The following is a 57,671-nucleotide window of genomic DNA, read 5'->3' as shown; positions in this document are numbered from 1 at the left end:
TCAACGGAATTTCGCGAGCAGTTTTTCGGTTCTTTGGTTGTGAAATGGACAGTTTCGCGACCTATGGCCGGAAATTTGCACTGTTCAACCAGCATGAGGCGTATGACCTGCCAATTTGGTAGGGATTGGCTTATTCTGAGCTCGCGACGGTCGTCGATGGACGGCCGGAATTCCACGGCAACCTAGGCCGTTTTCGCCTCAGGTTTACAGACTTACCGTTCGTTGAGGATTGATTTTGGGAAAGAAAGAAGATGCTTTCGAAGTCGAAGGCACAGTCACACAGGCTCTTGCAAACACACGATTCCGTGTCCAATTGGAAACGGGAAGCGAAGTGATGGCGCACGTCGCTGGACGGATGCGTAAGCACTTCATTCGGATCGTTCCGGGCGATAAGGTCCGCGTCGAATTGTCACCGTACGATTTGACCAAGGGTCGAATCACCTATCGCGAACGCTAGCACTGATCCGTTTCGGCAGTGACCATGTTTTGGTCCGCATTCAACGTTGATCGGTCTCGGGCAGTCTCTGTTGCTGCCGATATTGGCGTCTTGAGGGTGCCTGTCTCTCCATTTGAGCCTCCGCGGCTTGCGGTCGTCGGATCGTTTGCTCTGGCCATTTCTGTCGAAGCGGTTCCGGGTCCTGCAAAGAGGTCCAGCAACCGGCGCGATCAGCCATTGGTCGATGTTTACGTCTGCGAATTCGACTGGATTGACGAGCCGACGACGAGTTCCGCTGCTCGAAGGCCGATCTGCGCTAGATTAAGAGGCGAAAACCGGAGCGTCCCGACGTGGCAGCTTGCCGGATTTCGACCAACTGGCGAAACTTTGGGTGCGTTCGGCGGGTAAGGCTTTGCATCAGCGCGGTTTTCCGCCGGCTGGGCGTCGAATTCAAATGAAACTTCTCGGTGGTCAAAAGTGACCCCGATCAACTGCTCTCTCCCCTTTTAGGATTTTGGAACCATGGATTTGTGGAATCAATCGTCTCGCCTTCGCAGGCTGGCTGCGGCGGCAGGATTGTTCGCATGTTTGTTGATTGCGTCGCCGGTCAAGGCACAAGAACGTTTGCAGCTTGATAAGGCTCCCTCGGCCACCGCCAATGCGACGAAGCCAGTTTTGGTGGTGACGATTGCTTCGATCAACAAACTGATGCAGGACATCAATTATGTGTCCAGCGCGGTCGGTCAACCCCAGGCTGGCGGCATGTTTGCGATGTTGGCCGGAACGTTCACCCAAGGCATCGACATGGACTCGCCGATCGGTGTGCTTGTTCCCTTGGTCGATGGCGCACCGCAACCGATTGCGGTCATCCCGACCAACGACGTAAAGTCGATCCTGAAGCGTCTCGAAGGCCAAACCGGCCCCGCCGATGAACTCGACGACGGTACGCTGGTCATCGCCGTGGGCGCCAACACGGTCTACATCCGCCAGATGGGATCGTGGGCCGCAATGGCGTCACGTAAGGATCTGCTAGATCTTGCACCGGCCGATCCGACCGCATTGTTCAACGGCTTGGGGAACGATTTCGATTTGGCGTTTCGTTTGCAAATGCAGCAAGTGCCTGCGGAGACTCGCAACATGCTCGTCGCGCAAATCCGTCAAGGGTTTGATCAAGCAATGGACTCGCAAGACGGCGCTGAATCCGATTCGGCCCGCGACTTGGCCGACCAATCCATGAAGCAACTGGAGCAGTTCTTCAACGAAACCGACACACTGCAGTTCGGGTTGAATATCGATCAACAAGCCAAACAGATTGCTATCGATACTTCCTTCACCGCCGTTGCCGGAACCACCTTGGCAGCCATCTACGGCGGCCAGCAGCCGATTCCGTCCCAATTCGCATCGGTCATTCGCGACGACGCCGCAGCGTATTACCACGGTGCGACGTCGATCAGCCCCGAAGCGGTTGAGTACACACGCACGACACTCAAGAGCACGTTAGCCTCGCTTGGCGGCGCACTTGAAAACGAAGACGAACTGACGCCACAGCAACGCGACGACATCCGCACCATGGTCGACCGTTTGGCCGACTTGGCGGTGGCGACGATCGAAGAAGGCCGCGCCGATTTTGGTGCCCTTTTGCTTGCCGACCAAAACGACTTCAACTTTGTTTCCGGCGCGTTCGTTGCCGACGGAAACGAAGCCGCACAGATCGTCAAAGATTTGGCTGAGAAGGTCAAGAACGAGAATGGCGCTCCGCGATTCAAATTTGACGTTTCGAATTACAAAGACGTTGCCATGCATGTCATCGAAGCTGATGTGCCAGCCAAAGAAGACGAAGCCCGCAAGGTCTTTGGTGACACGCTGCGAGTTCACATCGGTACCGGTCCCAAGGCCGTCTATGTTGCCGTCGGTGACAACAGCGAGTACATGATGAAGGAATTGATCGACAAAAGCACGCTCGACCAAGGTGCCGATCGTCCCGTGGGCCAATTGAAGATGACGCTGTTGCCGATTCTCGAGTACGCCAATTCGATCGAATCGAACGAAGTGATCTCGGCCATGATCAGCGCCTTGAACGCCGCACCGGACCAAGGTCGCTTGACCGTCGTCCAGTCCAGCATCGAGAACGGCCAATCATCGGCGATACGGATCGGCGAAGGACTCCTTCGCGCCATCTCGGCCGCGGTAATGCAGTCGCGTCAAGGCGGCGCGCCGAACCAGTTCTAGTCATTGGCGGCGATTCCAAGTTCAGGTCCAATCATCGTGGCTCGGCAGTCCTCGCTTACAAGTTTAGCGAGCGATTGACGGGCCACGAATGTTTGGCGACCGGACAACCATGCGCCGTTGCGGTGCAGCGACAGATTTTCTTCTATTGCCTTTTGACAAATAAGTTTCCGAGTCCAGGTGGTTCCGTTCACATGTTCAAAAAAATATTGATCGGCAGTTTGGCGATTGTTGCGATCGTCATGTTGTGGCGACGGGGTCAGACATCGTCCGCCGAGTCGACGAGCGTTGCGATACATGTCGATGCACCCGATTCGGTATCCACGCTGACCACGAACGTGGGCGACAACGCGCCGACAATGGCGATGGTGCTGGACAAGGCGAACGCCTCGCTGCGGCGAATGAAGCAAGAGCTAGACGACTACACCGCGCGTTTCGTGAAGCAAGAGCGAGACACCTCAGGGAATCTGAGCGAGCCATCTGAAATTTCGATGCGGGTTCAGACTCGATTCGGTGGCCCTGACAATCGATCACCACGCCGCGTTTATCTACACTTCAATTCGCCGGCGGCCGTTGCTGGACGCGAGGTTCTTTGGGGCGAAGACTTGTATGACGGTAAGATGGCGGTCCACGAAGTAGGCATGATTCTGGGTCTGAAAACGATCTGGTTGGATCCCAATGGAATGATTGCCATGCAAGGACAACGGTTTCCGATCAGTGAGATCGGATTGGTCAAGCTGGTTGAAAAGCTGATCGAGCGGGGCGAAGTCGATCGCGATGATTCCGATGTCACGGTGACAATCACCGATGGCCATCGATTCGATGATCGCGACACCCAACGGATCGAAGTCCGACGCAAGCGGCCCAACGGCACCGAGGATGATTTCTCGAGAGCCGAAATTGTGATCGACCCCGAACGGGAGTGGATCCTCAGCTATCGCAGTTTCGGGTGGCCGGTTCCAGGGGAAACCGAGGCTCCGCTGCTGGAGTCCTATGCCTACCACGATTTGGAAACGAACGTGGGTTTGACGGATATCGACTTCGACACCAAGAACCCGAGCTACCGTTTTCCGAAGTTCTGATCGAGTATCATGAGAGGCGTTCGGCGCCCCGTGCGCGGCCGCCGACACAGCTCGCACACTCAACATCACAGATTCGGAACGACCATGGATCGACGAAACTTCTTGACGGGCGCCACGTTGGCTGCCGCCACGGTTGCTGCCACGCAGACGCGTGCGTACGCCGCCGCTGGTTCCAAGCCGCGGCGCGTGGGGCTGATCGGTTGCGGATGGTATGGCAAGTGTGATTTGCTGCAGTTGATGAACGTCGAGCCCGTCGAAGTGGTGTCGCTGTGCGATGTCGATTCGCAGATGCTTGCGCAGGCAGCCGATTTGATCGAGTCACGCCAAGTATCGAAAAAGCGGCCCCGTACCTATGCCAACTATGTGGACATGTTGGCCGAAAAAGATTTGGACATCGTGTTGATCGCAACGCCGGACCACTGGCACGCATTGACGATGATCGCTGCGGTCCAAGCGGGCGCCGACGTTTATGTGCAAAAGCCGACCGGTTGCGATGTGCTGGAAAGCAAAGCGATGCTGGACGCGGCACGCCGCACCGGACGGGTCGTCCAAGTCGGGACCCAACGCCGCAGCACGCCTCACTTGATCGATGCCAAGACCCAGGTCGTCGACGCGGGATTGCTGGGCGACATCGCGCACGCGGAAGTGTGTTGTTACTACCACATGCGGGCCAATAAGAACCCGCCCGACTCGAATCCGCCAAAGCATCTCGATTACGACGCATGGACGGGACCCGCGCCGATGCGTCCTTACAATGAATTGGTTCATCCCCGGTCGTGGCGAGCGTTCATGGAATACGGCAACGGAATCGTTGGCGACATGTGCGTTCACATGTTGGATATGGTGCGTTGGCAATTAGGACTCGGATGGCCCAAGCATATCGCCAGCAGCGGCGGCATTCTGGTCGACACCGAATCCAAAGCGAACATCTCGGACACGCAAACGGCCACCTTTGACTTCGACGATTTAGATGTCGTGTGGACACACCGCAGTTGGGGTGACGCGCCGGATCCACAGTATCCCTGGGCAGGCATCATTTACGGAACGAAGGGGACGTTGAAATTGAGCGTCAATCGATTCGACTTCATTCCCCGCGGCGGTGGCCAAAAGATCCAAGGTGAGGCGTTGATCGAATTGGACAAGTATCCGACGGATGCGAGCGATAAAGAGAAGTGGAACCTTGAACTGCATGTCGCGTCCGCGATTCGCGGTCACATGCGAGATTTCCTTGCCGCCGTGGATGCGCGAAGCAACCCCGTCGCCGACATCGAGCAAGGGCACATCAGTAGCGCGTCGTGCATCATGGCGAACGTTTCATCAGCGATTGGCCGTTCGATCGAGTTCGACCCGGCGACCCACACCGCCGTCGACGATGCCGAAGCCACCGCCTTGCTTCAACGTGAATATCGCAAGCCGTACGTCCATCCGGCAACCGTTTGATTTTGGGATTCCGTTCGCTCACTTCCACCATAATCGAGTCGTCTTTTGTTTGGTAACGTCGCGCGTACTTTCATCGCTTGCATCGTAGTGACCGCAACCGCAGTTGCCGACGATTGGCCCCAGTGGCGCGGCATCGATCGCGACGGGCGGATCGACGAACCGGGCTTGATGCAAGCACTTCCCGACGGACACCTGCCACGCAAATGGACGGTTGAAATTGGTGCCGGCTACAGTGGTCCAACCGTTGCCAATGGCCGTGTGTACGTGACTGATCGTGGGCTTGATCAAGACGACACCGAGATCGAACGCGTCTTGTGCTTTGACGCCGAAACCGGTCAAGAAGTTTGGAAGCACTCGTACCCGGCGGTTTACGGCGATATCGGCTATCGCGCCGGCCCTCGTGCGTCGGTGACGATTCACGGCGACTCGGCAATCTCGGTCGGTGCCGCAGGTCAATTGATTTGTTTCGCTGCTTCCGATGGGACGATCCGGTGGCAACACGATTTGCGAAAGGCCTACGATGCCCGCATGCCGATCTGGGGGATCACCGCCGCACCGTTGGTCTACAAGGATTTGGTGATCCAAGTCGTTGCCGGCGCTGGCGACGCGTGTGTGGTCGCGTTCGACCTTTGGACCGGAAAAGAAAGTTGGCGGTCGATCGATGAACCGGCCGGCTACAGTTCGCCGATTCTGATTCGTCAAGCCGGTCAAGACGTTGCCGTGGTCTGGACCGGTGCCAGCATCAGCGGCTTGGATCCAAAGTCCGGCCGAGTCCATTGGCGGGTCGAAATGCTACCGCGAAATATGCCGATCGGCGTCCCCACGCCCGTCGTGGCCGACGACCTGTTGTTCGTGTCGTCGTTCTATGACGGATCCATGTTGATTCGCTTTTCCAAGGACGAATTGACGGCCCAGAAAGTCTGGCATCGCGCCGGCACCGATGAAATCAACACCGACGCGCTTCATTGCATGATCAGCAATCCGTTGATCAAGGGCGATCACATCTATGGCACCGACAGCTACGGACAACTGCGATGTTTGGATATTGCCACGGGCGATCGCGTTTGGGAGGACACGACGGCGGTACCCAAAGCGAGGTGGGCGACGATCCACACGATCCGCGATGGTGATCGTGAAATCATGCAGAACGATCAAGGCGAGTTGATTTTCGCCACGCTGTCACCGGCCGGCTACCAAGAACACTCCCGCACCAAACTGCTGGCACCGACGCGGAAACAACTGCCCAAACGCGGCGGCGTGACGTGGTCGCATCCCGCGATCGCCAACGGGCATATCTATGCGAGGAACGACAACGAACTGATGTGCGCGTCGTTGCTTCCGTAGGGAATGGGGTTCCGTAGAGACCGACTGGAAACGAAAGCGGCATTCGGCGACGCCGACGCGTCGATCTAGAATCGTAGCTCGGCACCGAGGTTCAGTCCGTGGGCCCAATATTGGCTTTCCACTGGTTTGAACAGCGGTCGAAGTCCGTCGGTCACGGCGGGATCTTCCGGTGGGAACAGATTGCTGTTGACGTCTGTGTCGATTTGATCGCCTGCACGCACGACGTTGGGGAAGTACACCATCGTGTAGCCGACGGTCGCGTCCAGCCAATCGGTAAGGCGGATGCCAAGGGTGAACCCGACCTCGGGGATCATCGTGAACTCGTCCTGCTCGAAGTTGCCAATGTTGGTTCGTTGCGCAAGTAGGCCGCCGTTGTAATTTTCGGTAACGCCGTTTTCAGTAATGGCCGTTCTTCCGCGAATGTCCGTTGATCGTTTGTTGTTGCCTACCGCGACGCGGAGCAACGATTCCAACCAAGCACGTTTGAAGTTGGCTTGGTGAACAACGCCCAACTGCAAGCCACGGAACTCGTTGCTGGTCCGAAACGATTCGTTGATCGCGATGGTCCCGGGCGCGGTGGGGATCAGTGATGTGATTCGTTCGTTGAAACCTAGTCGATCGTCGAGCTTCATGTAACGATAGCCAATGATCCAATCGATGCGATCCGTTTCTCCGTTCGCATTGCAGATGCCCGTCGGGCACAACCCGGCTCGACCGTTGATCAAAAATGATTTGAAGTCCGTGTCCGAATCGATGGCGATTGATCCCGAAGCGGTATCTCGAAACGAAATCAATTGGGCCGTGTCGAAACCGCGGCTGACGTCGAAAAAGGGGCGTGCCAAGACGCTGCTGCCGTTGCCCGATCCGCGGTAGTCATCACTTTGGTTGCCCAGTAATTGAAAGTACTCACCCTCGATAGCAAACGTGGCTTGGGGTGTCAGCCAGAAGCCTGATCGAAACCGGATACCCGGTGACGAGTCGCCATTGATTTCACCACCACCGAACAACGTGTTCGTTCCAGGCTGTCCTAACACGCCGGCTTGCGTTCGAGCCGAAGTAGCGGGGCCGGTGGTCACGAGCGAGGGAACGTCCATCCCCTCGGTCCACCATTGCAGGTACTCGGTCCGTACCCACAAACGATCCGCGATCGTCATCGGCCCGGGCAGGTAACCGCCCAGATTGGGCGTGCTGAAGTTGGGGCGTCCGAATATCGCTTCGCCGCTTGGCAACCATTGACTGGCCTGGGCCAAGTTGCTGGCGTAGGGGTCGCCGCTTGACGTGAAGGAGTTATTGACGACGACGGGACCGGGGCCCAGATAATTGCCCTGCGCAAACACGTGCGACGCGATCAGCGAATGCACGCAAATCAGCCACAAAGCGACAACGATAGACCGACGAGGACTCAAGCGGATTCTCCTCAACATTTCTTGCTCATTTCACCGATTTCCGTTCAAGAATCTCGGCGTTTGAACCGGACGGTCGCTGAAATCGCTCGGCCGCGTCAAGACGGAAAGCGAGTCAACGCACGGTTGCGTACGGTTCCACCCACCAATGGCGTGAAACACGTCTCGATTCCTACGCCCGCACGCGATTTTGACTGTAGCGATTGTGCCTGTTTCGACGATGAGTCCGGATAAGCGGGCGAGCGCTCTTCGGAGGTCCGCGTTTTGATCCTTCGTTTTCTCTCGGTCCAAAAGGTGGTCGCGGATGCGCCGCTCACTAGCTTCCCTTGTCATGATGACCGCTTTTGCATTCGGTGCCGCGCCGGTAGCATCCGCGCAGACCGCAGGCGAGCCACAACTGAGAACACTTGCCGTTCCGGCCGAGCATGCCAAGCTGATCGCAACGAAACTGAGTCTTCAGTTCCGCGAGACGCCGGGCGTTCAGATCGCATCGGACGAGAAGAACCAGCAATTGTTGATCATGGCGCCCGCCGGCATGCAGACAGACATTGAACGCGAGGTCCAATCGCTGGTGGCATCGCACGTTGCAACAGCATCGTCGGCCGAAGGTCGCTCGCCGTTGAACGTCACGCTAAAGCAGATCACGTGGCGCGAGTTCGAAGACGACTTACAGCACCTTTCGAACGTGCCCCTAAGCGTCACCACCAGCCGCAATGGCGAACGTGCGTCATTCCAATTGGCCTCGGTCCCACTTGGCGGAACGACTGTCGAGGTTGATCGTCGCAACAACTCGGTGACCGTCATCGCCCCGACCCCGTCGATCGCGGGCTGGGAAAAGATGATCACAACGTTGGACCAGAATCGCGAAATTTCCGGCGATACGACGGAAGTGATGAAGTTACAAAAGGCCGAACCGGCGCCGATTCAACGTGCGATTCGGTTGCTGAAAGATCTGGAAAGTCGTCCGGGTCAAACCATGGCCGCGGCTCCGTTGCGGGCCGGATCACCATTTCGCAACGCAGTCTTCCAGCAGCCACCGGGCGCCCAAGGCGGGGCCGCGACCGCCAACGTTCCGGCCGAGCAATTGCCCGATGGAGCTGCGACGGACGAAGGCGGCGCCGGTGTGATCGGTGACACCCAAATTCAATTCGTTCCTGAACTCGGTACGATCATCATCCGAGGTGCAAAGCGAGATGTTCAACGCGTCATGGACGTGATCAAACAGATCGAAGAGCAAAGCGAAGTCACCAAGCCCGATGTCGAAGTCGCGCAACTACAGCATGCCGACAGCAACGCCGTCGCTACACTGCTGCAACAGCTCTACACCGATGTGTTGTCCGCTCGTCAAGGCGAGGTCAGTATCACGGCGCTGGATTCGCCCAATGCGTTGTTGTTGATCGGCCGGACCGAAGCGATTCGCAGCTTGATGGACTTGATCGCGAAGATCGATACGCCCGTCGCCGATACCAGTCGTTTGCGAGTGTTTCGATTGCAACACGCTTCGGCCGTCGACGCGGAGCAAACCATTCAGAGCTTCTTTGCCGACCGTCCCGGATCGGGCGATGACTTGCGTCCTGCCCTAGGGCCAAGGGTTCGCGTCTTGGCGGATTATCGCACCAACTCGTTGATCATCAGCGCCGCACCGCGTGACTTGGAAGAAGTCACCCGATTGATCAACGATCTTGACGTTCAGCAAATTGCCGCACAAAGCCAAATCAAAATCTTCCCGTTGTCCAACGCAATCGCCGAAGACTTGGCGCCGGTGATTCAGTCGGCCATCAACGGCGAAGGCGAGGGGGGCACGGACGATAATCTGACGCGACCTTCAACGACGCTTTCGATCGTCAGTGTAGATTCGGACAGCAACCAATTGCTCGATTCGGGAATCTTGGCCGGCGCCGTCATCACCGCCGATACGGGTGCCAATTCGATTGTTGTTCGGGCACCGGCCGCCAGCATGTCGTTGATCGGCGAATTGATTCGTCAACTCGACCGTGCACCAGGCGTCGAATCACTGGTCAAAGTGTTTACGATCGAAAACGGTGACGCGCTGCAATTGACGACCGCGTTACAAGACTTGTTCGGCACCGAGGCTGCGACCAGCGGCACCAGTGTCGGTGCAGGCAACCTTGGCGGATTACCGTCCAGCAGTGCCGGCGGCGACAATTCGTTGGTGCCGCTCCGCTTCAGCACCGATCAACGGACCAACGCGATCATCGCCAGTGGTTCGGCGGATGACTTGGACGTGGTCGAAAGCATCCTGCTGCGTTTGGATAGCCAAGGGTTTGCCGAACGCATCACCGAAGTGATTTGGTTGCGTCACCAGGCGGCCGCCGACGTCGCCACGGCGCTGACCAGTTACGTCCAGCAACGCACGCAAACGGTCAATACCATTCAACAATTCCAACAAGGACTCGGTCCGTTCGACTTGCCCGATCGTGACTTGATCGTAGTTGCCGAACCGGTCACCAACAGCGTCCTGTTGAGCGTATCGCCGCGTATGTATGAAGACGTGCGTCGGATGATAGACCGCCTGGACCGTCGTCCACCGATGGTATTGATCAAGGTGCTGCTCGCCGAAGTCTCGCTGGATGATGCGTTTGAAATCGGCGGTGAAGTCGGCTTACAAGACTCGTTGGTCTATGACCGCGGCATTGCCGCGGGCGCTTTTCCGGGGGCCAACGCACCCAGTGCACCGGGGTTCAACTTCAACAATATCAATCAACCCAACGTTAACTCGTTTGGTCAAAATAATATTGCCGGCCGCGGCGTTTCGAGCTTCGGCGTCGGAACGACAAACTCGGCACTCGGTTACGGCGGTTTCGTGCTGAGTGCGGCCAGCGATTCGGTCAGTCTGTTACTTCGTACGTTGCAAGATGCCAACCGACTGCAAATTCTTAGTCGCCCGCAACTCATGACGATGGACAATACCGAAGGCTATGTGCAAGTGGGGCGTCAAGTCGCTCGGATTCGTGACGTAACGCAAAACGTCACGGGCACCTTGGTTTCAACCGAAGACATTGAGGTTGGTCTGATTCTAAGCGTTCGACCTCGTGTGGGCAGCGACGGCTTAATCATCATGACCGTCGATGCGACTCGATCCGCTCGAGACAACGCCAATGGAACACCGATTCCCTCCGGCGACGGATCCGTGATCATCATCGACGACATCATTCGCACCACGGCTCAATCTGTCGTGGCCGCGTACAGCGGCCAGACCGTTGTGTTTGGTGGACTGATTCAAAAACAACGATCGCAGTTCAGCCGCCGAGTCCCTTACTTGGCCGACATTCCGTTGCTGGGCTACTTCTTTAAGTACGAACAGGAAACCGAAACTCGTAATGAGCTGTTGGTCGTGCTGACGCCCATGTTGGTCACCGGCGAAGAAGACCTCGAGTACATCAAGCAAACCGAATCGAGCCGCATGAGCTGGTGCTTGGCCGACGTGGTCGAAGCACACGGCGATGTTGGGCTGAGCGGCGGATACGGGTTGTGGGGACCGGCCACTGGTGCCGTGATCTATCCCGACCTGCAACCGACTGTTGATGAAGTCATCATTCACGACACCATGCAGGGTGATGGATCGGTAACGCCCTACTACGATTCGACAGGCATGGGCGTTGACGGCGCAATGATTGATTCCCGATCGATCATGATGTCGGATAGGAACTTCGGCACACAGGGACTGCCTCAGTCGGTGATCGAGGCCCCTGCAATGGGGTCTGGGCTCTATACCGATCCCCGATACGCGCCGAGTGGATCAATTCCGACACCCGCCGCGCCGGTATTGCCAGCGACGCCGATCCCAGCGATGCCGAACGAGTTGCCGCAGGCATCCAACGGATTTTCGACCGGGACCAACCAAGTCAGTTGGATTGATCGAGCCGTTGATGCCAACAAAAACCCGTCAAGCTCCGGTGTAACCCCTCGTCCGCGTCCGATCCGCATCGGATCCGGTGAGCAAGGAATGCTCAACAACGAGTGATCGATGGCACGAAGATCGACCACCGCATGGTTGGTCTTTGACAACCGCACTTGTTCAACGCAACCGCCCGTTGAGCAAGCGGGTACCAATGGACTCACTTTTGCAGATCGCAAGTGAGTGAGAGATCAAACGACCCAATTGACCCTATCTTGAACGGATTCAAAGATGCGAATCTCACGACGACAATTCGCCACTTCGGCCGCGCTGCTGATCTCGATCAGCTCCGTTGGCTGTGCAACGATGCAAAAAAAGCCAGAGAAAACCGACAAGGCTGAGAAGTCGTTCCTCGATCGAATTCCGTTCGTCGGAAAGAAGAGCGACGAGGCGCCCGAACCGTATCCGAACCCGGTCAAGATGGCTGCCACTTGGACGCCCGATACGTTGGTTCAAACCGGACGCACGCCCACCCGCGGTTTCGGCGGACGCGTGTTCTTCTATGACGAAAAGTCTCGTCCCGTTCCTGTCGATGGCACTCTGATCATTCACGGATTCGATGACACGGTCGCGTCTGCTGAAAAGGGCGCGAAACGATTCGAGTTTACTCCCGAACAATTCACACGTCACTTCAGCCAAACGGATCTGGGCGCTTCCTACAGCGTGTGGGTCCCCTGGGATGCGATCGGCGGCGAACAGCGACGAGTATCGTTGGTCACGTCGTTTCGGACGGCCGAGGGCAAGCTGATCCAGGGCGTTCCGGCGACGGTCCAGTTGCCAGGCGCGAAAGTCGCCAAGTCGCCCGAAGAAGAACTCGCGCGGATGTCACCACAGTATCAGCAGTTCCGCGCGGCTGCCGATGGTGGCCCTCGTCAATCGGGACTTACGACAACGACGATTGCCCGCCGGCAAGTTCCCATTGAACGCACCGGAGCTCCCGCCATCAACGTTCCGTCGGATTCTAGAACGCCGACGCGGATGATCGCAGAAGGCGGCAACACACCATCGTTGGATATTCCGATGATGAAGCGGGCAACCCGTCCAACGGTGATGCCCGCCAGCGCGGTCTTACCCACCAAGCAATAGTCGTCACGTTTAGCAGCCTGTTGAAAAAGGGGTCTGACCCTTTGGAGCCGTTGCTGAAACATTGTGAAGTCGAAACGTCGGAGAGGGTCAGACCCCTTTTTCACCAGGCAGTTAGACTACTGGTTTCCGCCTGCGACGATCAAGGAAATTCCGACGCCAAGCATCACGATGCAACCGGCTAGGAATTTCCATGTGGCCTTCCCGTTTTTGAACACGTGGTAGATCGCGTAGGGCGGCAGGATCGCAAGGAAACCTTTTTTCATCTCTTCCTTGAACGCGTGGATCACGATCATCCCGTACGCGCCAATCCCGAATGTGGTGAACGCCGATCCGGCTAGGATCAAGAACGTACCCATCGGGTTGAACGAAATGGTTTCGTCGATACGGCGCGACGCGTTGACGGCCAAAACGGCGATGCACAATCCGCTCATCAACATGAACAGGACCAACGCCAGCATCCACCATGGCATGCCGGCCCCGGCCAAAACGGCATCGTCAAGCTTCTTGGCTTTCGCCATGTCGGCCTTGGCTTTCATCAAAGCCAGTGTGCCGTGGCTGATGTCGACGCCCGCGGTTTTGTGAGCCTCCATCCGGACGCCCTGCTCCTTGTGGAAGCCACACTTGGTGCAGAATACTGATCCGGCAGTCATTTCGACACGGCAGGCCGGACAGACCTGAGCGACCTGGGCGGAAAAGCCTTCTTCGTTAAACAGGTCGTCCATCCGACTGTTTTCCGGAGCCGCAGCAGGCCTCGCGGCCGTTGGCTGAGCCGCCGGCGGTGCGCCTCCGGGGACGCGAACCGTGGTCGCACACCCCGGACATTTGACCGCTTTTCCAGCCATCGTATCGGGAATATTGAGTGCTTTGCCGCACTGACACTTGACTTGGATTGGCATTTTGGACGACGAGGGAAGAGAATCGGGTTCGCGGGATCGATCCGTATTCTACTTCGTAAACGGCCCCTGATCGATACTGTCTGCGATTCGCGTCGGGTTACCTGTATTGCGGGTTACCTGTATTGCTCGTGGCAAGCATCGCAGCGCCCGCGGATCAGACTAACGCCCGAACGGGCTCCGTCGAAATCCGCTCGTTCGATCGCCGCGACGACTTGCTTGGACTCGCTGATCATCGCCCGGCTCAGGTTGGCGTAGTCATCGTCGTCGGCTTCGTCCATTCCTTCTTTGGTCAACACTTCGCCCAGCGCCGAAATCAGTTCTGCGTCTCGACGAACGGCGTCAACATTCTCGGCGATCGCCGCCGCGTCGCGACTGTTCCCTTCCAGAGATCCGATCAACCGCTCGGCGTATTCCATCAACGGCGAACGGTCCGCGATTTCAGTCCATACGTTTTCGGGTTCGGCATCGCGAGAGTTCAGCCCCGTGCCCGACACCAAGTCCTGCAAGTCGGCCTTGCGTAATTTTGCCTCGTTGAACACTTGCGTCGAACCGGCTTTGCAGTTGAATGCTGTTCTGGCCAACAGGTCACGGGCGGCGGGTGCGTCGCTCTTCCACCGAACGTCCGCGGAGTGTTCGTGGATGATGGCAAACAGTGTCGCCAAAACGGTCAGATCCAAACGAGCATCTTGATATCCACCGCTGTTGAACGCGCCGGGCGTTGTGACGATCGAATCGAAATGCAGACGGACTCGTTTCACCTCGTCCTCCAACGATACCGGTGAAATCAATCGCGACCACGTATCGTTGGTCGGCTCGCCATCGCTGCTGGCGACTTTCGATGCGGCCTTCGATTGCATCGCTTCGGCTGACTTGCGAAGCGTCGACAGCAATGGTCGCTCGCCTCGTATTGCCTCGCTCAGGTCGTCAAAGAAAATCCCCCGCAGCTGATCACTTGAAACTGTCGGCGCCGGTGCTCGACGTTCGCCAACACGCTTCTCTTCCGCGATCGCGGACGAACCGAAAGCAATCAACAGTCCCAATGGAATCGAAAGTCGTGTCATCATCAAACGTTTCTTGGTTAAAGGACTGGTCTAACCTACGGCGCGCAAAGATCCAAAATTCGCCGCATCTCCGAAACAGCCTCTTTCATGCCGACCATGACCGCCCGGCTGACGATCGAGTGGCCGATATTCAGCTCGATCATATCGGGCAGCTTCGCAACGTCGCGAACATTGATGTAGTTCAGCCCGTGCCCGGCGTGCAGTCGCATGCCCGCGGCGGTGACCTCGCGTCCAGCGGCGGCCAAACGGTCGAGTTCTCGTTTTTGATCTTCTCGACCTGCGATCGCGTACGGCCCGGTGTGCAGTTCGACTGCGTCGACGCCCAATTCGGCAGACGCGCGGACCTGATCCAGATCCGGGTCGATGAATAGGCTCACCAAAATACCGGCTTCTTTCAATCGTGCGACGGCGGCTTTGACGCGACCCGCATCTCCGGTCACATTCAATCCACCCTCGGTCGTCACTTCTTCGCGACTCTCGGGTACCAACAATCCCCAATTCGGTTGCGTGCGACAACAGATCGCGACGACTTCGTCGGCGCACGCCAACTCGAAATTCGTCTTCACTGTCACCGTCGCTTTCAGGATCTCGACGTCGCGATCTTGAATGTGACGTCGATCTTCGCGCAGGTGAAACGTGATCCCGTCGGCGCCACCCTGTTCGGCCAGCGCCGCGGCAACGACCGGATCGGGTTCATACGTCCGCCGAGCCTGACGCACGGTCGCGACGTGATCAATGTTGACGCCGAGTTCGATCATGGCGGAGTAGGCAACAGGTTTCAGGTGACAGGTTTTAGGAAACAGCAAATAGGTAGAGGTGGTGCAGCGTCGGTTCCAAGCAAATCCTGTTGCCTGAAACCTGACGCCTGTAAACTCCTCCCTCAGCTATCGATCTCGACGCGTTCGCCGTTTTTGTCGCGGCAATCGAGTTCGAGGTGTTCGGGGTAGAGCGCTTCGCTGCCCAGAATCTGTACGGACATCTTTCCGGTGTCTTCCAATAGCATGACGTCCCGACGCTTGCGGTTGTTCAGGTGCGCGGCGACTTGATCGTTGACTCGGATCGTGACCCGTTCGATGTGCGTGTTCTTCGACGCAAGCGCCAAAGTCCGGATCACCTCGATCGACATGCTCTCGGCCGTCTTGACCAACCCGCGTCCTTCGCAGCAAGGGCAATCGTTGTAAATGCTCCGTTTCAGACTCGGACGAATCCGTTGACGGGTCATCTCGATCAAACCGAACGGACTCGTCCGCAAGATTTTGGTTCGCGCGCGGTCCGTCGCCATCGCATCCCGCAGAGTGCGTTCGACTTTGCGGCGGTGGCTTTCTTTGCGCATGTCGATGAAGTCATTGACGATCACGCCGCCAAGGTCACGCAGTCGTAATTGACGCGCGATTTCTTTCGCCGCCGCCATATTCAGTCGGAAAGCGTTTTCTTCCGCCGAATCGTTGCCGCGGAAATTGCCGCTGTTGACGTCGATCGCAACCAACGCTTCGGTGGGATCGATCACGATCGAGCCGCCGTCACGCAACTGAACTTGGCGAGTGTTGATCTTCACGATCTCTTGTTCCAACTTGTACTTGTGGAACAGTGGCACGTCGCTGTCATAGAATTTCAGCCGTTCGACGACTCGCGGCATGCACATCTTCAAGAAGTCACGGGCCTTCTCGTACGACTCTTTTTCGTCGACCAAAATTTGATCGATGTCATCGCTGTAGATGTCCCGGATGGTTCGGATGATCAGATCGCTTTCTTCGTAGATCACGCCCGGTTCGGTCGTTGACTTGATCCGTTTGACGATCGCTTTCCAAAGTCGCAGCAAGTACTCGAGGTCATTTTCGAGTTCGTTCTCTTTGCGACCCGCTCCGGCGGTACGAACGATGAAGCCGAGTCCCTTGGGCGGGTTGAGCGCCAACAGGCATCGCTTCAATCGCTTGCGATCATCTTCGTCTTCGATCTTGCGGCTGACACCGACGCGAAGCAGCGACGGCATCAACACCAAGTAACGACCGGGGATCGAAATGTAGGTGCTAAGCGTCGGCCCCTTGGTACCAATGCCTTCTTTGATGACTTGCACCAAGACTTCGTCGCCGCGTCGAAAAATTTCTTGAATCGGAGGTTTGACACGAGGGCGACCGCCCTTGAATGCGTGCTTGGATCCACGGCCAGATTCGCGAGCTCGCTTGGCGGCCACTTCGGCCATCTCGTCCGATTCACGCATCACTTCGGCAGGGTCGTAACCGCCTTGGCGAAAGTATTGGGGTTCGACATCGCTGATGTGCAGGAATCCATTTCGACCAACGCCAAAGTCGACGAATGCCGCTTGGATACTGGGTTCAAGATTGACGATTTTGCCGCGGTAAATGTTGCCCGCAAACGCTTCGACGCTTTTGCGTTCCATGTACAGTTCTTCCAGCCGGTTGTTTTCCAACACGGCTATGCGGCACTCTTCGGGTTGCAGCACATTGATCAGCATTTCTTTTTTCATCGTTAAGCACCTCTTACGGGTGTTGGGCCGGCTTGATGCGATTGCAAAGTTTGCGTCAATCGCATGGACGCTGGCGGTGATTGTTTACGGGTAGCGATCTCGTCGAGATCGCTGGTTTCAAATTCGTTGTCCAAGTGGACGTTGGTTCGTGTGATCGTGGCTCCGCCGTCGATCCAATTGTCAAGGCTAAGCAGCGTTAACACATCGTTGGGGCGCAGCGATGCAGAGTTGGTTGCGATCAACGACAACACGATCGATTCGTCGTCGACGCGAAGTTCGTGAATCTGTTGTTGGACCACCAGCGTGACGGCCTTCTTTTTTCGCTCGATCGTGATCGATTCTTTTGACAACAGGGCGTCGATCGATTCGCCGATCCGGTTCCAATTGATGACCACGTCGTGGCCATCCACGCCGGTCGGCGCAGACACGCGATAATCGGTTCGTATCAGTTGGGCCTTGCCAAAACCGTCGGGCAATCGGGAAACGCGGTTGATCGACAGCCCCGGTTGGTTGTCGCGGACCAAGCGATTGAGCATCTCGGTGGGCGCGATCGATTCCGCCAACTCGATCTCAACGACTTCGTTGACGCCCTCGGCGCCCAGCGCCAACGCCGACGGAAATACGAACCGCGGCTTGGGTGTGAAGCCTTCGGTCATCGACAGTTTCAAGTCGGCGCGACGGGCGATCCGTTCCCACAATCGGATCATGTCTTGATGACCGATCCAACGCAGCAATCCCGTCTTTGCGAACCGCACCCGGTACCGAATGCGCTGCTGAGCGCACATCGCCGCGGACGAGTCATCGCCTGCGTTGGTCAGTTCATCGGTGGTGGTGGAAGTTTCGGTCACGAATCAAAGATTCAAAGGCTAGGGTTTTAAGTAACAACCAATTCGGGCACCAAACTGCCGAGTCGGTCGAGCAAATACATATCCACGTCGCGGGCGGCTTCGAGCTTCATGACGCGCTCGGCGATCTCACAACACTGTTGGACCGTGACGCTGCGAATCGCTTTCTTGACACGTGGCAAACTCGACGGCGGCACACTCAAGTTGCGAACACCCATGCCCAACAGCAACAGTGCCCGCGCCGGCATGCTGCTCATTTCACCACATACGGCCAGCGGCGTTTTCGATTCATCCGCGACCTGGACACAGTGGCGGATCAGCCGTAGCACTGCCGGGTCGCTTGACTGGTAAAGGTCGGCTACGGATTCGTTGCTTCGGTCGACGGCCAACGTGTACTGGGCGAGGTCGTTGGTCCCGATCGAAATGAAGTCGACTTCGCGAACAAAATGGTCGAGCATCATCACGGCGGCGGGGACTTCCACCATCATGCCGACCGGGATATCACCGCGGTACGGAATGCCCGCGTCATTCAAATCTTCGGCGACCAAGTTCAGCAACATGCGCGCTTGGCGTAGTTCGGCGATCGTTGTGATCAGCGGGAACATCACGCGAACGTCACCGTATACCGCGGCTCGCAAGATCGCACGCAGTTGGGGTCGGAACAGATCTAGGTTTCGCAGCGACAATCGGATACTTCGCAAACCCAAGAACGGATTGTGTTCTTGTTCGGTCAGCGGTCGGTGCCCCATCTTGTCCGCGCCCAAATCCAGCGTCCGAATCACGACGGGTCGACCGCCCATATCGCGAACGACTTCGCTGTAGGCGCGGTAGTGATCTTCTTCACTGGGCTCTTCGTCGCTGGACAGGTAAAGGAACTCGGTCCGATACAGTCCGATGCCATCGGCGCCACGCTCGAGTGCCGCGGCCGTCTCGTAGGGGAACTCGATATTGGCACTCAGTCGAATGCGAACGCCATCGGCCGTTTCGGCTGGCAGGTCGCGAAGTTCGGCCAATCGCTCGCTTAAAGAATTGCGTTGCTTGAGCCGTTGGCGATAATTCTTGAGCGTTTCTTCATCGGGATTGATGATGACGCGGCCGCGATCCCCGTCGACGATGACTCGGTCGCCGGCGCCGACTTGGTCCATGAATGCGCCAATTCCGACGACGGCTGGCAATTCCAAACCCTTGGCGACGATGGCGGTATGCCCGCCCGGGCCACCGGTTTCGGTCGCGAAACCGCGAACGTAGCGCCGATCCAAGTTCGCTGTTTCGCTGGGCGTCAGAACATGGGAGAGCACGATCACGGGCTCGGTCAATTCCGACATCGGCCCGCGAGTGACGGCGCCAAGTTCTAGCAGCAGCTGCTTTTCGATATCCAGCACGTCTTCGGCGCGGTCGGCCAACATCGGGTTGGAGAGTCGACGCAGCGCGGCGGCATAGTTGTGGAGGACGCGATTGACCGAATACGCCGCCGTTAGGTTTTCGTTGCAAATTCGACGCCGCAGTTCCGCATGCAAACGCGGATCATGCAGCATTTGCAACTGGGCCGCGAAGATGTCGCCGGTGTGTTCGCCGGCCACGGCGGAAGTTTCTAAGCGGCTGTTTTCCAATCGCGCCGACACGGCGTCGACGGCGGTCTGCAGGCGCGCGTACTCCTGGTCCGCCTCTTCGGCGGGCAGCATAGAGCGAGGAATTTGGTAACCATCCGCATCCAACACTAGTGCCGGACCGATAGCGACTCCTGGCGAGACAGGGATACCTTGCAGTTCGACCATCGTCGTGGGACAGACCGAGACGCACGCGCATCGGCGACACCGTTGTTCCATCGCGGGCAAGCCGCAACGAACCCGGCATCTGCATGCGAGCGGAACTGCCTAGGCAGCACTGCTTTCGTGACGCAATCCATCAAGTATTTCGTTTGATAAGTTGTAAGGGTTAGAAGAGACCAAGGCCCAGCAATGAGCTGCGCCGATGCGTCAACGACCCGCGATGTCGAATTCCTGATTCGAGATCACGAATCAACTCCTTTGGTCCCGTTATTGTCGTCGAATCCCGCCTCGAACAGTGCTGCGATTGAATCGATGGCATCCGCGGCGTCATCACCGGAAGCCGAGACGGAAAGCTCCGTCCCCTGCGAAGCACCCAGCGTCAAAAGCGACAAGATGCTTTTACAATCGACCCATTCACTGTTTTTGCCAATCATGATGGTCGCCTGATATTTGCTGGCCAAACGGACCAACAAATCTGCCGGCCGGGCGTGCAGCCCTTCGGCATTTCGGACAACCACGATTCGGGTGAGTGAGGCGTCGTTACTCATTAGCCAGACACGAACTGATTGTCGTCAGCTTCTTGCAGCAATTGCTGAATGTCATCGGGCGTCTTGCTCTGCTTCAAAAATCGACAGAACGTATCGTCGCGAAGTTGACGTGAAATATTTTCGAGCGCGCGGAGGTGATCGCCGGGTCGTTCGGGCGGGCTGATCAACAAAAAGAACAGCTGAACACGCTCTCCATCGAGCGAATCAAAATCGACGCCGCTTTCGCTGACGCCAACAGTACCCACTAGCTTTTGAACGCTGGGGTGTTTCGTGTGGGGAACTGCGACACCGCGGCCGATGCCGGTGCTGCCGAGTTCTTCCCGCTTCATGATCGACGAAATGATGTCGTCACGTTGATCGGCATTGATTTCACCGGCATCAAGCAGCGCTTGAACCAGTTCTTCGATGACCGCGTCTTTGGTTTGTGATTTGAGCTCGGCCCGAATGGCCTTGGTCGTAATAAAATCTGCGAACTTCATGGGGGGGCGATTCCTCGTCTGTGACTCTCCGGCGTCCCATCGAATCTGTATTGCCAAGGATTGAATCCGAAGGCAAGACACGGCCGATTGTGTTCCCGATCGGGCTGGGACTAAGAGAGCGTGCGGTAAATGTCAATCTTCGTCAGCGACGACCGGATCGATATGCTTGTGTCCGGTGGCTCGGTGACCAGTCTTCTTTTCTTTTAAACGGCGTAGTTGCTGCTCCACTTTCGGGATCACTGCATCAAGTGCCGCGATCACGGTGGTGGCCTCTGCGGTTGCCAAACAATCCTCGGCGTGTTCTGCCGAAACGATGACTTCCACCGAAGGCTTGTCGAGTTGTTTCAGGTCAATCGTCACTTCGATGGCATTGATCCGATCGTATAGTCGGCGGAGCTTTTCCACCTTCTCGACGATGAGCGGTTGATCTCCGGGCTGCAAACTGCCGTGACGTGCCGAAACGTTGACCTGCATGTTGCCTCTACTCCATCGGTGATTTGAACGTCAAGTTGCCCAGGTTGCCCTTCAAGCAAAGTCGAATGAGGCAAGTCGGAACAACTCCTTTTTCTCTCTCATTAAGCATAAGCGACATCGTCGCCCAGGAATAGCGATCCTTTTGCACTATCTGGCACGCCACTTTTTACGGACGCGGCGATCCCTAAGAACGTCACAAAATGCGGTAAATTCTGCATCCAGCCGCTCGACTTGTCGCGGCGGCGACTCTCGTGTTATCCACGGCTCGATCACGCGAGAGCCTCCCCGTGACAAAAACGCCGGCGGCATGCTAACTTAGGGAACGAACCGATTCCATTTCTGTGGATCCGCATTCCTCGAACCCCCCGCTTGATCCATGGCCCGCAAGGTCGTCAGTCGCAAGGCAAAAGCTGCCGAGGCCGAAGCTGCCGAAAAGCTAATTACAGACCAGAAGACCAAAAAGAAGTCCTCCAAGCGGACCAAAAAAGCCGCTGCGGACGTCCGATTGCGATTGTACTGGGGCGTGTTCAGCCAGAACCTCAAACGCGTCGCCGTCTTTGAATTCGACCAGAAGAAAGACGCCCAAAAACGAGCCGAAGAATTGAGCAAAGGCGGCAAATCTCCGCACTTCATCCAAAAGGTGAAGGAAGAGATCAAACCCGAATAGTCTGGCCATCCAAGCTCGAAGATTCGCCGGATGGGACCTGCTCGCATTCGACGGGACTGCTCGCTTTATTTGATGTGCACCGGATCGATATGAACGCACCGCAAGAACTGCCCGCCGACTTGCGGGTGCCCGCCGAGTGGGAACCGATCCAGTGCGTTTGGTTGGCTTGGCCGCATTCGGTCGACACGTGGCCCGGACGCTTCAACGCCATTCCCGCTTTCTATGTGGATTGGGTTCGAAAAATCGCCCAGTCGACGCCCGTGCGAATCTTGGCATCGGGTGAAGTCGCGGCATCGTGCCAGGCTGCGATCGAGGGGATCGCCAACATCGATATCGTCGATATCCCGACCAACGACGCTTGGATCCGCGACTATGGTCCGACGTTCGTCGTCAATCGTCACAGCGGCAAGGTCCACGCCGTCAATTGGCGGTACAACGCGTGGGGCGGGAAATATCCGCCTTGGGATGACGACGATGCCGCGGCGCTGAAAATCGCCGGGGACCAAAACCTTGCCGTCGCGACCAGCCGAATGTGCGTCGAGGGCGGCGCGATGGAGTTCGACGGTCGCGGACGAATGCTGACCACACCTGGGTGCCTGATCACCGAGGCCCGGAACCCAGGCTGGACCAAGGCTCAGATCTCGCAAGAACTGCACCGCCGACTTGGCGTCACCGAAATCGTATGGTTGGACGGTGGTGGACTGGACGGTGATGACACCGATGGACACATCGATCAACTGGCCCGCTTCATTGACCCGGAAAATGTCGTCGTCGCAGTCGCCGACGACGAAAACGATCCCAATCACGCTGGCCTAGAAGACAATTTTAGGCAACTGCATTTGTGGAGCGACGCCACCAAACCGCGAGTCAACGTCCACCGATTGCCGATCCCACCGGCCCGCGAAGTGTCGGGCCAACGTGTGCCCGAAAGTTATTGCAATTTCTTGCGATTGGGCAAGGATCGATTGTTGGTTCCCACGTTCGGCGCAGGCACCGATGATCACGCGATCGGGATTTTGGGCGAATTGAGCGGCATCCGTCCCGAACCGATCGATTGTCGCGAATTGGTGTGGGGACTTGGGGCGCTGCACTGTGCCAGTCGCGAGCAACCGGCCGCCTCGAAATCGATTCCGTAAGTATCGTTGATTCGGCCTGCGACCAAGCGGGGCACACACCTGGGTGTCCCGACTATAGTTCTTTCACGCTGTCGGCTTGTTTCCCCGTTTCGTGAAGTGGTTTGAAAATGTTGTTCTTGCGTAGATCCCTGGTGGGATGTTTTTTGATGCTTGGCCTAGTGGCTACGGCAGCGGATCGCGACGAATTGTTGAAGTCGGCCGCCGGCATCAATTTTTCGGGACCGACCGACTATGCCTCAGAGCTTCCTTTCGTTGACGTATTTCGAACGTCCCGCAAATGGATTTCTCAAACCGAAGGCGCGGGCTGGGGACAGGGCCCCGAATTGGAATTGGATCCCAGCGGCTACGTCACCAGACTGGCCAAAGACGCGTGGGCCGAAACGCCGGTTTGTAATATCGAAAGCGGTCGTTACCCCAGCGGTATCTACACGTTGATGCACGACGGTTCAGGGCGGATCGAGATCGGTGGCGCAGGCTCGATCACGAAACAGAACGGTCCAGGAAACTTTTCCGTCAAGGTGGATGCCAGTCGTGGCCCGATCTGGGTGCGCATTCGCGAGGTCGAACCGGGCAATCACATTCACAACATTCGGCTAGTCATGCCGGGTTTCGAAGGCGTCTATCAAGACAATCCGTGGCGGCCCGATTTCTTAGCGATGTGGTCGTTGATGAAGGCCTTCCGCAGCATGGATTGGCAACACACCAACAACTCGACCATCACAAACGCCGACGACTTCCCGTCGATGGACGACGCCAATTGGACCGAGCACGGATTGCCGCTGGAAGTGATTTGCGACTTTGCCAATCGCACGAACCAATCGCCTTGGGTGTGTGTGCCGCACTTGGCGACTGATGAAGCGGTGCGTCACATGGCGACTGTGATTCACGAATCACTGGACAGGGGCCAATGCATTGTCGTCGAGTATTCCAACGAAGTTTGGAACGGCCAATTTTCGCAGTGTCACCACGTTCAGGAGCGCGGCGTCGAATTGAAACTCGCAGCGAAATCTTGGGAAGCCGGTTGGAGTTATACGGGCAAGCGTTCGATCGAAGTCTTCAAAATCTTTGAAGACGTTTTCGGCGGAGCCGAGCGTTTGATTCGTGTGCTGCCGTCGCAATCGGCAAACGCCTATGTCGCTGGGCAGATCGTCCAAGCCGCGCTCAAAGATGGGGAAGCCGATGCGATCGCCATCGCGCCGTACATGGGCATGAATGTGTTTCCCGAAAAGATCGACGAGACACTTGCCCTTGGTGTCGACGGCATCTTTGAAAAAGCCCGTCGCGAGATTCTTCCCGAAACGATCGGACACATCCGCGATAACTACCGCGTCGCCGAACAGAATGGGCTGGCATTGATGGCCTATGAAGCCGGTCAGCACTTCGTCGGCATCGGCGCGGCGATGGACAACGAAAAGTTGACCAAGTTGTTGCACGACGTCAATTCCGACGATCGCATGGGCGATCTATACCGCGACTACTTGGCTGCTTGGCAAGACAACCACGGTCGGCTGATTTGCTTGTTCGCATCCACCGGCACTTGGTCCAAGTACGGCAGTTGGGGGCTAACGCAATTCGCCGACGAAGATTCAGAATCTTCGCCGAAGCTGAAAGCCGTCTTGGACTGGGCGGGTACAACGCAGTAGCCCGCACCAGGCCAATGGATCAGTAAACCAGTGGATCAGCAAACCAGTAGATCAAACGATCTCGGGGACTTCGTAGCCCTTTCGGTATTGGCGACGCAACATCGCGTTGGCCGTCTCGCTACCTTCACCGGTGAACTGTTCCGTCTTGGTGTCCAGCGACAGCAACGGACTGACATGAATTTCATCGCTGGCCAGCGACATATCGTATGCCTTCAAGTGATCGGTCATTTCGCCCAACAGCGATTCCCACTGAGGGTTATCGACTGCACTAACGCGATCGGGACTTGCCGATTGACCGGCGCGAAACGCGATGTTCGCTAAGTTGCACCATCCGGTACTGTCGTTGCCGATTGAAATGTCTGCATTCAATAGCGAACGATCTTGCGCACGCACCGCCTCGATGAAGTTGGCTTGATGTTTCACATCGCCGCTGCCTTTGAACGTGCGAATTTTCTTTCCGTCGTTGTCAAACGCCGTGCCGCGCCCGCGTTGACCTTCGTACCGACCGCCTTCGCAATAGGCGACGTAGCCGCTGTCGGGGCCTGGTTTCGAGGGCGACTTTTTACCGCCCGGTGCGGCTGGCAAATTGGATAGCCCGATCACAACCGGAATGTTCCCGGTGTCGAAGTACGCAAAGTGAACGTTGGGCGACTGGCCCGCATCGTTGTAAGCAATTCGGCCGCCACCACCGAGGATCTGTTTCGGAAGCGAAACGGAATCTTGGAAAACGGTGTTACGGACATCGTCCAAAACGTGAACGCCCCAGTTGCCCATCTCGCCGCTGCCGGTATTCCAATCCCAGTGCCAATCGTAGTGCAAGTTGTTGCGAAAGATCGGTTGGTCTTGGGCCGGGCCGAGCCACATGTCGTAGGCGACATTCTTGTCAATTTCCAGCGGCGTGTCTCGTTTGCCGATCGGTCCACGGATGCCGTATCGATTGACTCGCGCCGATTGGATTTCGCCGAGTCCTTTTTCTTCATGTAGAAACTTTTTGATCTCGGCCTGCATCGGGTCCGAACGTTGTTGAGTTCCGATTTGACAAATTTTGTTGTACTTGCGCGCCGCTGCGACGGTTTGCCGACCTTCCCATTGTGAATGCGAAAGTGGTTTTTCAACGTACACGTCTTTGCCCGCTTCCATCGCCCAAATCGCGGCCAGACAGTGCCAGTGGTTGCACGTCGCTACGACGATCGCATCGATGCTGTCGACGGCGATCAGGTCGCGCATGTCTTGGAACGTTTCGGCTTTCGAGTACTTCTTTTTCGCCGCCGCTAACCGGCCTTCGTCGACGTCACACAGTCCGGCGATGTTGACGCCGTCGACCTTGCTGAATTGATCCATCAACTGTCCGGCGCGACCACCGCAACTGATGAAACCCAGATTGATTTCGCCGTTCGCGTTAGCTGCTCGCAACACGCTTGGCGACGACGCCGTCGCTGCTCCGGCGGCCACCGCGGTGACGAGGAAATGACGGCGGTTCAAACGGTTCATCTTAAAAATTCCGTGAATGGGACTGGGCGGGATGTTGGATCTTCTTGCGAAGGACACTCATTCTACATCGTGGCCGAATCAAGTTCGCGTTGCAGCGGGGAAAACCCGATTTTCGCCGCACCGCTATTCGTCCAATTTCCGAAACTGGACAGCATCAATCACAACGAAGCCATCGGTGTCCTGGGTGTCGACACGAACCACGCCGGAATCCGTAAACGAAAAAATTCCCAAGTCGACGAAGAGCCCATCGACCGATGGCCGTTGACGTTGGTTGATCCGAATCGTCGTTTCACCACCATCGTGGACGACGGTTACGGGAACCTGGGTGGCGCGATTCGAGTTGGGCGGATAAGACATCCGGACTCGGTAGCGTCCGGTATCCAAAGGAGTCTGAAACGTAGCCGAAATTCCTCCGTCGGCCATGTTTCGGTTGTGACGATACCCCGAGTCCACAAAGGGTTTGTTGGTATGCGACGGTGTCCAGGCGCCCTTCAGAATCGCCCGCGAGTCATCGATGACAACGCCTTCCATTTTATTGGAAGGATGTTCATCGGTTGATTCTAGTTCCAGCACCTGGCCGTCATCGACCAACCGCTTCTTGAGCGTCTCGTAGGGTAAGTCTTGGACTGGCTGATCTTGGTCGATGGACAAACAAGCCGCAGTCGCCGCCGATTGGCCCAGAACCATGAAAACGGGCTCCATGCGAATCGACCCGAACGCCATGTGACTTGAGGACACACAAACGGGAACGAGCAGGTTTTGGCACTGAGATTTCTTAGGAACGATGGACCCAAACGCGATCTCGTACGCACGCGGCGTGTGTACACCGACGTCGCCTTCGTTTTGGACCCATCCGTCCGGAGTGACGTAACGTTGGACGTTGTGAGAATCGAGCGTGTAAGATCCCATGCCGATCGAATCGGGCGTTGGCTTTTTGTCCAAGCAGTCATGCTCGGTCATGATGTATTCACCAATCATGCGACGTGCTTCGCGAACATACAGTTGATGTGGCCATCCGTCGGTGTCGGGGAACTCGTCTTTGGGGAGTCCCCACTTTGACATCGCGTTGCGAACCTCGGCGGGCACTCTGGGATCGTTCGCCATGAAGTACATCAAGCCCTTCTGGTACGTTTCGTGTTCGGCAATGATCTCGCGACGTCGATCATAGTCTGCATCGGGATAATCGAAGTTCATGCCGATGTTGTCAGTACTGAAGGGACCATGGTTGTTCGTGTCGGTTTTATGATTGGGCATCCGATCGAATTTTTTGAACTGATCGCGCCATCCCGATTCAAAAACTCGCAACAATAATTCGTACTGGGATGCGTCATAGCCGGCGGGGCGCGGGAACGGTCGACGGTTCGCTTCGACGTTGGTCAAGCACATCCGGAAACAATACGCTTGGACCCGATTATCGCCGTCGGCGAAATTGCCGGGTGGATCGGCGCTGATTCGCGGCAACAGTCCGCTGGCCGGATCATTGGGCACAACGTAGGGTGAAATCGGCTTCGCAAAGAAGTGAGCATGGTGGAACACGCCGGTTTGGACACCGCCAAACGATTCATCGTATTTCTTGGCCGCCTCTCGTCCGACGTGGTAATCGATGCCGGCAGCGGCCATCAGATCGCCTTCGTACGTCACGTCGACGAACATCTTGCCACGGTACGTTTGACCGCTTTGGGTACGAAAAGATTCGATCCGCCCGTTTCGCATCACCACACCGCCGGGCGATCGATCGATCCATTGATCGCGAAAGACGGGGATTTGATACTCGGCCATCCAGTCGTCAAAAATTTGCTCGGCAACATGAGGCTCGAAGACCCACATTGTCCCGCCATCGCCGTCAGGGCCCGGTGGACTTTGATTGCGCGTGCCGAACTCCGATTGCGGTTGCCAATTCCACGCATCGGGGTTTTGGTAGTGTTTCCAAACGCGATGATAAAAATCGCGACTGAGTCCGCCAACGGCATTCTTGTTACCCGAGTCGGTCCATCCCAAACCGCCGGATGTCAAACCGCCGAGGTGCTTGTCGGGGCAGACCACGATGACCGACTTGCCCATCCGTTTCGTTTGAACCGCCGTCGTGATCGCTGCGCTGGTGCCACCATAGATGACGACGTCGTAGGCAACGGCATCGGGCGTATCAGCAAACAGCGACGACGTCGCGATCGGCATCGTCGTGACGGCGATGCCGAAAAGCAGCGACCGAAAGCAAAGTCGACTGAGCGCGAAAGCGGAGTGCAGTGAAAGCAAAGAGCGAACGTGTTTCACGACGCGACCACCTGGGCGAAATGGGGCATTGGGTTGGTAAAAGCGGCGGTTATCGTAACACGCGGGCGAACGGTTTGCGGGAAACTGAATCAACGAAACCGTGAGCGCTCGCTTCTTTTGACGAAATTGTCGCGATTCGCGTTTGGTCAGGTGCCGATACTTCTTGCGGTGGACTGGTCCGATTATTCGGATCGAGCCAATTGTGAGGTTTTACCCGTTAGTGATCCATGCACCTGATTCGAGCATCCTTGTTGGGCAGAGTCGCGTTGTTTTGGATTGCTTGCTGCGCGTCGATCAACGCCCAATCACCGGCGGGCTATACGGGTGAAGCCGCGACGGCGCCGTTCGTTTTGGATCCTCAAAGCCAAGTCGTCTCAGCCTCGGAGATTCCCGATTGGTTGAAGCTGGGAACGATCGAGCAGGTGGACGCACAGGTCGACGCTGCCGAAGTCACGGCGTCGGCGACGCTGCAGGTGGCAGATCTGATTCGGGTGAATCGACCCGCGCCCGTCGAGGGTGTGGATCTGTCGTCGGCCGATGATCTGGTCACGTTGATCGCAACCGGTGCAGAGTTAACTTCGGTGCTGCGGATGATTGCCGACCACCACGGATTGAATCTGGTCGTCGCGCCCGACATCGCCGGCCCGGTCACCGTCAGCATTCGTGGCGCGCGGTTGGACGAAGTGCTGGATGCCATCTTGGGTGTCGCCGGGTTTTCGTGGCACCGTGTTGGGAATTTGTTGTACGTGACGGGCGCCTCGTCGGCTGGCATGGACCCGCGTGTGCAGGGTCGATTCTTGCAAGTCTATCCGCTGGATTACGTCGCCGCGAAAGATATCGAACCGGTGGCGACAAGCTTGCTGTCGCAAGTCGGCAATGCCTTTGCCAGCGAAGCGGCGCCGGCGGACCAATTGCGAACTCGCGAAGTGCTTGTGGTCGAAGACACCGCCGCGGCGCACCAACGAATCGCACAATACATTGCCCAGATCGATGTGCCACCGAAGCAAGTTCTGATCGAAGCCCATGTGTTGCAAATCTCTTTGACCAATGAAGAAAGGCACGGCGTCGACCTGCTTGCTATGGCGCGAGTCAACAACAGCGGCATTGAATTGCAAGGAACGGGATTCACCGACGGATCGACAACCGAACCAACTGTTGCGCTGCGGATCAAGGGCAACGACTTGACCGGATTGGTGGAAATGATCGAGTCATGTACCAATTCGCGGACACTCGCGTCTCCAAAGTTGTCGGTCATCAATCATCAAGAAGCGAAGATCCAGATCGGCCAACGATTGCCTTATTCTGTTTCGACGACGACGCAAACGACGACGGTCCAGTCCGTCGAGTTTCTGGAGGTTGGTATCGTTTTGACCGTGCGTCCGGTGATCACCGATGACGGAAATGTGCTGATGACGGTGCTGCCCAAAGTTTCCGGTGGCAAGATTCTGCAGAACGGCTTTCCGGAAGAAGAAACAACCGAAGTGCAGACGACGATCATGATTCCCGACGGTGGCGGCGTTGTGATCGGTGGCCTGATTCGCGAAGAAAATCTACAAAGCCAATCGATGATTCCGTGGGTGGGGAAAATCCCGATCCTGGGGCACCTGTTTCGACGTAAAGCCGAAGAGTCTCGCCGCAACGAACTGGTCGTCGCGCTGGTCACGCACGTGATTCACGACTGCGTCGGCCCGCGACAACAAGAGATCATCGGTTTCGAGGAAGCGGTTCCCGACTTCGCCACTCGCGAACTGACCCGGATTCCTTACCCGAGCGGCTTGGTTCAGTAACCTCGGCCCAGTAACCTCGGCCCAGTAACCTCGGCCCAGTAACCTCGGTTGATCACGTTTGTTGTCCGGCGTACCGCATCAATCGCTTGATTGCTGCTTGCACTTCTTCGCTGTCGACTTCGATTGCGACTTCCATATTCATGGGCCACTCTGGACGCAGTCGTTGGTCGAATACGGTTTGACCGCAAGTCAATTCGCCTCGCGTTTCCACGCGGCCGGCCATCGCTTCCCATTGAAACAGGTCCGGTTCAACAACGCTTAGCAACGTTGTCGCGTCATAGAGTGGGATCAGTTCGCGACCCAATTTCTGGTGCGCGGTGCGGAACGCAAACGGCAGCAACTTGTGCAACAGCATCCCCGCTCGGGTGAACTTCGACGGCAAGTCTTCCAACAAATCAACGCCGAACAGAACCTCTTCGGTCACGTCCAGCGGCACCAGACTTTTCGTGGTCGCGGATGAAAAAATCTCGCTCGCGCTGATCGGGTCAAAGAAGATGTTGCGTTCGGCGACTGGCGTGGCGTTTCCGGGATACCCGACCGACCCGCCGCTGATCACGACGTTGTTGATCAGCGGGATCGCCATCGGGTCACGACGGCATAGCCGAGCCAAATTGGTCAGCGGTCCCAAACACACCAGCGTGATTTCGTTGGGGTTTTGGTGGACGAGATCGCCGATGATTTTCTCGCTGGCCGTCGGATTCTGGCGTCCTGGGGAATCGAAAAGAAAATCGCCCAGCCCGTTGCTGCCGTTCAAATGGCTGTCGTCTAGCACGGGAGCCCCTGTAATCGCGGTGGCCATCCCGATCCGCGGATAGCGGGCGGGATCGAGATGATGCACGATCGCCGTCACGTTTCGGGTGGCTTGGTCCGCCTCGACCGTTCCGGCAGTCGATGTGATCGCCAAAACGTCTAAACGAGGGTCAAATAGGGCGATCGCGATCGCAATGGCGTCGTCGATTCCCGGGTCACAGTCGATGATAATCTTGCGGCTCATCGCTAAAGTCTAGAATTATCGCGTTGTTTCAGCGACCCCGAATTTTGGGCGTCCGTACGCTTTCCTTTCTCTGCCGTCCGCCACCACCAACGACGACCATCCGCCGATGTCCGAAAACGCTCATTCCGCTTTCCCAGCCGCCATCCGCCAGGCCGTCGCAGGCGAAGATCTCTCGGTCGACCAGACCAGCGACCTGATCGACGCAATGCTGAGGGGCGAAGCCGGCGATGATGTCGTCGCCGAATTGCTGTTGGCACTGCGGGCCAAGGGGGAATCCGTATCCGAGCTGGTCGGTGCGGCCCGCGCGATGCGGCGACATATGACGCGGATACCTCACAAACACGATGTCCTTTTGGATACCTGTGGCACCGGCGGCAGCGGTAGCGGCACGTTCAATATCAGCACCGCTGTCGCGATCGTGGCCGCCGCCAGCGGTGTCGCCGTGGCCAAGCATGGCAACCGAAAAGCGACTAGCCGTACCGGATCGGCCGATGTCTTGGAAGAACTGGGCGTACGGATCGAATCGGATGCCGACGCGGTCGCCGAGCGATTGGATGCGATCGGTATTTGTTTCTGTTTCGCCGCCAAGTTGCACCCAGCCATGCGGCACGTCGTCGGAGTACGTCGCAAGTTGGGCGTCAAGACGCTGTTCAACTTGTTGGGACCGCTTTGCAACCCGGCCGGCGCCACCCACCAATTGCTCGGCACGTCGTCGCCCGATGCACAAGCGAAGGTCGCCGCGGCGATCGCCCAGCTTGGCACCACACGATCATTCGTGATCCACGCGTCGGACGGTCAAGACGAAGTCTCGCTCGATGGAGTCACGACCGCCATCGAAGTCCAAACCGAAGGCAAGAAGACGCTGACTTGGTCACCGCAGGACTTTGGGCTTTCGCCTTGCACGGCCGACGCTTTGGCAGCGATCGACCCCGCCGAGAGTGCATCAATCATCTCGCGGATCTTCGCGGGCGAACCGGGACCCACGCGCGACGCGGTCCTGGCGGGGACGGCGGCGGCGCTGTTGTTGGTTGGCAAAGTAGCCAACGTCGGTGAAGGGGTTACGCTTGCGGCTCGCAGCATCGATGCCGGTATGGCGACCGCGAAGTTAGAGCAACTGCGAGGCTAACGCCCAATCCGCCTGACCCCTCAATACATCGGACCCTCAATACATCGGCGTAGCGATTCCGCTTCCATCGACTTGCCAGGGGGTCCACAGGATGATCGGGTCGGTGACCTTCAAATCGCTTTTTCGCGGAGGGATCGTCAACGATTCGAGCTCCCAATCCTCGACTCGATACTTGTCGCCCAACGCCTTCAGTTCTTCGTTCAGTTCCGCGTCAAGATCTTGCATGTCCATCGCCAATTGCTTCAGAGTCTCTTCAGCGCGAACAACGTCGCTTCGTTGTTGCGCGGCGCGGCTGGCGCCTCGCGCCGCCGTCGAAACTTTTGACACGTTGGTGCGGCTAGCGACCTTGTTGCCCAAAAACGCACCCAAGATCGACGCGCCGACCGAAATGATCGATGACATTTTCGCCTGATTGTATTGCTCGGCTTCGCGGTCCACGCGATCTTGCGCAGTTTGCATCTTGTCGTTGATGGCCTTCATCTTGCTCGCGTATTTGTCTCGCAATTTTTCGGTTTCCATGTCGAGCGCTTCCCGGGCCGACTGTTTGAAGTGGTTGCGAGCTTCTATTTCTGTCGATCCGGCCGGCGCGTATTCCTTGATCAGCGGACCCTTGTACAAAGTCATCGTGTGGTGACGGTACAGATAGTCCTTGAACTTTTTCTCGAACGATCCGAAGTTGGACTTGCTTAGCATTTCGGTAGGCAGATCGGCGAACTGGTATTCCGCGTCGGGTTCGCTGGAAACGTCCGCGTCGACCGGCATGGGCTTACTGGTTTCCCACAAGTCGTCGGGCACGCCGTTAGCGCAGGACATGATCCGTTTTTCGTCGATCCAGGTATCCACGTCGGCGCTACTGCGAACATAGTGCAGCGATCCTTCGGCATAAATGGACGGTCGATACACCAAGCGTGAATCACTCGCCGCAACGACCATCGGTGCCAAGAACTTTTCTTCGACGCCTTGGGGAGCGACCGGACGTGACGGAGTCGCCGATTGTCCTTGGACCGATTCGCCTTGGTCAGTCGTCGCTTTCTCCATTTTGGATTTGCGATCCGCCATCAGCCGCACGATCTGGTCACGCGCAAGGGGACCCGCCAAGAACGACATCGCCCAACGAGTCTGAAACACACTGGGGCCGTCATCGTGAACGTTGTTCATTAGAAAGACGCGATTGCCCAGCGAGGCCAGCATTTGTTCCATTCGGTTTCGGTCGAACGGCTTGCCCGACTGGACTGCCGCGCCTTCGAGTCCTTCCAGCACGCGCGCCTTGTCTCGTTCGGTTTGCAATCGTCCCAAGAACCAGGTGCCGATGTTGGACAAACCCTTGTAATCCAAATCGACGGGGTTCTGGGTCGCCAACGTGATGCCCAATCCGAATGCGCGGGCTTGTTTGAGCAGCGTCAACATCGGTGGCTTCGTCGGCGGATTCTTAACGGGCGGAAAATACCCGGCGACTTCGTCCATATAGAACATCGCACGCAACGAACTGGTGCCGCTCTGCGTTCGCATCCACGCGAGCAATTCATTCAACAAGATCGTGACGAAAAACATCCGCTCGCTGTCGCTCAGGTGGGCGATCGACAGAATCGTCAGCCGCGGCTTGCCCTCCGGCGTATACAGCAGATTTTTGATCGACAGCGGCTCGCCGTCCAACCACGTTGAAAAGGCCGGTGACGCCAGCAGGTTGTTCAGCGTCATCGCCAACTTCGACCGATCCGCGGCCGACATGAACGAATCCAAATCCAACACGCCGACTCGCTTCAGCGGCGGCGATTGGATCAAGCCGATCAAGTCGCCAATCGAAACATTGCGGCCCTCTCGCCAGCAGTGGTCGAAAATCGATGAGATCAAAATGTGTTCGCGGGAAAGCAGCGGGTCCGCTTCGATGCCCAGTAGCGTTAAAAGCCCCGACGCTGCGCCGGTGACACGTTCGCGCATCGCGTCGCTGTCGCCGAGCATTTCCTTCGGCGGCGCATCGAAGCTTTTGAGCACCGTTAATGGCAGTCCCGTGTTGCTGCCCGGCGTGTAGACGGCGATATCGACAGCGTCCTTGAACTTGCGAACTCGTTCCGGCGTTTGGCCCCACGACGCGAGTCCCTTTTTCCACATTCCGGCAGTGTCGGTCGCCAACTCGTCAAGCGTTTTTCCCTTGCGAGCTGCATCGGCCTGTTCCAACCACGGCTTGAAATCTTCGGGACGCATATCGGGAAACGTCAATAGCAAGTTCGCTAAGTCGCCCTTGGGATCAACGCAAATTGCCGGAATCCCGTCGATGGCGGCTTCTTCAAGAAGCGATAGACACAAGCCCGTCTTGCCGCTGCCCGTCATTCCGACACACATCGCGTGCGTGCAAAGGTCTTTTGCGTCATACATCAGCAGGTCGTCCTTCAAGACGCCGCCGGTCAAGTCGTAGTGACGGCCTAGGTAGAACGAAGCGAGCTTCTCGAAAACTTCGGGGCTTGGTGCGGGCATGGGAGCGATGGTTTCAAAGATCTGGTGACAGGTTTCAAAGACACATGGTTGCGCTCTGTTGTAGCGGATGGGTGGCAGGCTGGTGAACAGGCGATGATCAGCATCCCCGACACACCGCTACAATCATTATCCTTGTCGTGGTCTAATTTTCGTGTTCGCATTCCACGTGTCTCTTGTTTCCGTTCATGCTTCGATCGCCCATCCGCCATGCTTGACCTCTACGACAAAATCCAGGAATCCGCCGCCGCGATTCGCAGTCAGTTTTCCAGCATCCCCAAAGTCGGCATCATCCTGGGAACCGGGCTGGGCGGAATTGTGGAAGAGATCGACGTCGAGGCGTCGATCGAGTACGGCGATATCCCCCACTTTCCGACATCGACGGCAACCAGCCACCGCGGACGTTTGGTGTGTGGGAAGCTTGCCGGCGTACCCGTCGTCGCGATGGAGGGACGGTTTCATATGTACGAGGGGTACCCGCTGAAACAGATCACGTTACCCGTGCGCGTCTTCAAAGAACTCGGCTGCGAACTGATGATCGTCAGCAACGCATGTGGCGGATTGAATCCGTACTATCGCGGGGGCGACATCATGGTCATCGAAGACCAAATCAACTTGATGGGTGACAACCCGTTGATCGGCATCAACGACGATCGACTGGGACCGCGTTTTCCTGATATGTGCGAATGCTACGATCCAATGTGGGTCGATCGAGTCATCCAAATCGGGCGAGATCTAGGCCAGGGGCTGCACAAAGGAGTGTTCGTTGCCGTCGCCGGTCCGAACTTGGAAACCCGCGCCGAATATCGGTTCCTGCGAACGATCGGGGCCGACGTGGTTGGCATGAGCACGGTTCCCGAAACGATCGTTGCCGTCCATTGTGGATTGAAGACGATCGGGCTGAGCGTGATCACCGACATGTGTTTGGCCGACGCGTTGAAGCCCGCGAACGTCGACGAGATCATCGCAACCGCCAATGAAGCGGCGCCGCGATTGGTGTCGGTCGTCAAAGGCATCGTCGGGGAAGTCGGCCAGACTCGGATCGCCTGATTTCATGCTCACAACGAAAGCTGCCGACTTCATCCGTTCCGAACACGATCTGCGTCCGGTCGTGGCCATCATCCTGGGCAGCGGACTGGGTGGCTTGGCCGAAAAGATCGAATCGCCCACGGCCATTCCCTTTCACGATATCCCCGGCTTCGGCACATCAACCGCCGCCGGCCATCGGGGCCAGTTGATTCTGGGCACAATCGAATCGGTGCCGGTCGTAACGATGGCGGGACGTTTTCACCGTTACGAGGGTTGGTCGAACACCGAAGTCGCGTTCCCGGTCGCAGTGATGCACTCGCTGGGATGCAGATCGCTGATCGTCAGCAACGCGGCTGGCGGTGTCAGCCCCAAGTTGCGCGTCGGCAACATCGTCGTGATTCAAGATCACATCAACTTGATGGGCCCGCACGTTGTCGACCGTGAAGACGCTTCGAACCGTGAAAGGAGCGTTCAGCTCGATCCGCCACATTTCACTCGGCCGGCGAACACTTACGATCCAATTCTTTCCGCCACGGCCTTGGGGGTCGCGATCCGGGAAGGCTTCGACGCCTATCCGGGAACGTACCTCGCAACACTGGGCCCCAACTACGAAACGCGCGCCGAATATCGGATGATGCGTCGGATCGGCGCCGACGTGGTCGGAATGAGCACCGTACCCGAAGTATTGGCGGCTTCATCGCTGGGGATGCGGATCCTTGGGCTGTCCATGGTCAGCAACGTTGCCAACCCCGACCAAGCGGTAAAAGCAAATCATGAGGAAGTGCTGCACGCTGGTCGCGCTGCAGAGGTTAAGATGGAAGCGATTGTTCGCGGTGTCTTGCGGACATTTCTTAGCACCAGCCTCTAATTTGTCGTTCGTTCCATCGGTTTACCCGTCATGACTGGCGATCCCGCAAACAGAGCCGAAACACCTTCGTCCGCGGGCGATATACTTTCGTCGCCGGATCATACGTTCTTGATCCAGGAACTCGGAAACGAACGATTGCGAACATCGATCCTTTCGGTTCAAGCCGCGCCCGACGACGAGAAGCTGACCCAGGTCCAGATCGTCGGTGCTGCGGGCCAGCATTATGCAATGATGCGGATCGACCATCCGGTTCGGATTCAAGTCGACGGACCACTGGGCGATTACGCGTTCGCTTGGTGTGGCCAGCTTGATGTGCGTTTGACCGGTTCGGTGGGAAACGGAATTGCGGAAGGCTTGGTCAGCGGCGCCGTTCGCATTCGCGGCGACGCGGGCGTTGGCGCAGGAGCCACCATGTCGGGTGGAACGCTTGCCGTCTATGGATCGGCCGGCGACCGATGTGGGGCGGCGATGCGAGGCGGTAACATCTTCGTCCGCGGCAATGTTGGCGACGAATGCGGCGTGGGTGCACTGGGTGGCATGATCGTCATCGGAGGCGACGCAGGCGAACGTGTCGGCGACGCGATGAGCAACGTAACGGTATTCATGCGAGGCAAGGCAAAAAGCCTGGCCGATGGAGTCGTCGAGGCGCCGCTACGGAAGCGAGAGCAATTGCGACTGGGGTTGTTGCTGATCAACGCATCGATTCGTGGAGATGCCAAAGAATTTCGGCGAATTGTTCCCGAAGCAATGTTGATCGCCGAGGAAGCCAGTCGGGGCGAAGTGAACCCCAAGTGGCGCTAGTTCGCCCAACTCTTTACCGGCACAAATATGGATTCCTCTCAGAAAAAATCTCGGTTCGCATCGCTCACCCTGGTGCCGCCTGCCACCGGAACGCCGTGGACGTGTGCTCCGACGCAATCGTTTGTTCGTGCAATCAAACGAGTCGATGGTGTCGAAGTTCCGATCCGCCGGCCACTGTTTTGGTACGATCCGCCGTGGCATTGGGTCGATGTGGATTCGGCCGACGTGGTCGCTCGCGCCGTCGCACAATATGGAATTCCCGTTTCGTTGTTGCAGCGTGACGTTGCGGGTTACGGCAGCACCTCGGCATTCCATTCAGCGCATTTTGTGGGCGAAGAATCCGTCAAATCCGCCGACTCATGCGCACTGCAAAGTCTACCTCGCATCGTTCCCTACCGACCCGAACGGTACGGATTGGTGCCAAGCGACTTTGATGGTGCGACCATCATCGATGTTCGCTTGACCGTCGCTCGTGACGAAACGGGACGCTTCGCGTATTCGCCCGAGCAAATCGCAAGATGGGAAGCCACGGCGGATGACCAACCGCTGGCCGGTGGTGGTTGGGTGCCGGCGGCAACGTTCCCGCCCGATGTGCAATCGCTTGCGCACTTGAGTTCAAAGCTGGGCCAGATTCGCGAATTGTCGCCAAACGCAGCGGTCTTTGTTTCGATGTCACCCTATCGACTCGATCAAGAATTGCCGCAGGTGATCAAACAACAACCCGACGGAGTCATTCTGAGAGCCGATGACGACGACTTGGATGGACTTGCGATCGCAGCAATGACTCGCAGGGCTCGGCAATGGATGAAGCACGAAGGCGTCCCCGAATTGCCGCTATGGATCGTGCCCGGCGAGATCACGGCCGACGACGCCGTCAAGCTGATCGCTTTGGGAGCCTCCGGCGTGGCCATCGACGATTGGTGCGATCCGATCTTGGACAAGGCAGACGAAGCGCAACTTCAAACGAACGCCGCACGAATGGGATTCAAAACCAGTCGCTCGACTCAAGATCCTGCGCTGATCCAGTGGGTCAAGCAACAACTGGACGAAACGATTGAGCGTTTCGATGGCCTTTCCCATTCGATCAGCCATACCGCGATCAACGAGTCCCTTGCCTCGCTCGATGCCGTGTGGAGCAAAGCCCTTGGCGTTCCACACGTCACGTTCGGCAACAAAGCTTGACGCCGACGAAGAGCGGCAGAACGATCCGTTCGTCCAGCCTTCGATTGCCCTTCATTCGAAAGTACTTCATGAATTCGAAGTCCGTTTTCAGTGTTACGACGAATGTGGCCGTGCTGCTGATCTGTTTGCTGGTCGGTGAAGTCACTGCTCAGGATCCCAGCGCTCAGGATCCCAGCGCTCAGGATCCCAGCGCTCAGGATCGCAGCGCTCAGGATCCCGACAGCCCGGAACTGAAAAACCAGGGCCATACCATCATCTCGCCGATTCCGCCTGATCAGATGAAGGTCTTTCTCGGCGATCGGGGTACAAAATCGATCGTCCGCCGCGCCGACGGCTCCGCCGCACTTCGTGTCGACGTGCCTGAACAGGGCGAGAAAAATTGGTCCGTTTTACACCATTCACCCGCCAACACCGGCCGCATTCGCAAGGGTGATCTGTTGGCGTATTCGCTGCGTCTTCGTATCACCGGCGAGCGAACCGATGTCGGCGATGTCGGTGTCTATGCCGAATCATCGGTACCGGAAAAAAAGGGCAGCGAAGGTGGACGCATCCATCCGACAACCGAACTGCAAACCTTCCGGCGCAGCGTCATCAGCCCCGGTGATTTTGAGCCCGGTGAATTCATCCTGAGTGTCCATCTGGCCGCAAAGGCTCAAGTCGTCGAGATCTACAGCGTTTCGCTTGATGTGTTCCCGCCGGACACGCCCACCGACCAATTGGCCGTCGATGGAATCACTTGGCCCGGGCGAGAAATCGACGCTGCTTGGCGTAAAGACGCCGATTCACGAATTGAACAGATTCGCAAACGCCCGATTGCGATCAATGTTATCGATGCCGAAGGCAAACCCGTTGTCGATGCCGATATTGCCATCGTTCAAAAACGACACGCATGGCGATTCGGAACATTTGTCGGTGGACGGATGCTTGGCGATACCGAGGATGCGATTCGCTATCGCGACGAAGTGCTTAAGCGATACAACTTCGTCACGCTGCCCGCATATCTGGCGGATTGGGGATGGCGCAATCCGAAATCGCGAGCCGACTACTTTCGATTGGCGGACTGGGCACAAGCAAATTCGATGCCCGCGCGAGGCCACTTGCTCGTTTATCCCGGATGGACGGCGACACCGCCGGAGTGGTTCAACATTCCCAAACCCGAGTTGCTTGAGAAGATGAATGCGCACATCCCACGTGCAACGCGAGCCTACATGGCGCGCGGCGTGACGGAGTGGGACGTCGCGAACGAGCTTCGCTACAACGAAGAATTCATGAACGAAGTCGGCGGCGTCGAAGTGGCCGCCGACTGGTTCAAGCTGGCTCGCAAACACAATCCGAGCGGTGATCTGTATCTGAACGAGACCGTTGTGCTGACGAATGGAGGCCACACCGAGACCGAACAAGCTGCCCTCGAGCGTCATTTCAAAATACTCGCCCGCGCCGGCGCACCGATCGATGGCATCGGATTGCAGGGACACTTCGCCAGCGAGTTGACCGGTGCGACTCGCTTGCTAGAAATTCTCGAACGTATGTCGAAGCTGAGTCCCAAAATCATGATTACCGAATTCGACATGGATAACGACGACGCCAGTGCCAAAGCGGACTACATTCGAGACTTCTATACGGTGTGTTTCAGTCACCCGGCGGTCCAAGGCATTGTTCAGTGGGGATTCTGGGAAGGCGATATGTGGAAGCCACGCGGCCATCTGATCGCCAAAGACTGGCAGCTGACGCCGGCTGGTCGCGTGTACGAAGACCTGGTCACCAACACATGGTGGACGCGTGCCAACGGAACATCCGACAGCGAAGGCGAGTTTTTGACGCGTGCGTTTCTAGGCACGCAAACCGTCACGGTTGATCACGACGGATATCAGTGGACCGGCGATGTCGAAGTCGGCACCGATGGCGCGACCGTCACGGTGATCGTCCCGTAGTTTTTTCTGCACGATCCTAAGCAAACGGATCGCGTTGTTCACGGGCCAGCATCTTGTTGGCTTGATCGTCGCCTGTGAACGCTTCCGCACTGGCATCCCATTTGGCGATTCGGCCCGGACCCGTTTCGGGAAACATCCGAATCATCGCGTTGGCGATATGGCACAGCACGGCCGATGAATGGCCGACTTCGACCGGCGCTCGCGGTTCATTCCGCGACTTCACACAATCGATAAAGTTGGCCATGTGAGACGTGTGTGGATCCGATGTGCCCGTTGCCGGTTCGGGAAGCCCGACAAGCAATTCGAGATTCGATGCCGTTGTTCCGCGATATCCGGTTTGCAACCAACCGTCGGTGCCTTCGAATCGAGTCTGCACTTGCTCCTCGCCGCTTTCGCAAATCAACTCAACACCGTTGGCATACTTACAACGAAATCGTGTTTCCGTCGCAGTATTGAACAAACTGCCATCGGGAAGGAACTTGGCATCCAAGCACTCGACCTCGGTGGGTCCACCAACGTCCAGTCCCATCCCCCAGTGCGCCATGTCGTTGCAGTGGGCGCCAAAGTTCGTGATTTGGCCACCTGAGTAATCGTAGTTGAATCGAAACCGATACAAGCAGCGATCTTGGTGATACGGTTGATCCGGTGCCGGCCCCAACCATGTTTGATAGTCCAGATTCGAAGGTACCGGCATCGCGGTCCACCCCGGACCCGGGCCCACTTTGTTGTTGTAGCCGACCTTGGTGATGATCTTGGTCAGTTGCCCGATCTTCCCGGCCTTGGCCGCTTCGCAAACGAACTGGCTGATCGGATTGGAACGCTCGTGGCTTCCCGTTTGGAGAATCCGATTGCCTTTGCGAACGGCGTCGATCATCTCGCGACCATCGGCAACGGAAAACGTTAGCGGCTTTTCACAGTAAACGTCCTTGCCAGCTTCCAAAGCCATCACGGTAACCACCTTGTGCCAATGGTCGGGCACGACAATGACCAACGCATCGATATCGTCGCGCCGAAACACATCGCGGAAATCAGCGTAGGCATCGCACTTCGCCGGCGAACCGCTTTTGCTTTTCGCGGTGTTCGACTTTTCGACCAACGCCTTCGCCGGCAACCGACCATAAAAATGGTCGGGCTCTTTGTAGCCGTGACTGCCTTCATTGACATCGCAAACCGCGAGCACATTCCCAAGATCAGCGGCCAGGAACCGCTTCAGCATGCCCATGCCTTGGTTTCCGGTTCCGATGAAACCCACGTTGATGCGGTTGCTCGGCGAATCGGCCGCTATCGATGTGCTGCGGATCACAAGCGGCGCGACAATCGCAGCGGAGGATTGAAGAAACGTGCGACGACGAATAATGGTGAGTCTTTCGCGATAACGAGAAGTTCTTGGTCCAGCGGATTACAAGAACTCAGTTATAGTCGATCGCCACTCACAGTGCCTTCACGGCTGCCATCACTTCCGTGGGTTCGGCGCGTTTCGTGTAGTCCGCGTCCAGAAACGCATACGTGATCTTTCCCGACGAATCGATCACGTAGGTGGCCGACAGAGGCAATTCCATCTTATCGTTCCCGTTGAACGATCCCAATTTCAGTTTGTCGCGATACATGGGAATGATGGCGGGCGGCAAGTCAAAGGCGATTCCATACTGCTTGGCCAATTCGTTGTCTTTGTCATGCAACGCGATCATTGCCAAGCCGTTTCTCTCGGCCGTTTCCTTTGCCTTTTCGGGAAGCTCCGGCGTCAAAACGACTAATCTTGCACCCGCACCTTCGATCGCAGAAAGCTCTTTCTGCATCGCACGAAGCTGGAGGTTGCAATAGGGGCACCAACCGCCGCGATACCACATCAAAACGACGGGGCCGGATTTCCACAACTCGCTCAGCTTGATCGTATTGCCGTCCCATCCGGTCAGCTCGGCATCGATCGCCAAATCGCCGACTTGGATTGCGTTCGCTTCGATTCCCGTCGCTTTGACATTCTTGATTCCGTCTTTGAACGTTGACAAAACTTCCGCGGGAAATCGCTTCGCAGCACCCGCGGCGACTTCGTCCAGTTGGGTCGCCAACGTCGGCCTCGTTTGATCCTGGCACATCGCGGGGCTGGCAAGAGCGAAAGTAAACAGGAGAGCTGTTAGAGTTTGACGGTGACGCATTCGTATTCTCGGGGTGATTCGTTCTTAGATTTCGGCAGACCTTCGCTCAGACGCGTTTTTAATTCGCAACCACGCGAAGCGTCCGCCAAGCCTAGCCCGAATTGTTGACGAAGCGGCGGGTGAAATGTAGTCATCGACATTGAAAACATCGCAGGTTTCGGTGTCGCAGTGCCGTGAACCATCCTTTTCTTGACGCAAAAAATTCGAAGAATCTTGCCATGCGATTTCGGAATCTCCAGCCCCGCAAGCTTTGCACTGGCTTGATCTATGCCTGTTTGGCGTTTCTGGCGTCGCCGGCCATCGCGGATGAAGGCGCGGGACGTCCATCAAGTGGCGCTGCGAAAGGTTTCGCCGTTGTCGAGCTCTTCACGTCGCAGGGATGTAGCAGTTGCCCGCCCGCGGACGCGACGCTGCGGCAAATCGTCGAGTCCGCCGCCCATGCCGAGTTTCCCGTCTACGCACTCTCATTTCATGTCGACTACTGGAACCGACTCGGATGGACCGATCCGTACAGCGACGCCGCCTATTCCGATCGCCAAAGGTGGTATGCATCGACCCGCAAGAGTACTCGCGTGTATACGCCGCAAATGGTTGTCGGTGGCACGGAAGAATTCAACGGCTCGAATCGATTGAAAGCCCATCAAGCGATCGCCCGCTCGTTCGAGCGACCATCGACCGCTGGGGTGGCGCTGACCGCCCGTCACAATGCATCCAAGCGTCGCGTCGAGGTGTCGTACCAACTGGACGGAAAATTCGACGACAAACTGCTCAACATTGCTATCATTCAAAATGCTGTCGCCAACGTGGTTCCCTCTGGTGAAAACGCCGGCCGCAAGCTATCCCACTCCCATGTTGTTTGCGCCTTCAAGACTCTGTCGATTGAAAAGGCTCAAGGTACGACAGGACTAGCTCTTCCCGTTGACTTCAGCATGAAGAGTTCTCAAGTCATCGGTTATATCCAAGATCCGAAGACTCTTGAAATCACCGGCGCATCGGCGGTGGATTTGGCCGTCGACTGATCCGGCCGGGCGAAACTCGCTTGCCGAAATTGACTGATCGGTCAACAATCATCAGAGATGCGTCTCTCTTCTTTTCGCCTATTCTTACGCCATCAAAAGGTAGATTCCCATGCGCCGTCCCTTGCGAGCCGAGCCCTTGGAAGCACGCCGACTGTTGGCCGCCGGCATCACCAACGATTGTGAATCGCCCTTCGCGGAAGTGTCGATCCTTTCCGATGGGCTCGTTTCGCAAACCGATGCAGGGTCATCGCGTTCGACCGCTGCCGACATCGGGGCGATCGATGGAGCCGTCCAATTGTCGGGTTCGTTGAATTGGTTTGATCGCGTCGACACGATCGGTTTCACGGTCCAGCGCGATGCACAGGTTCACATCGAACTGTCGAACCTCAATCGCGATGCCGATATCGCATTGACAGACGCAGGCGGCCGCCTTTTGGCGTATTCAACTCGCGCCGGCCGCGGTGACGAAGTGATTTCAGCTTCGCTGGATTCCGGTGACTATTTCGTTGTTGTCGTTGCTCAATCGTATCGGTCGACCCGTTACCAACTGTCGATCGATGCGACGTTGAATGCGAACCCCGCTCCGATTCAAGAAGTCGACGCAAGCCTTCCCGAATCGCTCGCCAGCGTCGCATATTTTGGCGGCACGCGCGAATGGAATTTGAACGCGATCGATGCTCCGGAAGCTTGGGCGGCCGGCTATACCGGCGCCGGCATCACCGTCGCCGTCGTTGATTCTGGCGTCGATCTGGATCATCCCGACTTAGTCAGCAATCTGTTCGTCAACACCGGCGAGATCGCGGGTAATGGAATCGACGATGACGGAAACGGATTCATCGATGATGTTCACGGTTTCGATTTCGCCGATGGCGACGCGGACCCCAACGATGTAAATGGACACGGCACCCACGTGGCTGGAACCATCGCAGCCGCCAATAATGGATTCGGCGCAACCGGAGTCGCACCCGACGCGAAGATTCTTCCGGTTCGTGTGCTGAATGCGAACGGGTCGGGCAACACTTTCGATGTCGCCGCCGGAATTCGATACGCCGCCGACTTGGGCGCGAATATCATCAATCTCAGTCTTGGCGGAGGATACAGTCGGGCGATCGAATCGGCGATCGACTACGCTCGCGCGGCGGGTTCGTTTATCGTTGCGGCCGCCGGCAACGAATCGTCGTCGACGCCCGGGTACCCGGCACGGTTTAGCGCCGCTCTTGAAAACGTCATTTCGGTCGGTGCCTACAGTTCGTCCGGATCGTTGGCCGGATTCAGCAACGATGTCGGCAGCAGCGTAGCCGTCCAAGTCGATGCACCGGGTGTCGGCATCTTCAGCACGTATGTCGGTGGTCGATATGCGACGCTTAGCGGGACCAGCATGGCGGCGCCCCACGTCGCCGGACTTGCGGCGCTGACCCTCTCAGCGAACCCCGATCTGACGACGCGTGAACTTCGCGATCTGCTGGCGTCAGGCACAGTCGGTCGCGCAGCCGGATCGGACGCGATTGGCAACGTGACCGCGACAACGACGGTCGCCTACGCAGCGGCCGGCGTTCGCGGTGACCAACTCGGATTCCGAAGCAGTTCATCCGCAAGCGGCGGATTCGAAACGTCCGCCCGCGTGCGTACCACTTCGAACATCGATGTGATTGGACAAACGTTGTCGCGAAAGACGACCTTCGAAGATGCTGTGGACGAAGCGATTGTCCAAATCAACGATACGGCTGAGAACCACGAACGTCGTTTGCTGGTCAGCCACACGCCGGACCGCGAAACGGAGGCCTCGCCCGTCGTTATCGACGACGTGATGGATCCGTCACGATCGTCGACCGAAAGCGACACGATTGGACTCGAAGGCTTGAGCTGATCAAGCGTCCGCTTCACGTTGCGTGAAGGTGATTGCCCTTCGGTCTCGCTGTCCCGATACTGCGCTATACACGCCAGATTCAAGAAACGATGGTTCCGGGGGAATGGGCGTTCCCGCTTGTAAACCGACCGGTCGGTCGGTACGGTTGACGTCATGTCTGACGCTCATGCAAAAACGACGATCGACCAAATCTTATTTGCCGTGATGGAATTGATTCGCGACGGCGGATTGCCAGCCGCAACCCTTTCCGCGGTCTGCAAACGGGCGGGCATCAGCAAGGGCGGTCTGATGCACCACTATCCCAGCAAAGAAGCCCTGGTGGACGCCTTCATCGCTCGCTCGGCGGATCAGTGCCTTGCCGAGACTCACTCACATCTGGCGACCATCCCGCGAGGGGAAGGTCGGCGAACCAAGGCATATGTGAACTTCACGTTGAGGGAGCCAATGATGTGCGACCCGACGGGCAGTCGCGAGGTTTCGGCCGTCATGATCGCTTTGATGCAGGGGAGGCTGACACATCATGCGATGGGCTATTACCAACGAATCGCCGATGAACTTCGCGGCGACGGCGTCTCCAAATCTCTAAGGGAATTGATCGTCACGTCGATCGACGGACTTTGGATGCAATCGGCCTTCCTGCCGCAAGATGTCGTTGCCAAGCGAGCCAATCAAGTCAGGCTGCAATTGCTTCGGATGATCCAGGCGGAAACAAAACCGATGGATCAGTGACCGGGATGGCCCGAGACGCAGCGAAGCAAGAACACAGAATCAAGAACCTTTTAGTGAACACCATGAACCAAACTCTGCCCACAAGCACTTGGGCAAGCCGTCTGCGAACCTTCCTCGGGTCGATCCTGTTGTTGGTTGTTGTCATTGCAGTCATCGCAGCGATCGCTTGGACCAAAGCTCGACAAGTCGAAACAGCGATGTCGGCGCCTCCACCGCCCGAGATGCCGGTCGCTGTACGTTTGTTCGACCCCAAACCGGTCCAATTTCGTCAGGACACTGTCGTGGTCGGAACAGTGCTGGCCGACAAGTCGGTCAGGCTGCGGAATGAGTTGACCGGTGTTGTCACAGAAGTCGCCATCAAGCCGGGGCAAACGGTTCGCGCCGGTGATGTTCTGATTCGATTGGACGATCGCACCGAACGCGCCGAACTGAAGGCTGCCGGAGCGGCGCTCAAGCTGGCTCGGTCGGAAATGGAACGGGCCCAGCGTCTTAGTTTGGCGAATGCGAATAGTGCTCAGGAAGTCGACGCGACCATCGCTGAAACCACGCGTGCGGAGGCCGAGACCGAGCGACTGAAGTCGTTGATTGATCGAAAAATGATCGTGGCCCGCTTCGATGCCCGCGTCGGATTATTCGATCTCAATATTGGGCAATACCTGGTCGAAGGAAGCGAAATCACAACGTTGGAAGGAATCGCAGACTTCTTGAATGTCGACTTCGCGATGCCAGCACACGTTGCGGATGCGATCAGCGTGGGTGACCAAGTTGCGATGCAGATCGACGAATCGTCGCCGGTCATGCAGGCTATCATCACCGCGATCGATTCACGGGCGGATCCTGTATCACGATCCACCAAAGCGAGAGCCAAGTTGGTTTCGCCACCGCCTTCGCTGCTGCCGGGTGATTCCGTTCGCGTGACGATTCAGTACGGCCCGCTGCGCGAGGCGTTGTCGGTTCCTGCAACGGCCGTTCGCCGCGGTCCCACCGGAACGATGGTGTACGTTGCCGAAATGACACCCGCGAAAGAACCCGCGGGTGAACCCTCAATGCGAGCCGCGGCACGATTCGTCGAAATCGCTGGTGGCGGCGGGACGATGAACCGCGTGATCAGCGGATTGACGATCGGCGAGCGCGTCGTCGCCGACGGTTCATTTAAAGTCATCCCCGGCGCGTTGTTGCTCCCAACATCAGAGCAACCGATGGAGACATCGCCATGAAATCGATCACCGATCTATTCATTCGTCATCCGGTACTCGCGATCGTCGTCAACACAATTTTAGTGTTGGTCGGACTGCGTTCGGCGATGTCGCTTCCGATCCAACAGTACCCCAAACTGGAGAGTACCTCGATCACCGTTTCGACGGTGTACTTTGGCGCCAGCGCCGAAACCGTGCGCGGCTTTTTGACGACGCCGATCGAGCGGGCGGTGTCGTCGATCGCGGGGATCGACTACGTCGAATCCAGCAGCATCGCCGGCATCAGCACGGTGACGATTCGGCTGAACTTGAATCATGATTCCACGAAAGCACTCGCCGAAGTCAACGCCCGCCTGCAACAGGTGCGAAGCGAACTTCCGTCCGAAGCCGAACCACCGACCATCGAATTGGTCCGCGCTGACCGGCCCTACGCATCGTTCTACTTGAGCTTCACATCGGATCGGTTTGACCTGCCTCAATTGACCGACTATCTGGCCAGAAATGTTCAGCCTCGATTGTCGATCTTACCGGGTGTCCAAAAGGTCGGCATCGAAGCGGGGCAGACGCCGGCCATGCGAGTCTGGATTTCGCCAACCCGTTTGACGGAACTGAATCTGACCCCGGGCGACGTGTATTCGGCACTGCAGCGGAATAACTTTCTGGCGGCGATCGGCCAAGTCAAAAGCGACAGCGTTCAAATCGACTTGCTGACCAACACAGACCTACGTTCGATCGATGAGTTCAATGACTTGATCGTTCGTCAAACGCCGTCGACGGACGAGTCACCAGGCAACATCGTAAGGCTGTCCGACGTAGCCCGAGTCGAACTGGGTAGCGAAGAGGCCCTGACCACGGCGATGTTCGGTGGCAAGGAAGCGATCTACATCAGCGTCTGGCCATTGCCGGGTACGAACGAGATCGAAGTCGCGACAAGGTTGCGCGCCGCGATGGATGGCTTGCAACCCGAACTGCCCCCACACATCGACATGCAGCTTGCGTATGACGGCACCAAGTTCATGCGAAGATCTTTAGAAGAGATTTCGAAGACTCTCGGCGAAACGATCATGATCGTCGGCTTGGTGGTCTTCCTTTTTATGGGATCGCTGCGGACGGCGCTGGTGCCTTTGGTTGCGATGCCGGTTTCGTTGGTCGGCGCCACGTTGGTGATGGTGCTATTGGGTTTTTCACTGAATCTATTGACGTTGCTTGCCATTGTGCTTGCGGTCGGATTGGTCGTTGATGATGCGATCGTGGTCGTCGAAAACGTCCAACGACATATCCAAGAGGGCCACGGTCGGATTCAGGCGGCAATCATCGGCGCGAGAGAATTGGTCGGTCCCGTGATCGCGATGACCATCACACTGGCCACCGTTTACGCGCCGATCGGATTCCAAGGCGGATTGACCGGCATGTTGTTTCGCGAGTTCGCGTTCACACTTGCCGCCGCCGTGGTCGTATCGGGAATCGTTGCCATCACGCTGTCCCCGATCATGAGTGCGTATTTGATTCCCGAGGGTGGCCGTGAAGGATGGATGACGCGGCGTGTGAACGGATTGTTTGGGGTCGTGCGCGATGCGTACGGGCGAATGCTTGGGGTGGCACTGAACCTGCGATTTTCTATCGCGATCGCGACGGTGTTGGCGGGAATGACAGCCGTTCCGCTCTACATGTTTTCGGCAAAAGAACTTGCCCCCGTGGAAGATGAGGGCGCGATCGCGGTCGTCTTGTCGGCGTCACCCGATTCGACACTCAAGTCATCATCGAATTGGTCGAGCCAGCTTGCCACCGGCTTCCAGAATATTCCCGAGACCGAATACATGTGGTCCCTCGTGACGGCCGGTGGCGGTTTCGGTGGCGTGATCACGTCGGACTGGGACCAGCGCGATCGCAACACCCAAGCTATCCTGCCCGACGTCTACATGACGGCGGCGATGAATCCCGGCCTCGAAGCGTTTCCTGTGTTGGTACCGCCGTTGCCCGGCGCCGGCAACTATGACGTCGAGCTATTGATGAAGAGCGATTTGCCCGTCGAACAGCAACGGCAACTCGCCGACGAAATTGTGCGTCGGGCTCGTGAAGCCAACATGTTCATGTTCGCCGACTGTGATCTGAAAATCGATTTGCCCCAGGCGCGAGTCATCGTCGATCGCGAGCGACTGGCCGATCTGGGGCTCGACCAGGCCGCCGTGGGGCGCGAGTTGGGGATTCTGCTTGGTGGCGGTTACGTCAATCGATTTAACTTTTTCAATCGATCGTATCGAGTGATTCCGCAACTCGAATCCGCTGACCGCCAATCCGTCGGTTCGTTGATGGACCTGCGAGTCCGGGCACCAAGCGGCGATTTGATTCCCGTTTCGGCGTTCGCATCGATCGAACCCGAAACGGCACCTCGCACGTTGTCGCGTTTTCAACAGCAGAGCGCCGTACGCATTTTTGCCGCCGTGTTCCCTGGAGTCACCAAGGCAACGGGGCTGGCTAAGATCGAAGAAATCGCGCGCGACGTCGCCGGTTCATCGGTCAGTTTGGACTACGCCGGCGAGTCGCGTCAGATCCGCAACGAAGGGTCGAAGCTTGCGACCACGCTTGGGTTTGCGTTGGTATTGATCTACTTGGTTTTGGCGGCACAGTTTCAATCGTTCCGCGATCCGTTGATCGTCTTGCTCGGTTCGGTTCCCTTGGCCATGACCGCGGTTTTGACGTTGACATGTTTGGACTTCACCACGATCAACATTTACTCGCAAGTCGGGTTGATCACGTTGGTGGGATTGGTGGCCAAAAACGGAATCCTGATTGTCGAGTTTGCGAATTCGCTTCGTGAACAGGGGCACTCCAAGCGAGTTGCCATTGCCGAGGCATCCAAGATTCGATTGCGTCCGGTCTTGATGACTTCGGCGGCGACGGTTCTAGGTCACCTTCCGTTGGTGTTCGTGATCGGCGCCGGAGCGGCGGCCCGGAACAGCATCGGGATGGTGCTGGTCGTCGGAATGGCGACGGGAACGCTGTTCACACTATTCGTCGTGCCCGCGTTGTACTTGATCTTGGCCAGCGATCACCAGCACGTCGACGACGAAGATGAGGAGGACTTGGTGCTGACCCAACGCCCGTCATCGCGGGAAGTCACCGAGCAATTGGCGGGTGTGTAAGTTGGAGTCCTGGGAGAGTTTCCGTTCCGCTGAAGTCTTGTTGGAAGCACCCACCGAGACTAAGCTGCATGGTCCAATGTTCGTTGCTTTCCCAGGCTTTCCTAGGCTTTCGCAGTCTGATTCGAATCAACTCCATTCCGTTCGTCGACGTTTAAACTTGTTCTAAAAATGCGAGCAAACGTCAGCGGTGTGCCAGTGAACAATCGATTCCGCGTCGATGGGCAAACCAACATGCCGAGAACGGGATGGGCGCCGGTCTTAGACTGGTTCGACGTGCCCGGGCTAAATGAGCGGACGTGACACCCTAAGCCAACGACGCTTTCGTTTTATGAATCTCAAAACAGCATTCACATTCGCCGTCTGTTTCTCGTTTGCGTGCAGCGATGGTACGGCTGCGGAACATCAAGCGATGATGCCAGCAAGTGCTCGCGACCTGTTCAAAAAATACTGCTACGAGTGTCACGACTCCTCGTCGATGGAAGGCAACGTCGATTTGGAAACGTTGCCGCTTGTGATCAGTCGCGACATCCCGACGGCCGATCTTTGGTCCAAGGTCCTCAACGCGATCAATTCCGGCGAAATGCCACCGGAGGATGTTGATCCGATTTCGGATCTCGAGAAGTCGACGTTCCTTGAATCTTTGTCGAACGAAATGGTCGTCGCCCGTCGCGTGTTAAGCGATTCGGGCGGCGAGATCACGTTGCGTCGGTTGAATCGCCGCGAGTATGCCAATACGATCGAGTCACTATTGGGTGTCCGGCCGGATGTGACCAATCTGCCCGATGACCAAGCAACATCGGGTTTCGATACGCAAGGAGCGTCGTTGTTTTTCTCCAGCGATCAACTGGAACAGTACTTGGCCGCAGCGAATTCGGCACTCGAACTGGCTTTGAATCCACGCAAGAAAGTGGAAACGAAAGTCATTCGTGTTCAACCCGAGGAACAATACACGCCTCACTACGCTGCGGCGGCCGCAAAGTTGCAAGACAAGCTTGACCGTGCTGCTGCTTGGAAGTCACAAACGGAAAAGCCGGCTTCGGAGTTCGGATTCCTTGACGAGTACGAAGCTAAGAAAAGCAGTATCAATAGTGCCAAATGGCTGCGGCAACTGAAGTGGTATCTGGACCAGCCCGAGACCAAGATGGGTGCTGCGTTGATTCTGACGATCAAAGACGGCGGCTACACGAAGGTAAAGTTACCAAATCTAAACGAAGATGCGGACGGCAAGTACATCGTTCGCTTGCGAGCCGCAGTCTATCCCGATGCCGACGAACGTTTTCAGTACGTCGAGTTTTCGTCTGGATTTGGAAGCGCACGTAAATACTTGGGATGGCGGAAGGTCACCGGAACTTTAGACGAACCGCAAATCATTGAGTTCCCGATCGACCATCAAGTCGGCGAGAAGAAACAGATTTGGATTCACCAGCGGTCGCACCAAGACCGTGGTGATAAAAATCTTTGGACGATCGACCTGGACAAGAACGGGATGGGCACGCCGCCGGGTGTTTGGATCGATTGGGCCGAACTGGAAGGTCCGCTTGCGGATGATGTCGAAACCGATTTTGCATCCAAAATCATGCCCCCAAAACCGAGTGATTGGTCCGAAGAGCAATACGCGAAGGCGGTGATCACTCGGTTTGCGAGGATGGCTTTTCGAGGCGACGAACCCGACACAACGTATCTGAATCAATTGCTGTCGCTGTACACGGCCAACCGCGCTAGCGAGATGAGCGTGAAGGATTCGCTGATCGATCCGCTCTCGATCATCCTGGCTTCACCGCGATTCGTTTATCTGATGGAGGCGAATGGCCAGTCCCAACTGAGCGATCGCGAACTCGCAACACGGTTGTCGTTCTTTCTGTGGAGTGCGCCGCCGGATGCGGAACTGCATCAACTTGCCCGCGACGGCAGGCTTTCCGATCCTGCCGTTTTGCAGCAACAGACCACGCGTCTTTTGGCGGACCCACGTGCCGATCGTTTCGTGAAGGGCTTCGTTCACCAGTGGTTGCAGATGGAACGACTCGGGATGTTCCAGTACGACGGCGTTCAGTTCCCCACCTTTGACAATGCCGTCCGAGAGAACGCACGCGACGAGATTTATCAGACAGTTCATCACATGATCGATGCGAAGTTGCCGCTGGGAACGTTGCTGAAGTCGGAATACGTGGTGATCAATGACGTTCTTGCCGGGTACTACGGCATCGACGGTGTTGACGGTCATCAGTTTCGAGCGGTGCCTGTACCGAAGGACTCGATACGCGGTGGGTTGTTAGGTACGGCCGCCGTGCTTGCGATGGGTTCGGACGGGCAACGTTCGTCGGCCGTCGAGCGGGGCGCCTGGGTGCTGCGTCACCTTTTGAATGATCCGCCACCGCCGGCACCGCCTAACGTTCCTCAACTCAGTCGATTGGCGGGACAGGTACTTTCGGCACGCGAGTTGGGTACGGCTCACCAAGAGCAACCGCAGTGCGCAAACTGTCACAAGAAGATCGACTCGATCGGATTCGGTCTCGAAAACTTTGATGCATCGGGAAGCTGGCGCGAGATGGAGTTGGTCAGCACGGGAGCACGGAAGGCTAAATCCAAGGCGTTCCCGATCGACCCTCGTGGCGTGATGCCCAATGGTACGTCGTTCGAAAACTATCACGAACTTCGCGACGCCGTCGCGAAAGAAACGGATGCCTTCGCTCGCGGATTCGCCGAATCATTGATCAGCTACGGTCTCGGCCGACCTTACGGATTCACCGATCAAGATCTCGCCGATGAAATGATAGAAAAATCACGGCCGAGTCAGTACGAGATCAGCGAATTGATTCACTCGCTCGTTCAATCAAGAGCGTTTCAAAGCAAGTAACCCTGTCACGATCGATCTTTGAACAATTGCCCGATGGTGATACCGCCGGCCACCGAACTGAAAATCAAAATGAAAAAACGACAACCTTCCCGACGTGGGTTTTTGCGAAGTGGCAGCGCGTTGATTGCACTTCCAATGCTTGAATCATTTGGCCATCGACGTTTTGCAAGTGCCGCGGCGGTGGTGGCGCCGCCAAAGCGGATGGTCTTTTTGGGGATGGGCTTTGGTGTAACGGCCGACCGTTGGTATCCCGACGTCACGACAACGGGCACCGAGTACGAATTGCCTAAGATCCTTAAGCCGCTGCAGAAACACAAGAGTGACATCACGATCATTCAAAACTTGATGCACCAGTATTCCGCCGATGGACACTCGGGCAGCACGTTTTGGCTGACGGGCGCAAACCGGTACGCGATTCCCGGCCAGAGTTTTCACAACACCGTGTCGGTCGATCAAGTCGCAGCCGAAGTCCTTGGCGAACAGACTCGATTCACGTCGATTCAATTAGCGGCTCGCGGCGCCGGCGAAGACGGTCATGGTCCTGGCAACTCGCTGGCATGGAACCGATCGGGCAAGCCGGTTTCGGGGCTGGAGACGCCTGTTGCCGCGTTTCACCGATTATTCTCGGGCGACAACACTCCGCTGGCTGTGCAGCAGGTACGGTTGCAGAAACAACGTAGCATCCTTGACACCGTGGTGTCCGACGCCAAGTCCGCCGGGCGCATGTTGAGCAAGTCAGACAATGAAAAGCTGGGCGAGTACCTGGAATCGGTCCGCGAGATCGAAGTCCGTTTGTCAAAAGAAGAAAAATGGTTGGGCGTCGAGAAGAAGAAGCCGACGAGCAAGATTCGCGAACCCGAAGAGTCGCTCGAAGGTGTCGAAGAGATTCGGATGATGTATGACTTGATGGTCGCAGCCATGCAGGTCGATGCGACGCGAGTCTTTTCGTATCGCATGCCCGTCAATTCAATGATCGAAAGTCTGGGCGCGACGATGAGCGCCCACAGCATGAGCCATTACTCGGAAGGGGAACGCCGCAACGTTTCTCAGTCACGAGACACCGCTCACGCGAAACTGCTTGCCGAGTTTATCGATAAGCTGAAGGCGTCGAAGGAACCCGATGGTTCGACCTTGTTCGACCAATGCGCGATTACGATGGGAACGAACCTTAGCAGCGTCCACACGTTGAAGAACTGCCCGACACTGATCGCCGGTGGCGGGGCCGGATTCAAGCAGGGGCGTCACATCGTCATGGATGACCCCAAGACGCCGCTGTGCAACCTTTGGCTCAGCACGCTTCGCGGTGTCGGCGTCGCCTCCGATACGTTTGGCGATTCGACAGGCGTCATCAAAGAGCTGTTCGCAGATGGCTGATTTTTGGTGGATTCGCATACGTGTCACGCTTGGTCGCGACGACTTGAAGCAAGCCACCGATACCGATTGTGAGGCATGATTGGCTATCCGGGCAACGACGAATCGACGCAGACGTTATCTTCGTTTCGGGCTGATCGCTTCGGCGGCGTCTTTGATGGGCGGTCTGGGCGTGTCATGGGTGGTGGCTGGCTTCTTGGTCCGCCCCCAGCGCTGCGAGCTCGGCGAACCTCCAGGTGATTTGATGGTGGTCAAATTTTCGGTTTCCAGTGAATCCGGCAGTTCGCTAGCAGGCTGGACGCTGGCGGGCGAAACCGGTCACGGCGTGGTTGTCTTATTGCATGGGATACGGGGTAACCGATTGTCGATGTTGGGTCGGGCGCGTGAGCTTCATTGTCGCGGCATATCGGTCGTGATGATCGACTTTCAATCGCACGGCGAAAGTCCCGGCCAAAACATCACTCTCGGTCATTTGGAAAAGCATGATGCGGATGCGTCAGTGGAGTTCGCACGGCGAACCTATCCCGGCGAGAAGGTCGGCGTCATCGGCGTCTCGCTTGGTGGAGCTTCGGCACTGCTGGCGTCGCCCTTGAATCTAGATGCCATCGTCTTGGAATCGGTTTACCCGAATATTGAAGACGCGATCAGCAATCGCGTCGAATCGGTGATCGGCCCGCTTGCACCGTTTCCGTCGGCGTTGTTGCTTTGGCAGCTTTATCCACGTTTGGGGATCCGCCCGGCGCAACTGCGGCCGATCGATCGAATTGGCGAGACGGAATGCCCCACGTTTGTCGTTTCTGGGAAACTGGATACTCACACGACCGCCGTCGAAACCGAGGCGATGTTTGCGGCGGCAAAAGAACCGAAGCAGTTGTGGCTCGTCGACGGTGGGGCTCATGTGGATCTGTATGAGTACGATCCGGTGGCGTATCGCGATCGAGTGATCGGATTCATTGAACGCCATGTCGCGTCCAGTGCACCGCCGGAATTGACGCCGTGACGCGTCGCGATCATGGTCCCGGCTTGCGCCGGGGCCCGTTTGGCGCTAAGATCACCGAGCCGATTTCAGGTTTCGATTGCTTCGAGAAATTTTCACCATGCTTCCCACTGACCGCATCCATCACGGCAGCTGTATCGACGGAATGGCCAAGATTGACGACGGCAAAGTCGATTTGGTTTTCGCCGATCCCCCGTTCAATATCGGTTACACGTACGATGTCTACGACGATCGGCGGGAAGCCGACGAGTATCTTGAATTTTGTGAATCCTGGATCGGGCAGGTCCATCGAATTTTGAAACCGGACGGTACCTTCTGGTTGGCGATCGGCGACGAGTATGCGGCCGAACTGAAAGTGCTGTCCCAGCGTCTTGGTTTCCATTGCCGCAGTTGGGTGATTTGGTACTACACGTTCGGTGTGAATTGCGTCCGTGGATTCAGTCGATCGCACACGCACTTGTTTCACTTTGTCAAAGACCGCGATCAGTTCACCTTCAACGGCGACAACCCGTTGGTTCGTGTGCCTTCGGCGCGCCAATTGGTCTACGCCGATAAGCGGGCCAATAGCAAAGGCCGACTGCCCGACAACACATGGATATTGCGTCCACAAGATTCGCCGCCGGGCGGTTTTTCGATGTCGCATGACACGTGGTTCTATTCACGCGTCGCAGGAACGTTCAAAGAACGCGAGGGCTTTCATGGCTGCCAAATGCCCGAACAGATTCTGGGACGCATTCTTCGCATCAGCAGCAATCCCGGCGACGTCGTCGTGGATCCGTTCGGCGGCAGCGGGACAACACTGGCCGTTGCCAAAAAATTGGGGCGACAATGGATGGGTTTCGAGTTGTCGTCCGAGTACGTCGAACACATCCAGAATCGCTTGAGCGAATGTCAGCCCGGTGATCCGTTGGACGGCGTGGTCGATCCGCTGACTAGCGCTCCCAAGACATCGGCCGGCAAGAAGCGAACCGAGTTTCGCGGGGGACGACCCGTCGTGCCGCTGGATGACAAAACGGCGAAGTCGATTGTGGATGCGTTTGCAAAGGCCAGCGGTGGGCACTCGGCGGATCATGTGCTGTGCGATCCGAAGCTGTCAAAAGCCTTTGCCAAAGAGTGTCGAGGCTTGTCGATTCCAGGTGATGCCCAGATCTGGAACTCACTTCTGCTTAGGCTTCGCAAGTCGGGGAAGTTGCCGGCCGCGACGGAAAAGGGAGATCGATGGAAGTGGTCGGATCTTGACGCTTATCGGGTCGGGGCCGAAGCGGCGATGCGACTGATCGAGCTGGACTACGCGATGTCGCTGGACGAGATGCTGTGTTGCCCGGCAGCCGTCGATGAGTTCGATAGGCTGGCCACAGCTTTCTCGCCGGGTGCATCGCCACAGTTGTACCGACATGCAGCATTGGCAATCCGCAAACTGGTTCGAACCCGTCGTTTCCAAACCGCGGCCCAAG

At 57.0% G+C, this 57,671-nt stretch carries 42 protein-coding genes (1 of these 42 running past the window's edge); 26 read left to right on the top strand and 16 right to left on the bottom strand.

Features of this window, described 5'->3' with window-relative positions; translation table 11 throughout:
* The first annotated feature begins 235 nt into the window (after positions 1-235).
* From infA to Poly51_RS06815, 5 genes are all read left to right on the top strand, one after another.
* Positions 236-457, top strand: a complete 222-nt coding sequence (gene infA / locus Poly51_RS06835; protein WP_145175822.1) for a translation initiation factor IF-1 — start codon at positions 236-238, stop codon at positions 455-457.
* A 501-nt stretch (positions 458-958) separates the two neighbouring features.
* The gene (locus Poly51_RS06830) at positions 959-2,665 is read left to right on the top strand and encodes a hypothetical protein (protein ID WP_146455700.1); all 1,707 of its coding nucleotides are present in this window, start codon (positions 959-961) and stop codon (positions 2,663-2,665) included.
* A gap of 191 nt (positions 2,666-2,856) precedes the next feature.
* Positions 2,857-3,744, top strand: a complete 888-nt coding sequence (locus Poly51_RS06825; protein ID WP_146455698.1) for a DUF1571 domain-containing protein — start codon at positions 2,857-2,859, stop codon at positions 3,742-3,744.
* 84 nt (positions 3,745-3,828) lie between these two features.
* On the top strand, positions 3,829-5,184 hold the full coding sequence (locus tag Poly51_RS06820) for a Gfo/Idh/MocA family protein (protein ID WP_146455696.1): 1,356 nt from the start codon (positions 3,829-3,831) through the stop codon (positions 5,182-5,184).
* An 87-nt stretch (positions 5,185-5,271) separates the two neighbouring features.
* Positions 5,272-6,528, top strand: a complete 1,257-nt coding sequence (locus Poly51_RS06815) for a PQQ-binding-like beta-propeller repeat protein (protein WP_246114312.1) — start codon at positions 5,272-5,274, stop codon at positions 6,526-6,528.
* 65 nt (positions 6,529-6,593) lie between these two features.
* Here the strand turns inward: Poly51_RS06815 and Poly51_RS06810 are convergent, their stop codons facing one another.
* Positions 6,594-7,934, bottom strand: a complete 1,341-nt coding sequence (locus tag Poly51_RS06810; protein WP_246114311.1) for a BBP7 family outer membrane beta-barrel protein — start codon at positions 7,932-7,934, stop codon at positions 6,594-6,596.
* A gap of 328 nt (positions 7,935-8,262) precedes the next feature.
* On the opposite strand from Poly51_RS06810, the gene Poly51_RS06805 reads away from it, so the two are divergent.
* Positions 8,263-11,916, top strand: a complete 3,654-nt coding sequence (locus Poly51_RS06805; RefSeq protein ID WP_186775391.1) for a secretin N-terminal domain-containing protein — start codon at positions 8,263-8,265, stop codon at positions 11,914-11,916.
* A gap of 165 nt (positions 11,917-12,081) precedes the next feature.
* The gene (locus Poly51_RS06800; protein WP_146455690.1) at positions 12,082-12,936 is read left to right on the top strand and encodes a hypothetical protein; all 855 of its coding nucleotides are present in this window, start codon (positions 12,082-12,084) and stop codon (positions 12,934-12,936) included.
* A gap of 116 nt (positions 12,937-13,052) precedes the next feature.
* Here Poly51_RS06800 and Poly51_RS06795 read toward each other — a convergent pair whose 3' ends face one another.
* From Poly51_RS06795 to hpf, 9 genes are all read right to left on the bottom strand, one after another.
* Positions 13,053-13,832, bottom strand: coding sequence for a hypothetical protein (locus tag Poly51_RS06795; protein ID WP_146455688.1), 780 nt, complete (start codon positions 13,830-13,832; stop codon positions 13,053-13,055).
* Positions 13,833-13,945: 113 nt separating this feature from the next.
* Positions 13,946-14,896, bottom strand: a complete 951-nt coding sequence (locus tag Poly51_RS06790) for a cytochrome c (protein WP_146455687.1) — start codon at positions 14,894-14,896, stop codon at positions 13,946-13,948.
* A gap of 32 nt (positions 14,897-14,928) precedes the next feature.
* Positions 14,929-15,651, bottom strand: coding sequence for a pyridoxine 5'-phosphate synthase (locus Poly51_RS06785; RefSeq protein ID WP_146455684.1), 723 nt, complete (start codon positions 15,649-15,651; stop codon positions 14,929-14,931).
* Positions 15,652-15,773: 122 nt separating this feature from the next.
* Positions 15,774-17,378, bottom strand: coding sequence for an Rne/Rng family ribonuclease (locus Poly51_RS06780; RefSeq protein WP_146455682.1), 1,605 nt, complete (start codon positions 17,376-17,378; stop codon positions 15,774-15,776).
* 2 nt (positions 17,379-17,380) lie between these two features.
* A complete protein-coding gene (locus Poly51_RS06775) occupies positions 17,381-18,226 on the bottom strand; it encodes a TIGR03936 family radical SAM-associated protein (protein ID WP_146455680.1) in 846 nt (281 codons plus the stop codon).
* 26 nt (positions 18,227-18,252) lie between these two features.
* The gene (gene ptsP, locus Poly51_RS06770; RefSeq protein WP_146455678.1) at positions 18,253-19,998 is read right to left on the bottom strand and encodes a phosphoenolpyruvate--protein phosphotransferase; all 1,746 of its coding nucleotides are present in this window, start codon (positions 19,996-19,998) and stop codon (positions 18,253-18,255) included.
* Between the two features lie 236 nt (positions 19,999-20,234).
* Positions 20,235-20,540, bottom strand: a complete 306-nt coding sequence (locus Poly51_RS06765; RefSeq protein ID WP_146455676.1) for an HPr family phosphocarrier protein — start codon at positions 20,538-20,540, stop codon at positions 20,235-20,237.
* Complete coding sequence (locus Poly51_RS06760) at positions 20,540-21,019, bottom strand: PTS sugar transporter subunit IIA (RefSeq protein WP_146455674.1); 480 nt, start codon at positions 21,017-21,019, stop codon at positions 20,540-20,542. The genes Poly51_RS06765 and Poly51_RS06760 overlap by 1 nt, the downstream gene beginning before the upstream one ends.
* 132 nt (positions 21,020-21,151) lie before the next feature.
* Complete coding sequence (gene hpf / locus Poly51_RS06755) at positions 21,152-21,493, bottom strand: ribosome hibernation-promoting factor, HPF/YfiA family (RefSeq protein ID WP_146455672.1); 342 nt, start codon at positions 21,491-21,493, stop codon at positions 21,152-21,154.
* Positions 21,494-21,869: 376 nt separating this feature from the next.
* Between hpf and Poly51_RS06750 the strand changes: the two genes are divergently transcribed.
* From Poly51_RS06750 to Poly51_RS06740, 3 genes are all read left to right on the top strand, one after another.
* Positions 21,870-22,160, top strand: a complete 291-nt coding sequence (locus Poly51_RS06750; protein WP_146455670.1) for a hypothetical protein — start codon at positions 21,870-21,872, stop codon at positions 22,158-22,160.
* An 89-nt stretch (positions 22,161-22,249) separates the two neighbouring features.
* A complete protein-coding gene (locus Poly51_RS06745) occupies positions 22,250-23,296 on the top strand; it encodes an agmatine deiminase family protein (protein WP_146455668.1) in 1,047 nt (348 codons plus the stop codon).
* 146 nt (positions 23,297-23,442) lie between these two features.
* A complete protein-coding gene (locus tag Poly51_RS06740) occupies positions 23,443-24,939 on the top strand; it encodes a hypothetical protein (RefSeq protein WP_146455666.1) in 1,497 nt (498 codons plus the stop codon).
* Between the two features lie 51 nt (positions 24,940-24,990).
* On the opposite strand, the gene Poly51_RS06735 is transcribed toward Poly51_RS06740, so the two are convergent.
* Both Poly51_RS06735 and Poly51_RS06730 read right to left on the bottom strand, forming a co-directional pair.
* Complete coding sequence (locus tag Poly51_RS06735; RefSeq protein WP_146455664.1) at positions 24,991-26,430, bottom strand: Gfo/Idh/MocA family protein; 1,440 nt, start codon at positions 26,428-26,430, stop codon at positions 24,991-24,993.
* Between the two features lie 123 nt (positions 26,431-26,553).
* A complete protein-coding gene (locus Poly51_RS06730) occupies positions 26,554-28,701 on the bottom strand; it encodes an FAD-dependent oxidoreductase (RefSeq protein WP_246114310.1) in 2,148 nt (715 codons plus the stop codon).
* Positions 28,702-28,928: 227 nt separating this feature from the next.
* Between Poly51_RS06730 and Poly51_RS06725 the strand changes: the two genes are divergently transcribed.
* The gene (locus Poly51_RS06725; RefSeq protein WP_146455661.1) at positions 28,929-30,488 is read left to right on the top strand and encodes a type II secretion system protein GspD; all 1,560 of its coding nucleotides are present in this window, start codon (positions 28,929-28,931) and stop codon (positions 30,486-30,488) included.
* 52 nt (positions 30,489-30,540) lie between these two features.
* On the opposite strand, the gene Poly51_RS06720 is transcribed toward Poly51_RS06725, so the two are convergent.
* Positions 30,541-31,482: a nucleoside hydrolase gene (locus tag Poly51_RS06720; RefSeq protein WP_146455659.1), complete on the bottom strand. Its 942-nt coding sequence runs from the start codon at positions 31,480-31,482 to the stop codon at positions 30,541-30,543.
* Positions 31,483-31,588: 106 nt separating this feature from the next.
* On the opposite strand from Poly51_RS06720, the gene trpD reads away from it, so the two are divergent.
* Entirely contained in the window at positions 31,589-32,608 is a 1,020-nt protein-coding gene (gene trpD / locus Poly51_RS06715; protein ID WP_146455658.1) for an anthranilate phosphoribosyltransferase, read from the top strand.
* A 36-nt stretch (positions 32,609-32,644) separates the two neighbouring features.
* Here trpD and Poly51_RS06710 read toward each other — a convergent pair whose 3' ends face one another.
* On the bottom strand, positions 32,645-35,080 hold the full coding sequence (locus tag Poly51_RS06710; protein WP_146455656.1) for an ATP-binding protein: 2,436 nt from the start codon (positions 35,078-35,080) through the stop codon (positions 32,645-32,647).
* 207 nt (positions 35,081-35,287) lie between these two features.
* Here Poly51_RS06710 and Poly51_RS06705 point away from each other — a divergent pair, with 207 nt between their 5' ends.
* The 5 genes from Poly51_RS06705 to Poly51_RS06685 all read left to right on the top strand — a co-directional run bounded on the left by Poly51_RS06705 (position 35,288) and on the right by Poly51_RS06685 (position 40,888).
* Complete coding sequence (locus Poly51_RS06705; RefSeq protein WP_146455654.1) at positions 35,288-36,127, top strand: purine-nucleoside phosphorylase; 840 nt, start codon at positions 35,288-35,290, stop codon at positions 36,125-36,127.
* Positions 36,128-36,131: 4 nt separating this feature from the next.
* Complete coding sequence (locus Poly51_RS06700; RefSeq protein WP_186775390.1) at positions 36,132-36,974, top strand: purine-nucleoside phosphorylase; 843 nt, start codon at positions 36,132-36,134, stop codon at positions 36,972-36,974.
* A 30-nt stretch (positions 36,975-37,004) separates the two neighbouring features.
* Positions 37,005-37,775 (top strand): tributyrin esterase, encoded by a 771-nt coding sequence (locus Poly51_RS06695; RefSeq protein WP_146455650.1) that lies wholly within the window; start codon positions 37,005-37,007, stop codon positions 37,773-37,775.
* A gap of 27 nt (positions 37,776-37,802) precedes the next feature.
* Complete coding sequence (locus tag Poly51_RS06690; RefSeq protein WP_146455648.1) at positions 37,803-38,957, top strand: hypothetical protein; 1,155 nt, start codon at positions 37,803-37,805, stop codon at positions 38,955-38,957.
* 68 nt (positions 38,958-39,025) lie between these two features.
* Positions 39,026-40,888: an endo-1,4-beta-xylanase gene (locus Poly51_RS06685; RefSeq protein WP_146455646.1), complete on the top strand. Its 1,863-nt coding sequence runs from the start codon at positions 39,026-39,028 to the stop codon at positions 40,886-40,888.
* Positions 40,889-40,904: 16 nt separating this feature from the next.
* On the opposite strand, the gene Poly51_RS06680 is transcribed toward Poly51_RS06685, so the two are convergent.
* Complete coding sequence (locus Poly51_RS06680) at positions 40,905-42,110, bottom strand: Gfo/Idh/MocA family protein (protein ID WP_146455644.1); 1,206 nt, start codon at positions 42,108-42,110, stop codon at positions 40,905-40,907.
* 208 nt (positions 42,111-42,318) lie between these two features.
* Positions 42,319-42,981: a peroxiredoxin-like family protein gene (locus tag Poly51_RS06675; protein WP_146457183.1), complete on the bottom strand. Its 663-nt coding sequence runs from the start codon at positions 42,979-42,981 to the stop codon at positions 42,319-42,321.
* 278 nt (positions 42,982-43,259) lie between these two features.
* Between Poly51_RS06675 and Poly51_RS06670 the strand changes: the two genes are divergently transcribed.
* From Poly51_RS06670 to Poly51_RS06630, 9 genes are all read left to right on the top strand, one after another.
* The gene (locus Poly51_RS06670; RefSeq protein ID WP_146455642.1) at positions 43,260-44,060 is read left to right on the top strand and encodes a DUF1223 domain-containing protein; all 801 of its coding nucleotides are present in this window, start codon (positions 43,260-43,262) and stop codon (positions 44,058-44,060) included.
* Between the two features lie 109 nt (positions 44,061-44,169).
* A complete protein-coding gene (locus Poly51_RS06665; protein WP_146455640.1) occupies positions 44,170-45,927 on the top strand; it encodes a S8 family peptidase in 1,758 nt (585 codons plus the stop codon).
* A gap of 153 nt (positions 45,928-46,080) precedes the next feature.
* Positions 46,081-46,656, top strand: coding sequence for a TetR/AcrR family transcriptional regulator (locus Poly51_RS06660; protein WP_146455638.1), 576 nt, complete (start codon positions 46,081-46,083; stop codon positions 46,654-46,656).
* 62 nt (positions 46,657-46,718) lie between these two features.
* Complete coding sequence (locus Poly51_RS06655) at positions 46,719-47,873, top strand: efflux RND transporter periplasmic adaptor subunit (protein ID WP_186775388.1); 1,155 nt, start codon at positions 46,719-46,721, stop codon at positions 47,871-47,873.
* Positions 47,870-50,995, top strand: a complete 3,126-nt coding sequence (locus tag Poly51_RS06650) for an efflux RND transporter permease subunit (protein WP_146455634.1) — start codon at positions 47,870-47,872, stop codon at positions 50,993-50,995. Before Poly51_RS06655 ends, Poly51_RS06650 begins: the two co-directional genes overlap by 4 nt.
* A 328-nt stretch (positions 50,996-51,323) precedes the next feature.
* On the top strand, positions 51,324-53,849 hold the full coding sequence (locus Poly51_RS06645) for a DUF1592 domain-containing protein (protein WP_146455632.1): 2,526 nt from the start codon (positions 51,324-51,326) through the stop codon (positions 53,847-53,849).
* 69 nt (positions 53,850-53,918) lie between these two features.
* A complete protein-coding gene (locus tag Poly51_RS06640) occupies positions 53,919-55,223 on the top strand; it encodes a DUF1552 domain-containing protein (RefSeq protein WP_146455630.1) in 1,305 nt (434 codons plus the stop codon).
* A 79-nt stretch (positions 55,224-55,302) separates the two neighbouring features.
* Positions 55,303-56,220 (top strand): alpha/beta hydrolase, encoded by a 918-nt coding sequence (locus tag Poly51_RS06635; protein ID WP_146455628.1) that lies wholly within the window; start codon positions 55,303-55,305, stop codon positions 56,218-56,220.
* Between the two features lie 97 nt (positions 56,221-56,317).
* Positions 56,318-57,671 carry the 5' portion of a DNA-methyltransferase gene (locus Poly51_RS06630; RefSeq protein WP_146455626.1) on the top strand. Its footprint extends 326 nt past the window's final position, so 1,354 of the gene's 1,680 nt are visible here — the first part of the coding sequence; the start codon lies at positions 56,318-56,320; the stop codon falls past the right edge of the window.

Origin of the sequence: Rubripirellula tenax (genome assembly GCF_007860125.1) — a bacterium.
Classification (GTDB): Bacteria; Planctomycetota; Planctomycetia; order Pirellulales; family Pirellulaceae; genus Rubripirellula; species Rubripirellula tenax.
Note: the sequence above shows the minus strand (reverse complement) of the source record. Positions and strands in the feature narration are given on the sequence as shown.

Excerpts from the sequence above, each read along its gene's own strand:
- Poly51_RS06830 (WP_146455700.1), top strand. The coding sequence starts at position 959 with ATGGATTTGTGGAATCAATCGTCTCGCCTTCGCAGGCTGGCTGCGGCG.
- Poly51_RS06825 (WP_146455698.1), top strand. The coding sequence starts at position 2,857 with ATGTTCAAAAAAATATTGATCGGCAGTTTGGCGATTGTTGCGATCGTC.
- Poly51_RS06820 (WP_146455696.1), top strand. The coding sequence starts at position 3,829 with ATGGATCGACGAAACTTCTTGACGGGCGCCACGTTGGCTGCCGCCACG.
- Poly51_RS06805 (WP_186775391.1), top strand. The coding sequence starts at position 8,263 with ATGATGACCGCTTTTGCATTCGGTGCCGCGCCGGTAGCATCCGCGCAG.
- Poly51_RS06800 (WP_146455690.1), top strand. The coding sequence starts at position 12,082 with ATGCGAATCTCACGACGACAATTCGCCACTTCGGCCGCGCTGCTGATC.
- Poly51_RS06795 (WP_146455688.1), bottom strand. The coding sequence starts at position 13,832 with ATGCCAATCCAAGTCAAGTGTCAGTGCGGCAAAGCACTCAATATTCCC.
- Poly51_RS06790 (WP_146455687.1), bottom strand. The coding sequence starts at position 14,896 with ATGATGACACGACTTTCGATTCCATTGGGACTGTTGATTGCTTTCGGT.
- Poly51_RS06785 (WP_146455684.1), bottom strand. The coding sequence starts at position 15,651 with ATGATCGAACTCGGCGTCAACATTGATCACGTCGCGACCGTGCGTCAG.
- Poly51_RS06780 (WP_146455682.1), bottom strand. The coding sequence starts at position 17,378 with ATGAAAAAAGAAATGCTGATCAATGTGCTGCAACCCGAAGAGTGCCGC.
- ptsP (WP_146455678.1), bottom strand. The coding sequence starts at position 19,998 with ATGGTCGAACTGCAAGGTATCCCTGTCTCGCCAGGAGTCGCTATCGGT.
- Poly51_RS06765 (WP_146455676.1), bottom strand. The coding sequence starts at position 20,540 with ATGAGTAACGACGCCTCACTCACCCGAATCGTGGTTGTCCGAAATGCC.
- Poly51_RS06760 (WP_146455674.1), bottom strand. The coding sequence starts at position 21,019 with ATGAAGTTCGCAGATTTTATTACGACCAAGGCCATTCGGGCCGAGCTC.
- hpf (WP_146455672.1), bottom strand. The coding sequence starts at position 21,493 with ATGCAGGTCAACGTTTCGGCACGTCACGGCAGTTTGCAGCCCGGAGAT.
- Poly51_RS06750 (WP_146455670.1), top strand. The coding sequence starts at position 21,870 with ATGGCCCGCAAGGTCGTCAGTCGCAAGGCAAAAGCTGCCGAGGCCGAA.
- Poly51_RS06745 (WP_146455668.1), top strand. The coding sequence starts at position 22,250 with ATGAACGCACCGCAAGAACTGCCCGCCGACTTGCGGGTGCCCGCCGAG.
- Poly51_RS06740 (WP_146455666.1), top strand. The coding sequence starts at position 23,443 with ATGCTTGGCCTAGTGGCTACGGCAGCGGATCGCGACGAATTGTTGAAG.
- Poly51_RS06735 (WP_146455664.1), bottom strand. The coding sequence starts at position 26,430 with ATGAACCGTTTGAACCGCCGTCATTTCCTCGTCACCGCGGTGGCCGCC.
- Poly51_RS06725 (WP_146455661.1), top strand. The coding sequence starts at position 28,929 with ATGCACCTGATTCGAGCATCCTTGTTGGGCAGAGTCGCGTTGTTTTGG.
- Poly51_RS06720 (WP_146455659.1), bottom strand. The coding sequence starts at position 31,482 with ATGAGCCGCAAGATTATCATCGACTGTGACCCGGGAATCGACGACGCC.
- trpD (WP_146455658.1), top strand. The coding sequence starts at position 31,589 with ATGTCCGAAAACGCTCATTCCGCTTTCCCAGCCGCCATCCGCCAGGCC.
- Poly51_RS06710 (WP_146455656.1), bottom strand. The coding sequence starts at position 35,080 with ATGCCCGCACCAAGCCCCGAAGTTTTCGAGAAGCTCGCTTCGTTCTAC.
- Poly51_RS06705 (WP_146455654.1), top strand. The coding sequence starts at position 35,288 with ATGCTTGACCTCTACGACAAAATCCAGGAATCCGCCGCCGCGATTCGC.
- Poly51_RS06700 (WP_186775390.1), top strand. The coding sequence starts at position 36,132 with ATGCTCACAACGAAAGCTGCCGACTTCATCCGTTCCGAACACGATCTG.
- Poly51_RS06695 (WP_146455650.1), top strand. The coding sequence starts at position 37,005 with ATGACTGGCGATCCCGCAAACAGAGCCGAAACACCTTCGTCCGCGGGC.
- Poly51_RS06690 (WP_146455648.1), top strand. The coding sequence starts at position 37,803 with ATGGATTCCTCTCAGAAAAAATCTCGGTTCGCATCGCTCACCCTGGTG.
- Poly51_RS06685 (WP_146455646.1), top strand. The coding sequence starts at position 39,026 with ATGAATTCGAAGTCCGTTTTCAGTGTTACGACGAATGTGGCCGTGCTG.
- Poly51_RS06680 (WP_146455644.1), bottom strand. The coding sequence starts at position 42,110 with ATGGGCATGCTGAAGCGGTTCCTGGCCGCTGATCTTGGGAATGTGCTC.
- Poly51_RS06675 (WP_146457183.1), bottom strand. The coding sequence starts at position 42,981 with ATGTGCCAGGATCAAACGAGGCCGACGTTGGCGACCCAACTGGACGAA.
- Poly51_RS06670 (WP_146455642.1), top strand. The coding sequence starts at position 43,260 with ATGCGATTTCGGAATCTCCAGCCCCGCAAGCTTTGCACTGGCTTGATC.
- Poly51_RS06665 (WP_146455640.1), top strand. The coding sequence starts at position 44,170 with ATGCGCCGTCCCTTGCGAGCCGAGCCCTTGGAAGCACGCCGACTGTTG.
- Poly51_RS06660 (WP_146455638.1), top strand. The coding sequence starts at position 46,081 with ATGTCTGACGCTCATGCAAAAACGACGATCGACCAAATCTTATTTGCC.
- Poly51_RS06655 (WP_186775388.1), top strand. The coding sequence starts at position 46,719 with ATGAACCAAACTCTGCCCACAAGCACTTGGGCAAGCCGTCTGCGAACC.
- Poly51_RS06650 (WP_146455634.1), top strand. The coding sequence starts at position 47,870 with ATGAAATCGATCACCGATCTATTCATTCGTCATCCGGTACTCGCGATC.
- Poly51_RS06645 (WP_146455632.1), top strand. The coding sequence starts at position 51,324 with ATGAATCTCAAAACAGCATTCACATTCGCCGTCTGTTTCTCGTTTGCG.
- Poly51_RS06640 (WP_146455630.1), top strand. The coding sequence starts at position 53,919 with ATGAAAAAACGACAACCTTCCCGACGTGGGTTTTTGCGAAGTGGCAGC.